At 36.7% G+C, this 46,246-nt stretch carries 47 protein-coding genes and 1 pseudogene (1 of these 48 running past the window's edge); 28 read left to right on the forward strand and 20 right to left on the reverse strand.

From position 1 onward, the window contains the following. Nucleotides 1–2,853 carry the 5' portion of a CusA/CzcA family heavy metal efflux RND transporter gene (locus AB8M93_RS04750; RefSeq protein WP_373056424.1) on the reverse strand. 1,587 nt of this gene lie to the left of the window's left edge, so only the first 2,853 of its 4,440 coding nucleotides appear in the window; the start codon lies at nucleotides 2,851–2,853; its stop codon lies beyond the left edge, outside the window. Nucleotides 2,854–2,981: 128 nt separating this feature from the next. Continuing rightward, nucleotides 2,982–3,308: a DUF6660 family protein gene (locus tag AB8M93_RS04755; protein ID WP_373056425.1), complete on the reverse strand. Its 327-nt coding sequence runs from the start codon at nucleotides 3,306–3,308 to the stop codon at nucleotides 2,982–2,984. A gap of 430 nt (nucleotides 3,309–3,738) precedes the next feature. Here AB8M93_RS04755 and AB8M93_RS04760 point away from each other — a divergent pair, with 430 nt between their 5' ends. The 10 genes and pseudogenes from AB8M93_RS04760 (at nucleotide 3,739) to AB8M93_RS04805 (ending at nucleotide 12,057) form a co-directional block, all read left to right on the forward strand. Continuing rightward, nucleotides 3,739–4,158, forward strand: a complete 420-nt coding sequence (locus AB8M93_RS04760) for an HYC_CC_PP family protein (RefSeq protein WP_373056426.1) — start codon at nucleotides 3,739–3,741, stop codon at nucleotides 4,156–4,158. 78 nt (nucleotides 4,159–4,236) lie between these two features. Continuing rightward, entirely contained in the window at nucleotides 4,237–6,600 is a 2,364-nt protein-coding gene (locus AB8M93_RS04765; RefSeq protein WP_373056427.1) for a multicopper oxidase domain-containing protein, read from the forward strand. 235 nt (nucleotides 6,601–6,835) lie between these two features. Further along, the gene (locus AB8M93_RS04770) at nucleotides 6,836–7,372 is read left to right on the forward strand and encodes a DUF3347 domain-containing protein (RefSeq protein ID WP_373056428.1); all 537 of its coding nucleotides are present in this window, start codon (nucleotides 6,836–6,838) and stop codon (nucleotides 7,370–7,372) included. Between the two features lie 28 nt (nucleotides 7,373–7,400). Then, nucleotides 7,401–8,003, forward strand: a complete 603-nt coding sequence (locus tag AB8M93_RS04775; protein ID WP_373056429.1) for a DUF3347 domain-containing protein — start codon at nucleotides 7,401–7,403, stop codon at nucleotides 8,001–8,003. Further along, nucleotides 8,004–8,456, forward strand: a complete 453-nt coding sequence (locus tag AB8M93_RS04780; protein ID WP_373056430.1) for a heme-binding domain-containing protein — start codon at nucleotides 8,004–8,006, stop codon at nucleotides 8,454–8,456. A 283-nt stretch (nucleotides 8,457–8,739) separates the two neighbouring features. Continuing rightward, nucleotides 8,740–8,967: a hypothetical protein gene (locus AB8M93_RS04785; protein ID WP_373056431.1), complete on the forward strand. Its 228-nt coding sequence runs from the start codon at nucleotides 8,740–8,742 to the stop codon at nucleotides 8,965–8,967. A 21-nt stretch (nucleotides 8,968–8,988) separates the two neighbouring features. Next, entirely contained in the window at nucleotides 8,989–9,546 is a 558-nt protein-coding gene (locus AB8M93_RS04790; protein ID WP_373056432.1) for an ion channel, read from the forward strand. A gap of 3 nt (nucleotides 9,547–9,549) precedes the next feature. Beyond that, the gene (locus AB8M93_RS04795) at nucleotides 9,550–10,776 is read left to right on the forward strand and encodes a permease (RefSeq protein WP_373056433.1); all 1,227 of its coding nucleotides are present in this window, start codon (nucleotides 9,550–9,552) and stop codon (nucleotides 10,774–10,776) included. Nucleotides 10,777–10,801: 25 nt separating this feature from the next. Then, nucleotides 10,802–11,499 (forward strand): annotated as a pseudogene (locus tag AB8M93_RS04800) (hypothetical protein). Nucleotides 11,500–11,511: 12 nt separating this feature from the next. Beyond that, the gene (locus tag AB8M93_RS04805; RefSeq protein ID WP_373056434.1) at nucleotides 11,512–12,057 is read left to right on the forward strand and encodes a DUF305 domain-containing protein; all 546 of its coding nucleotides are present in this window, start codon (nucleotides 11,512–11,514) and stop codon (nucleotides 12,055–12,057) included. A 28-nt stretch (nucleotides 12,058–12,085) separates the two neighbouring features. Here the strand turns inward: AB8M93_RS04805 and AB8M93_RS04810 are convergent, their stop codons facing one another. Beyond that, nucleotides 12,086–13,417 carry a phage integrase SAM-like domain-containing protein gene (locus AB8M93_RS04810; RefSeq protein WP_373056435.1) on the reverse strand — a complete coding sequence of 444 codons (1,332 nt, stop codon included), beginning with the start codon at nucleotides 13,415–13,417 and terminating at the stop codon, nucleotides 12,086–12,088. Nucleotides 13,418–13,857: 440 nt separating this feature from the next. Here AB8M93_RS04810 and AB8M93_RS04815 point away from each other — a divergent pair, with 440 nt between their 5' ends. From AB8M93_RS04815 to AB8M93_RS04825, 3 genes are all read left to right on the forward strand, one after another. Continuing rightward, on the forward strand, nucleotides 13,858–14,415 hold the full coding sequence (locus AB8M93_RS04815) for a porin family protein (protein WP_373056436.1): 558 nt from the start codon (nucleotides 13,858–13,860) through the stop codon (nucleotides 14,413–14,415). Between the two features lie 713 nt (nucleotides 14,416–15,128). Then, complete coding sequence (locus tag AB8M93_RS04820; RefSeq protein ID WP_373056437.1) at nucleotides 15,129–15,680, forward strand: glutathione peroxidase; 552 nt, start codon at nucleotides 15,129–15,131, stop codon at nucleotides 15,678–15,680. A gap of 160 nt (nucleotides 15,681–15,840) precedes the next feature. Next, complete coding sequence (locus AB8M93_RS04825) at nucleotides 15,841–17,031, forward strand: GAF domain-containing sensor histidine kinase (RefSeq protein ID WP_373056438.1); 1,191 nt, start codon at nucleotides 15,841–15,843, stop codon at nucleotides 17,029–17,031. A 3-nt stretch (nucleotides 17,032–17,034) separates the two neighbouring features. On the opposite strand, the gene AB8M93_RS04830 is transcribed toward AB8M93_RS04825, so the two are convergent. Continuing rightward, nucleotides 17,035–17,604 carry a hypothetical protein gene (locus AB8M93_RS04830; protein ID WP_373056439.1) on the reverse strand — a complete coding sequence of 190 codons (570 nt, stop codon included), beginning with the start codon at nucleotides 17,602–17,604 and terminating at the stop codon, nucleotides 17,035–17,037. 170 nt (nucleotides 17,605–17,774) lie between these two features. On the opposite strand from AB8M93_RS04830, the gene AB8M93_RS04835 reads away from it, so the two are divergent. Beyond that, a complete protein-coding gene (locus AB8M93_RS04835; RefSeq protein ID WP_373056440.1) occupies nucleotides 17,775–18,731 on the forward strand; it encodes an aldo/keto reductase in 957 nt (318 codons plus the stop codon). Between the two features lie 17 nt (nucleotides 18,732–18,748). On the opposite strand, the gene hisS is transcribed toward AB8M93_RS04835, so the two are convergent. Next, nucleotides 18,749–20,119 carry a histidine--tRNA ligase gene (gene hisS, locus AB8M93_RS04840; RefSeq protein WP_373056441.1) on the reverse strand — a complete coding sequence of 457 codons (1,371 nt, stop codon included), beginning with the start codon at nucleotides 20,117–20,119 and terminating at the stop codon, nucleotides 18,749–18,751. Nucleotides 20,120–20,279: 160 nt separating this feature from the next. Between hisS and AB8M93_RS04845 the strand changes: the two genes are divergently transcribed. Then, on the forward strand, nucleotides 20,280–21,527 hold the full coding sequence (locus tag AB8M93_RS04845) for an ABC transporter permease (RefSeq protein ID WP_373056442.1): 1,248 nt from the start codon (nucleotides 20,280–20,282) through the stop codon (nucleotides 21,525–21,527). Between the two features lie 393 nt (nucleotides 21,528–21,920). Here the strand turns inward: AB8M93_RS04845 and AB8M93_RS04850 are convergent, their stop codons facing one another. From AB8M93_RS04850 to rpsF, 4 genes are all read right to left on the reverse strand, one after another. After that, a complete protein-coding gene (locus tag AB8M93_RS04850) occupies nucleotides 21,921–22,394 on the reverse strand; it encodes a DUF6495 family protein (protein WP_373056443.1) in 474 nt (157 codons plus the stop codon). Between the two features lie 68 nt (nucleotides 22,395–22,462). Continuing rightward, nucleotides 22,463–22,912 carry a 50S ribosomal protein L9 gene (rplI, locus tag AB8M93_RS04855; protein ID WP_373056444.1) on the reverse strand — a complete coding sequence of 150 codons (450 nt, stop codon included), beginning with the start codon at nucleotides 22,910–22,912 and terminating at the stop codon, nucleotides 22,463–22,465. Nucleotides 22,913–22,926: 14 nt separating this feature from the next. Next, a complete protein-coding gene (gene rpsR, locus AB8M93_RS04860; protein WP_311536364.1) occupies nucleotides 22,927–23,226 on the reverse strand; it encodes a 30S ribosomal protein S18 in 300 nt (99 codons plus the stop codon). 2 nt (nucleotides 23,227–23,228) lie between these two features. Continuing rightward, nucleotides 23,229–23,567 carry a 30S ribosomal protein S6 gene (gene rpsF, locus AB8M93_RS04865; RefSeq protein ID WP_373056445.1) on the reverse strand — a complete coding sequence of 113 codons (339 nt, stop codon included), beginning with the start codon at nucleotides 23,565–23,567 and terminating at the stop codon, nucleotides 23,229–23,231. 169 nt (nucleotides 23,568–23,736) lie between these two features. On the opposite strand from rpsF, the gene AB8M93_RS04870 reads away from it, so the two are divergent. Then, nucleotides 23,737–24,447, forward strand: a complete 711-nt coding sequence (locus tag AB8M93_RS04870; protein ID WP_373056446.1) for a LytR/AlgR family response regulator transcription factor — start codon at nucleotides 23,737–23,739, stop codon at nucleotides 24,445–24,447. Between the two features lie 63 nt (nucleotides 24,448–24,510). Here the strand turns inward: AB8M93_RS04870 and priA are convergent, their stop codons facing one another. From priA to nadC, 5 genes are all read right to left on the reverse strand, one after another. Continuing rightward, a complete protein-coding gene (gene priA, locus AB8M93_RS04875; protein ID WP_373056447.1) occupies nucleotides 24,511–26,964 on the reverse strand; it encodes a replication restart helicase PriA in 2,454 nt (817 codons plus the stop codon). A 92-nt stretch (nucleotides 26,965–27,056) separates the two neighbouring features. Continuing rightward, a complete protein-coding gene (locus AB8M93_RS04880) occupies nucleotides 27,057–27,485 on the reverse strand; it encodes a DUF2147 domain-containing protein (RefSeq protein WP_373056448.1) in 429 nt (142 codons plus the stop codon). A gap of 17 nt (nucleotides 27,486–27,502) precedes the next feature. Beyond that, nucleotides 27,503–28,066 (reverse strand): chalcone isomerase family protein, encoded by a 564-nt coding sequence (locus AB8M93_RS04885; RefSeq protein ID WP_373056449.1) that lies wholly within the window; start codon nucleotides 28,064–28,066, stop codon nucleotides 27,503–27,505. 27 nt (nucleotides 28,067–28,093) lie between these two features. Then, complete coding sequence (locus AB8M93_RS04890; RefSeq protein WP_373056450.1) at nucleotides 28,094–29,017, reverse strand: YihY/virulence factor BrkB family protein; 924 nt, start codon at nucleotides 29,015–29,017, stop codon at nucleotides 28,094–28,096. 1 nt (nucleotide 29,018) lies between these two features. Next, nucleotides 29,019–29,876: a carboxylating nicotinate-nucleotide diphosphorylase gene (gene nadC, locus AB8M93_RS04895; protein WP_373056451.1), complete on the reverse strand. Its 858-nt coding sequence runs from the start codon at nucleotides 29,874–29,876 to the stop codon at nucleotides 29,019–29,021. 51 nt (nucleotides 29,877–29,927) lie between these two features. Here nadC and rlmH point away from each other — a divergent pair, with 51 nt between their 5' ends. From rlmH to AB8M93_RS04915, 4 genes are all read left to right on the forward strand, one after another. Beyond that, nucleotides 29,928–30,401, forward strand: a complete 474-nt coding sequence (gene rlmH / locus AB8M93_RS04900; RefSeq protein WP_373056452.1) for a 23S rRNA (pseudouridine(1915)-N(3))-methyltransferase RlmH — start codon at nucleotides 29,928–29,930, stop codon at nucleotides 30,399–30,401. 4 nt (nucleotides 30,402–30,405) lie between these two features. After that, the gene (locus AB8M93_RS04905) at nucleotides 30,406–30,978 is read left to right on the forward strand and encodes a non-canonical purine NTP diphosphatase (RefSeq protein ID WP_373056477.1); all 573 of its coding nucleotides are present in this window, start codon (nucleotides 30,406–30,408) and stop codon (nucleotides 30,976–30,978) included. Between the two features lie 133 nt (nucleotides 30,979–31,111). Then, a complete protein-coding gene (locus AB8M93_RS04910) occupies nucleotides 31,112–32,896 on the forward strand; it encodes a DEAD/DEAH box helicase (protein ID WP_373056453.1) in 1,785 nt (594 codons plus the stop codon). A gap of 77 nt (nucleotides 32,897–32,973) precedes the next feature. Then, the gene (locus tag AB8M93_RS04915; RefSeq protein ID WP_373056454.1) at nucleotides 32,974–33,729 is read left to right on the forward strand and encodes a carboxypeptidase-like regulatory domain-containing protein; all 756 of its coding nucleotides are present in this window, start codon (nucleotides 32,974–32,976) and stop codon (nucleotides 33,727–33,729) included. An 8-nt stretch (nucleotides 33,730–33,737) separates the two neighbouring features. On the opposite strand, the gene AB8M93_RS04920 is transcribed toward AB8M93_RS04915, so the two are convergent. Both AB8M93_RS04920 and AB8M93_RS04925 read right to left on the reverse strand, forming a co-directional pair. Beyond that, entirely contained in the window at nucleotides 33,738–34,265 is a 528-nt protein-coding gene (locus AB8M93_RS04920; protein ID WP_373056455.1) for an SRPBCC family protein, read from the reverse strand. Nucleotides 34,266–34,274: 9 nt separating this feature from the next. Then, nucleotides 34,275–34,961, reverse strand: a complete 687-nt coding sequence (locus tag AB8M93_RS04925; RefSeq protein WP_373056456.1) for a TrmH family RNA methyltransferase — start codon at nucleotides 34,959–34,961, stop codon at nucleotides 34,275–34,277. 224 nt (nucleotides 34,962–35,185) lie between these two features. Here AB8M93_RS04925 and AB8M93_RS04930 point away from each other — a divergent pair, with 224 nt between their 5' ends. Next, the gene (locus AB8M93_RS04930; RefSeq protein ID WP_373056457.1) at nucleotides 35,186–35,866 is read left to right on the forward strand and encodes an SIR2 family NAD-dependent protein deacylase; all 681 of its coding nucleotides are present in this window, start codon (nucleotides 35,186–35,188) and stop codon (nucleotides 35,864–35,866) included. A 66-nt stretch (nucleotides 35,867–35,932) separates the two neighbouring features. After that, entirely contained in the window at nucleotides 35,933–37,270 is a 1,338-nt protein-coding gene (gene purB, locus AB8M93_RS04935) for an adenylosuccinate lyase (protein ID WP_373056458.1), read from the forward strand. A 53-nt stretch (nucleotides 37,271–37,323) separates the two neighbouring features. Here purB and AB8M93_RS04940 read toward each other — a convergent pair whose 3' ends face one another. From AB8M93_RS04940 to AB8M93_RS04955, 4 genes are read right to left on the reverse strand one after another with little or no spacing between them, the layout of a single operon-like run. Continuing rightward, the gene (locus AB8M93_RS04940; RefSeq protein WP_373056459.1) at nucleotides 37,324–37,914 is read right to left on the reverse strand and encodes a DUF4252 domain-containing protein; all 591 of its coding nucleotides are present in this window, start codon (nucleotides 37,912–37,914) and stop codon (nucleotides 37,324–37,326) included. Nucleotides 37,915–37,916: 2 nt separating this feature from the next. Continuing rightward, nucleotides 37,917–38,447: a DUF4252 domain-containing protein gene (locus tag AB8M93_RS04945; RefSeq protein ID WP_373056460.1), complete on the reverse strand. Its 531-nt coding sequence runs from the start codon at nucleotides 38,445–38,447 to the stop codon at nucleotides 37,917–37,919. Between the two features lie 10 nt (nucleotides 38,448–38,457). Then, complete coding sequence (locus AB8M93_RS04950) at nucleotides 38,458–38,913, reverse strand: hypothetical protein (RefSeq protein WP_373056461.1); 456 nt, start codon at nucleotides 38,911–38,913, stop codon at nucleotides 38,458–38,460. Next, nucleotides 38,888–39,403 carry an RNA polymerase sigma factor gene (locus AB8M93_RS04955; protein WP_373056462.1) on the reverse strand — a complete coding sequence of 172 codons (516 nt, stop codon included), beginning with the start codon at nucleotides 39,401–39,403 and terminating at the stop codon, nucleotides 38,888–38,890. The genes AB8M93_RS04950 and AB8M93_RS04955 overlap by 26 nt, the downstream gene beginning before the upstream one ends. Before the next feature lie 129 nt (nucleotides 39,404–39,532). Between AB8M93_RS04955 and AB8M93_RS04960 the strand changes: the two genes are divergently transcribed. The 6 genes from AB8M93_RS04960 to AB8M93_RS04985 all read left to right on the forward strand — a co-directional run bounded on the left by AB8M93_RS04960 (nucleotide 39,533) and on the right by AB8M93_RS04985 (nucleotide 45,686). Continuing rightward, on the forward strand, nucleotides 39,533–40,999 hold the full coding sequence (locus AB8M93_RS04960; RefSeq protein WP_373056463.1) for a S41 family peptidase: 1,467 nt from the start codon (nucleotides 39,533–39,535) through the stop codon (nucleotides 40,997–40,999). Nucleotides 41,000–41,165: 166 nt separating this feature from the next. Beyond that, on the forward strand, nucleotides 41,166–42,326 hold the full coding sequence (locus tag AB8M93_RS04965) for a tyrosine-type recombinase/integrase (RefSeq protein ID WP_373056464.1): 1,161 nt from the start codon (nucleotides 41,166–41,168) through the stop codon (nucleotides 42,324–42,326). A 156-nt stretch (nucleotides 42,327–42,482) separates the two neighbouring features. Further along, entirely contained in the window at nucleotides 42,483–42,917 is a 435-nt protein-coding gene (locus tag AB8M93_RS04970; RefSeq protein WP_373056465.1) for a very short patch repair endonuclease, read from the forward strand. A 44-nt stretch (nucleotides 42,918–42,961) separates the two neighbouring features. Further along, complete coding sequence (locus AB8M93_RS04975; protein ID WP_373056466.1) at nucleotides 42,962–43,270, forward strand: helix-turn-helix domain-containing protein; 309 nt, start codon at nucleotides 42,962–42,964, stop codon at nucleotides 43,268–43,270. 2 nt (nucleotides 43,271–43,272) lie between these two features. Then, nucleotides 43,273–44,622 carry a DNA cytosine methyltransferase gene (locus AB8M93_RS04980; RefSeq protein ID WP_373056467.1) on the forward strand — a complete coding sequence of 450 codons (1,350 nt, stop codon included), beginning with the start codon at nucleotides 43,273–43,275 and terminating at the stop codon, nucleotides 44,620–44,622. Next, nucleotides 44,622–45,686, forward strand: coding sequence for a hypothetical protein (locus AB8M93_RS04985; RefSeq protein WP_373056468.1), 1,065 nt, complete (start codon nucleotides 44,622–44,624; stop codon nucleotides 45,684–45,686). Before AB8M93_RS04980 ends, AB8M93_RS04985 begins: the two co-directional genes overlap by 1 nt. Nucleotides 45,687–46,246: the final 560 nt, after the last annotated feature.

Here is a 46,246-nt window from a genome sequence, read left to right on the forward strand (position 1 = left end):
CCCAAATAATACGATGAATCCCACACCGGCAGAAATACTGAATGGCATATCCCTTATCCACAAGGCGAACACGCCTCCAATGGCAGCCAATGGAATTGCTATATAAATCATGATAGATTGGGAAAAAGACTGTAAGGCAAAATATAGGAGGACAAAAATTAAAAATAGCGCAATTGGAACTACGATGATTAATCGGTCTTTAGCACTTTGGAGGTTCTCGAATTCCCCGCCATAAGAAATATAATAGCCTGGAGGTAAATCTAATTCTTCATCCAGTTTCTGCTGAATGTCATTCACTACAGATTCCACATCCCTACCCCGGGCATTAACCCCTACATAGGTTCTTCTATAAGTGTCATCCCTGGAAATTTGCATGGGTCCCGCCACATATTCAATATTAGCCACTTCTTTGATAGGCACCTGGGTTCCATCGGGAAGATCTATATACATCCCCCGCAGATCATCAATATTCTTTCGATGATTTTCATCGAAACGTATCACCAAATCAAAGCGTTTTTCTCCTTCAAAAATAACTCCCGCTGTACCTCCGGCGAATGCGGTGCTTATGTAATCGTTAACCTTTTGAATGTCCAACCCATATTGGGCAATTTTCCTACGATTAAATTTTACGGTCATTTGCGGTAAACCAGAAGTTCTTTCAGGATTCACATCTCCTGCTCCGGGCACAGTTTGAATAATATCTGCCATCTCCTGCACTTTTTCTGACAGGACTTTCAGATCTTCCCCATATAATTTAACCGCAATATCTTCCCTGACACCTTCAAGCAACTCATTAAAGCGTAGCTCTACCGGTTGGGTAAATACCAGGTTGACCCCGGTAAGCTCTTCGTTAAGTTTTTCCTTGATTTGTTCTATCAACCCTTCTTTAGTATCAGATGTAGTCCATTTATCCTTATCTTTTTCAAGGATCAGGTACATATCTGCTATGTCCATAGGCATAGGATCTGTAGGAATATCAGCCACCCCTATTCTCGCCGTAGCTGTTTTAATTTCGGGGAAATTTTCTAAAAGTAAATTTTCTATTTTTTTAGAGACCTCTATGGATTCTGTAAGTGAGCTACCAGGCCTAATTAACGCCTGCATGGCTATATCCCCTTCATCGAGTTGTGGAACGAATTCCCCTCCCATTCTGGAAAATAGAAAACCAGCAATAATAAGTAATACTACTGCGGAACCAAGTACTATTAATTTCAGTTTTAATGCCCCTCTAAGTAAAGGCATATATACTTTTTGAATTGCACGAATAATTTTATCGCTTATTTTTTCCAGCCAGCGTTCGAACCTGCCAAACCAGTTCTTTTTATTCTGAATAGGTTTCATCAGTAAAGCGGACATCATGGGTACGTAAGTAAGGCATAAGAAAATTGCCCCAATCATGGCAAAACCGAAGGTAAATGCCATGGGTCGAAACATTTTTCCTTCTACACCCGTAAGAAAGAGAATAGGTGCAAAAACAATAAGTATAATGATTTGTCCGAAGAAGGCAGAACCCATCATAGTACTCCCTGCATCATACGCCACCTCATCCATGACACCCTTCTTGAATTTTATTTTACCGGATCGAATGCGCTTTTGTATTTCATATACAGTGCCTTCAATAATAATAACTGCCCCGTCTATAATGATTCCGAAGTCAATCGCACCCAGACTCATTAAATTTGCCCAAACATTGAATTGTTTCATGAGAATAAAGGCAAAGAGCAGGGACAATGGGATGGTAGTAGCGGTTATAAGGCCACCTCTTAGACTTCCCAGTAATATCACCAGTGCAAAAATCACTATCAATGCACCTTCCAGTAAATTAGTTTTAACAGTATCGGTAGTTCTTCCTATCAATTCACTTCGGTCAATGATAGGTGCGATGGTTAAACCTTCAGGCAAAGATTTTGATACCTCGGCCATACGATCTTTAACATCCTGAATTACGGCATTTGGATTGGCTCCTTTAAGCATCATAATAATTCCACCCACTGCTTCTTCGCCATCCTGGGTAAAAGCACCATACCGCACCTGACTTCCATACTGAACATTTTCAGCAACATCTCCAATAGTCACCGGAATGCCATTTTGGGTGGTGATAGAAATCTCTCTAATATCGTCCAACGAGCGAATTAATCCTTCCCCTCTTATAAAATTGGACATTTTATTTTTTTCAATATAAGCTCCCCCTGTATTCACATTATTACGGGACAAAGCTTCGTAAACTTCAGATATACTGATACCGGTACTGTTTAATTTTTCCGGATTAACGGCAACCTCGTATTGCTTTATTGAACCTCCAAAAGAATTTACTTCAACCACTCCTTCCAACAGGGTTAGTTGACGTTTAACTATCCAGTCCTGAATTGTTCGAAGCTCCATGGGAGAATAGTCGTCTGCATATCCTTCTTCCGGTTTAATCGTGTATTCATAAATTTGCCCTAAGCCGGTGGATATTGGGCCCATCGCCGGACTGCCAAATTTTTCTGGAATTGTTTGGTTCAATTCATTAAGCTTTTCCTGAACAAGCTGACGGGGCAGGTAAGTTCCCATATCGTCTTTAAAAACGATGGTAACTACAGAAAGTCCAAACCGGGAAACCGATCGTATTTCTGTAACTCCGGGTAAATTCCCCATGGAAAGTTCTACAGGATAGGTTACAAACTGTTCAATATCTTCGGTAGCCAGATTAGGGGATTGGGTAATCACCTGCACCTGATTGTTGGTAATATCTGGTACCGATCCCAGATTTACGGTAGACATGGACCAAATACCAGTACCAATAAGCGCTATAGTAAGTAGTCCAACAATAAATTTATTATTAATGGAAAATGAAATGATTCTATTAATCATATAAGAAAAATTAATTCAGTTAAACATCTCGATAGTTCCTAAGAAGAAAAATCGATATCGCCCTGATCACAATAAAAACTGGTGTTAAGGGCCAAAAAAGGATATAGTTATCCTATTAAAAAACTGAATTAAACCCTTGGAGGATCTAAAAAGGAAAGAATAGGTTCATCTCCAAAATTATCGAAATGAACAAATGCTTTGGATGGAATGTCCGTAACCAAAGGTTCAAAATTTGAAGAACCAAAATCTACAGTGTGTACATGGCAGCAATGACAACTACAAAATGGTGGACATAAATCTGCTATCTGATTGTGGGAGTGGTCAAGATCCATCTCCTGAAAACTAACCGCGGTTATTTCAGAATCTGAAGAGATTACTGAAGAGTCGTTATCGTTACAGGCTAGTAAATTGAGCCCGAACACATATAATGATAATATGAATGCGATTATTTTCACACAACAAAGATAAGAAAATAGGGATGCACAGGGTGTGCAAAAGACTTGTGAGGGAATTCAATTAAAAATTTTACTGCTCGAATTAAGTCATTTTCACGGTTCTTTAAAAGAAAATGACCATTTTTATTAAATAATAAGGTTCTATTTATCCAAATTTGAGAACTTATTAAATAGAAAATTTTGTTCTGAGTATCGAAATACTTGTTAACAAACACTTTATTTTAGAGTAATATCCTTTTCAGTATAATCAATAGGATAAAAAATTATTTTTTTCAGGTTAAAATAAAACCAAATAAGCATATACAGTTTATGTTATTTTGTGATAATGAAGTTAAGACGTTACCAAAAAATGAAAGTTTATTACAAATTTTTAATACTGTCATCAGAAGATTAGCTTTAATTTTATTGATTTAAAACTAACCAGAATATTGTGATTAAGATTTTTAAAAATATCCTTATTAATAGCTTAGGCTTCCTGGTTGTTTTTTCGACTCTCTCATTTTCAGTAAATAGACATTATTGTGGTGAGCTATTAATTGATAGTGCAATATTTCAAAAAACAAAGTCTTGTTGTTTTGAGAATTCAATAGATAGTGAAAATGAAAAATTACAAGCAAATAATACCTGTTGTACCGATAACCAAGTTTTAATAGAAGGCCAAAATGAATTAAAAAACTCTTTTCCTTCATTTCTTTCTTTCCCTTCTTTTCCTGTCATAGCCTATCCATCTGAATTTAATTTGATCTTAGTATTAAATTTTGAAGATGTTGAAAGTAGTATGCCGATTACCCATCCGCTACCAGCATTAAAAAATCGCTTGTATATTTTTTTTGATACCCTCCTCATTTAGTCTCAGTTTTGGATTACACGCTAATATTAATTATTAGAAAGTGTTACTGATATATTCTTTTAATCTAAAATGCAATAAATGAAAATAAAATTATCAATATTATTATTTCTTCAAATAACAATAAACGTAACTGCCCAGACAGCAAATCTAACCGAAGAGAATGTAGATAACTGGCCGGAGCGTGAATATAATCTAATTATAGATTATGAAACAGTCAACTATACTGGAAAAGAGGTAAAGGCGATGACCATTAACGGTGGTATTCCCGGGCCTAACTTAGAATTCACAGAAGGGGAATTTGCAATTATTAATGTAACCAACAATATGGATGAAGAAACATCGGTACATTGGCACGGGTTGATATTGCCTAATTTTTACGATGGAGTGCCTTACCTAACCACACCTCCCATACAGCCAGGGGAAACATTTCAATATAAGTTTGCTCTAAAACAATCTGGAACTTATTGGTATCATTCTCATACTGGATTACAAGAACAGCGAGGCGTTTACGGGTCTATTCAAATAAACCCCCAACAAACCGAGTTAGAATATGACGAAGACTTAGTTCTAGTATTGTCCGATTGGATGGACGAAAATCCAAAGTCACAATTGAAGAATCTGAAGCGAGGTAATGAATGGTATCTCATCAAAAAAAATCAAGTACAAAGTTGGGATAAGGTTATTGCTAAAGGTGCTACTGGTGCTAAGTTGAAAATGATGTGGCAACGTATGCCCGATATGGCCATCCTTGATAACTACTATGACCTGTTCTTTATAAACGGAAAGGCCGAACAGCAATATCCAGAATTTCAACCTGGAGAAAGGGTACGCTTGCGCTTTGTAAACGCTGCAGCTGCATCCTATTTCTGGCTTACGTTTGGAGGAGAAGACCCATTGTTGGTCTCAGCAGATGGATTGGATGTGGTTCCCGTAAAGAAAAACAAAACCCTTATTGGTGTTGCCGAAACCTATGACTTTATAGTAACGATTCCGGATAACGGAAAACTTGAAATTCGTGCCACATCCCAGGATGGATCGGGGCAGGCTTCTGCCTATTTGGGAACCGGCGAAATTTTACAGGCGCCTATTGTACCGAAACCAGATTTGATTAAGCAGATGAAGGAAATGATGTCAATGGGTATGAAAATGGGTGCGCCTGCCGCAAAATTCAATCCTTCAAAAAATGATTCTATCAAAAAAATGAAGAAATATGCGATGGAGATGGATGGAATGCAAATGGATATGAAAGATGATAAAATGAAGCACGATAAAATGATGAATATGAAGAAGGATTCTAGCAAAATGGACCACGACAAAATGAATCACGGCGATATGCAGATGCAGAATGAAAAAATGGAAATGAAAGACGGGATGAAAATGGGTTATATGGTACCACAAGAAAAAGTGATTGGCGACAATAAGAAAACGGGTGGTAACCCCGAGTTCAATTATAACTATTTAAAAGCTCCCGGAAAGACCGAATTTGAAAATGGAAAACCCATACGCGAAATGCTGTTCAACCTGACCGGAAATATGAACCGTTACGTATGGTCCATCAACGGCGTACCTCTTTCTGAAACTGATAAAATAAAGATTAACCAAGGGGAAGTAGTACGCATCACTTTGAATAATATGACAATGATGCACCACCCAATGCACTTACACGGGCATTTTTTTAGGGTACTAAATGAAAATGGCGAGCGAAGTCCATTAAAACATACAGTAAATGTAGCTCCAATGCAAAAAGTAGTAATTGAATTTGATGCTAATGAAACCGGGGACTGGTTTTTCCATTGCCACATACTTTATCATTTAAATGCGGGAATGGCCAGAGTTTTTAGTTATGATACCCCGCGTGATAAACGATTAAAAGGGTATCCTTTATCAAATTTGACTACTGAGGCAGACCATATGTGGACTTGGGGCGAAGTAACAGCAGCCAGCCATATGACTGAACTGTTCCTAACCGCAACCAATATACGCAATCAGTTTATCGCTAGGGCAGAATATGGATGGAATGAAAACCTTGAAGCCGAAATTACTTATGAACGTTGGCTAAATAGTTACTTTCGGGTGTTTGGTGGGGTAAACCTGGAAAATGAAATGAAAGATAGTCTTGATGAGCTTTCCACCACGGGAGTGGTGGGTGTACGTTACCTTTTGCCTTTACTTGTAGATGCTGATTTACGTATAGATAATAAGTTACGCCCACAGATAAGCCTCTCTACAGCTACAATGGTTACACGCCATATTGCTCTCTATGGAGAATATGAATATCAAATGGATTTTGGTTGGGTAAACGATTTCGAAGCCGGGACAAAATTTGAAGAAGAAACTACGTGGCAGGTTGGTTTAGAATATGTATTAGGAAGAAACTTTTCCATAATGGGAAGCTACGATAACCGTTTTGGTATGGGTGGCGGGCTTTCCGCAAGGTTTTAATAAGAAACTATGATGATTTATGAGTTGCATTGATTGTTATTGTTGAGAGTAGTTATCCTTTATTATTTCTTAAAGACTGGAAGAAATAATAAAAAATGATCTGAGAATTCTGGATGAAAAAATGCGCAAGGAGAAATTCCATAAGAAACATATCAGACCATAGCTCAAATATCAAAAAGAATGATAAAATATATTTTGGAATCTGAACACCTAATGTTAATAAACAATTAATGAAATGAAAAACGTATTGATAGTATCCATAGCTATAATGTTGTTTTTTTTGAGTGTAAGCTGCAAAGAAAAAACAACTGTTGAAGTGAATACCCCTGAGGAGGTAAAAAAGGAAGAAAAAAAGACACCTGATGTTGCCGATCAGGATTTTATTGATGGTATGACTGGCAAAATATGGCATAATTACTTAGAAATAAAAATGGCATTAACAAATGCGGATGTCAGTCAGGCAAAAAAAATTTCCAATAGTATGGCCAGTTCTTTTAGTGAAGAAAAATCTGAAATGAAAAGTATTGCTGAAAAAATTGCAGAAACAAACGACATTGAGAAACAACGTGAGCTCTTTGATCAATTCACGGAAAAAGTAGGTCCTATGTTTGAAGATGCCCTCTCTGGAGGTACCATTTATAAAAAATTCTGTCCCATGGCTTTCAACAACAAAGGAGCATACTGGTATGCTGATATTGCGGAAATTTCTAATCCTTATTTCGGTGATAAAATGCCCAATTGCGGTTCAGTAAAAAAAACAATTTCTAAATAATTAATAACTCTAAAAATTAACGAAGAATATGAAACGATTAAGAAAACTTTCAGGAACACTTGCCCTAGTCTTAATATCACTTACAGCATATAGCTGTAAAGATAACACCAACCCAGATTCGGTCTCTAAACCAATGTCTAATGAAATGCATCAAGAAACTGAAACGAAAGATTCAGAAAGAATAATGAATAATTCACAAAACAACAAGGCTACAGATCAAATTATTGACTCTTATCTAAAAATTAAAAATGCTTTGGTTGCAGATAATCAAGAAAATGCTGCCATGGCTGGAGGTGATTTAGTTGCCATTTTTGAAGATTTTGATAAGAGTAATTATTCTTCAGAAGAACAACAGGAATTGGCTGATATTATTGAAGATGCAAAGGAACACGCAGAGCATATTTCAGAGAGCCCTATAGGACATCAGAGGGAACATTTTGATATTTTAAGCAAAGATGTCATAGATATGATAGGTATTACCGGAACTAATAAAAAGCTATATCAGGATTTTTGTCCAATGTACAATGACAATAAAGGCGCACAATGGTTGAGCGCAACTCAAGAAATCAGAAACCCTTATATGGGAAGTAAAATGATGGATTGTGGAAAAGTGCAAAAAGAGATTAATTAAATGAAGATTGTCAAAATCAGTGCACTGATTTTGTTAGTTGCTTTGGTGGGTATCCAGTTTGTGCCCACCAAGCGCAACCAAAGTAACACTGTGCCCAAAACCGATTTTATGTTGGTAAATAATGTCCCACAAAAGATACAGGATAAAATATTGGTGTCATGTTATGATTGCCATAGTAACAATACTGAATATCCGTGGTACAATAAAATACAACCTGTGGCCTGGTTTCTGGAAGATCATATCAAAGAAGGAAAATCGGAATTAAATTTTAATATGTGGGGCGAGCTTTCTGAAAGGAGAAAAAACAGTAAACTCCGATCAATCATCAGTCAGATAGAAGATGATGAAATGCCATTGGACTCTTATACTTTTATTCATAGTGATGCAAAGCTTTCACAAAGCGAAAAAGATGAAATTATTAAGTACATGGTAGAATTAAAAAATAGTTTATAGAAAATTTTAGCTAAAGGGACATTTTAAAAGGTAAATACTGGGAATTTGATTTTTAAAAAATAAATGAATGTCTCAAAAAAAGAGAAGGATTTTTTCATAATTGGTTAGTTAGTTGATCTTTTCTTTTGGCGATACATTTAAAAAGTCCTGTAAGGGAAGGGTATTCTTAATTTAATTAGTTAAAAAAAGTCCCTTCCCTTGTCAGGCCAAAAATAAAAAATAAGATGAAGGATAGCTGTAAGACAGGGAATGGAGAAAGGCATAAGAATAGTGGTTTCAAAAAATGGTTCAATTATACCATTTTCTCCATTATAGACATTCTTCTGATAGGTTAGTGGTGGTGGATAAGAAAAACAAAGTCGCCAATTACCATAAAAACACCATTGAAGGCTTAAAAGAAATATTGATCTCAATAGGATTTAAGGACAGAAGAGAAATCACAAAAGGAAATATTTTAAAAAGGATAAACGAAACCGAAAGTAAATCTTTTGGAGAAATTTACAATCATTAAAATTAATGTCATATTTGATCTATGAGTGATTCTAAAGACATAGAATATAAAAATGATTTTTATATCCAACTTTTGAATAAAGCCTTACCAACTATGGCAATAATTACAGGTTTTGCAATTTTAAGTCTTTGGGTTCTACCGCAATTTAAAGATCTTAAATGGTTGTCTTGGTCAATATTGATATTTGCGTTAATAAAGACATTTTTTATAGTAAGGCTTTCTTTTAACCAATTAACGAAAATAATCGGTCAGAGCCATTTGTTAAGTCATATACTTGTTTTGTTCGGGCTACTTATAAGCTTTATCATTTTATCATTTGCCCTAGATTTCACTTCGCTTCAATTTTTGGATGCTAAAAATTTTAAAGTCAGTTTGGAAAGGGGAACCAGTGGCTATAAAATTTTTTATGAACACCTCTATTTTAGCGCTATTACTTTTTCTTCAATAGGCTATGGAGATATCGTACCTACTTCTATTCTTTCCAAAACTTTAGTGATGTTGGAAGTTGGACTAAGATTTTTTGTACTAGTGTTCGGGATAGCTAATATTAATCAGATACGTATAAATCAAGATACATAATTTATGAATGAATTTTTAAAACAATGGGGCGAGGCCGCCTATACAACCACCGGATTTTTCTGGATGGCACTTTGGGCCTTTATTTTAGGATACATTATCAGTAGTATGATCCAGATTTTTGTTACTGAAAAAAGGATGCAAAAATCAATGGGTGAAAATGAATCAAAGAGCATGCTGCTGGGTACATTCTTCGGTTTTATTAGCAGCTCTTGCAGTTTTGCTGCACTTGCCTCTACAAAATCAATTTTTAAGAAGGGGGCAAGCTTTGTTTCATCTATTGCGTTTCTCTTAGCATCAACCAACTTGGTTATAGAATTGGGAATCATCATTTCCATTTTTTTGGGCTGGCAATTTGTAGTAGGAGAATATGTAGGTGGAATCCTCTTAATCCTCATTTGCTGGATACTTATTCGCATTATAAATCCAAAAAAACTTATTGCAAAAGCTAGAAAAAATTTAGAAAGTGCAGATGGAGATGATATGGATGATTCCAAAGATTGGAAAAAACAAATTCAAAAGGAGACTAGCTGGGCGAGAGTTGCTAAAAAATACAAGATGGAATGGCAAATGGTGTGGAAAGATGTGACCGTAGGCTTTACCATTGCCGGTATCGTGGCTGCCTTCGTTCCTGATTCCTTCTTCCAAACGCTTTTTATCAATAGTGGTCAAGGAAATACAGATTTCACTTTTCTCGAAATTCTGGAACATATTATTGTAGGGCCGGTGGCCGCGTTTTTAACCTTTATTGGATCAATGGGAAATATTCCTTTGGCTGCGCTACTTTTCGGCAAGGGTGTTAGTTTCGCTGGGGTAATGGCCTTTATTTTTAGTGACCTTGTTGTATTTCCCGTGTTGCGTATAAACGCCAAATATTATGGCTGGAAAATGTCGATTTTCATAGTATTCCTATTATTTACTGCTTTAATAGGAACATCTTTGGCATTACACTACACATTTGATTTGTTCAGCATTTTACCAGACCCCTCACAGGTAAAAATTCAAGATAGCGAGTTCTTTAAATTAGATTACACGTTCTTTTTGAACCTAGCTTTTTTAGCTATTTCTGGTTATTTGATATATCTCGGTTTTTTCAAAAAGAAAGATGTAGAGCATTCTATGAGTGAAATGGCACCTAAAAGCCAATTACTCGAAAGCTTCTTGAAATATGCCGCATTTATTTGTTATGCGTGGTTGACAGGAGGCCTTGCTGTAAAATTTTTTATGGATTAATTTATTTGTTATCCTCAATCCAACTATAGTTAAAAGAAAAATAGCATTAAAAATCAGAAAAGCACATCGTTACTTGGGGATCTTTTTTGGGACACAGTTCTTAATGTGGACGGTTATCGGGAAATATTTCAGTTGGACAAACATTGAAGAGATACACGATGATTATTAAAAACAAAACAAACTGCTTTTTCAAATTTATTAGGCATATCACAATTAAAGATTGAGCGAACCATACAATCGTTAGAACTATTGGAAATTGCTGATCACCCATATTATTGGCTAAATCAAACATCATTGTACATTGCCAATACAGGAAATTATAAAAAAGAAATTAGTAAAGAAGAGGCACAAGAAGTAGCGAGTAGATATATGCTGAAAAATCTAAAAATAAAAAGTGATAACCGAATTGAAAAAGTTGATTTCCACCACGAATACCGTGGACGGCCATTACCCGTGCATGAGATTTCAAAGGATTTAAAAGCTTATGTCGCGGTTGAAAACGGAACTTTTCAAACAGTACGTCACAGGAAATGCCGCTGGTTTGATTTTTTATGGATGACTCATACAATGGATTATCCAGGTAGGGATAATTTCAATTCCATATTATTACGCTCTTTTTCTCTCTTGGGATTGATCACGGTATTAAGTGGGTTTCTTCTTTTGTATGCAAACTCACCTTCAATACGAAAAGTCAAAAAACAAATTTTTAATAATCAACTATAAAACAACTAGGCAATGAATTCAAAAGAAAAAAAACAGAATGGAATGAGGAAAGCTAACTATGGTAGATTTATGGCTATGCTTGGCCTCTCATTTATAGCAATGTATATAACAATGTATATGAATACCTATGAATGGGATCATGTATGGTTTAGTCTTACCAGATTTTACATGACTTGTTTGGGAATTGCTGCAATGGCCGTAATTATGCTTTCTTTAATGTTAGGCATGTATAAAAACCGAAAAAAGAATATAGCGATTTATGTAGGTAGTTTACTACTTTTCATTAGCGCATTAGGATTAGTAAGAGCACAAAGCCCCATTATTGGAGATGTATTGTGGATGAAAGCCATGATCCCCCACCACTCAATTGCTATTATGACTAGCAAAAGAGCTGATATTCAGGATCCTGAAGCAAAAAAGTTAGCAAAGGAGATTATTGAGGCCCAAGAAAGAGAAATAGCTCAAATGAAAAAGATATTTATCGTCTTGAAAATGAGGGGAAATAAAATTTATATAGTCCTAATATATCTTTTCTCTACAGACAAAAATAGATTTTAATTAATCACTTTATTTAGTTTTTCAAATACTAAAAATTGATTACACTGTCTAATGCCTCATCCGCATCTTTATGTATGAAGTTTGCCTGATAATTCAAAGTAGTTTTTAAATCACTATGTCTATATAACTTTTGAAGCATCAATGGATGAATCCTGTCTCCGGCGATATTTCCAAAACTGTGTCTGGCAATATGATTCGATAATGTTTTTTTGATACCACAGAGTTTTGAAATTCTTTTTAAATATTTATTAAGAAGTTTCGTAGTACTCTTAGTTCGTATATAAATTTTTTCAGGTTGCTTCGGATCTACCTGGCTTAAAAATGGAAATACGTATCCATTATTAAATTTTTCATCTGGTCTATAATAATCAATAATGATCTTTGCCTTATCGGGGATTTTTAGACTTAATGGCTTACCATTTTTATCCATGATATAGTATAAACGGTTATCCTTAAAATCTGACCATTTTAATTTAATAACGTCAGATATTCGCATGCCAGCAAAATAAAATGAAAATAACCAAATATTATGTGTGTGCCAAATTGTGGAAAACCTCTCTAACTCTAATGATTCTATTTTCTCAATTTCCTCGATATTCAATCCGATTTTATTTCCTGAACTTATACGAATCTTTTCTTTTTCCCCCGCAAAAGGATAGTGTTTTTCAGAAATTATTCCTTCTTTAATTGCAATATTGAAGAGGGTTCTAATAAAGATAAGCTGGTTTGTTATGGTTCTTGGTTTTTGATTCAAATAGGAATAACAAAAAGTTTTGTACTTTTTCAAAAATGACTCATCAATATCACGGAATTTTAAAGATTTGTTTTTTTTGAAATACTCTACCCCATCCATCCAGTGATACTCTGACCTTCTAGCATCACTAACACGCTTTAAACGGCGTTGTTTGATCTCTTTAACCACTTGTGACTTTGTCTTAGAATTTTTTACATTTAAAAATTCCTCTATATTATAAAGAATAGATAATTGTGATTTCGCAACTGAGAAAACACCCCTTTCATATTTAGTATAAATATGTTCAGTGGCTAAAGTAAAAAATGACTTTGAGCCATTCGGTCCTTTTAATTTTTGTTTTAGTTGCTTCGGTGTAATGCTTTTCTCTGAATTGAAATAAATATCATTTACTTCCGTCAATTTTTTCATCAAAAAGTTATTCAACATTTTAGAATTAGGATGAGTTCCTTTTGCTTTACCGGCAACATCATCCCAATCCTTTTCAAAAATATATTGTCCAAGCCAGACATAGTTAGTTTTATAATTTTCGCTAATTCTTAAAGCGAGGGGGATTGTTCCATCCTTCTTTTTCATATTTTTTCTCAAAACGATCTTTACATTTGCCATAATATTAGGAATTAAAACGTTGTAAGATAATGAATTATATAAAAAAAACTAGTACAGAATAAGTACAGAATAAGGTGAATTTAAACCATTTTAAACAATATTAAATAAAATTAAAAACGACCTAATTAATTGATTTTCAGTAGTTTTATCGATTTTTAGGTATTCTATAGAATATTTTCATAACCCGGAGGTCCCGAGTTCAAATCTCGGTCTCGCTACAGGTAAATTAGGGCTTTCAGGAAACTGGAAGCCTTTTGTTTTGTTCGTCGTAGTACAGAATTTATTTTATGTAATGGTAAATACCTGGCAGTGCTCTTAAAAGCAATTTTAAAGCGGAAAGAGCAAGGGCATAATAAAGAATATTGTTAAAATATTAAATTAGACTTTTTTACTAAATCAAAAAAGCCAATAGCAAAGACACGCTTCATTGCGCAAAAGACATGAAAAAATTACTGGGAATAACCTCTCTTCTGCTTCTATCAATAAACATATATGCTCAAGGTTCTTTTGGAATAACAGGTGGTATACATGCTTCAGCTTTATCAAGAGGATTTTTAAAGAGTACAGGCTTTCATAGTAATTCATTTACCTTTCATTTTGGAGGAGTCTATGAAAAACGAATTAGTCCTAAAATAGCTTTTCGACCAAAGCTTATGTATTCCCAGCAGGGAGATTTAGAAGATTATGCAGACAATATACAATACGAAACTAAATATTTGAATGCCGCATTAAGCTTTAAATTTTTCAGTAGTCCGTATCTTTTTGCTGGTTTACAAATAGGATATTTATTAGATACCAGGAAAAATTCTGATGACTACGGAGAGTTAAGAAAATTAGATTATGGAGCTCTCCTGGGCTTTGGATATGATATAAATCCTTTCTTTGTGGAATTAATTGCTTACCAGGGAATTAATAATTTATTGGAAGTAAATATGCAAGGACAAAAATTTCAGGTAACAAATACAACTTTGGGATTAAGTATTGGGTATTTTTTCTAGAAACTGCTCAACAAAGATCTAGAAATTACAACTAGCTCTTGGAACTGCTTGCCCGGTGTTATGTAGCCATAGTAGCAAGTCTTGCTGCTAATCTATTTAAATGCGGAAATGTCTTTTATTCTACCATTTATTGCCTTTCCTGTAATGCTAACCACAGCTTAAGGGAATTTCAAATTCCAGCTATCAGGGTTAATAAGACTTTCTCAAATTTAGCAATAAACTACCTTTGACAATAGTATTTAACGCCCACAGAATAGCAGAAATTAGCAGAACAGGCTTCAAAAATAATGCAGTAGGAAAATTTCTGCGCAAAATATAGTGTTGAGTAGATTTTCTAGCGGTGGAAATATAGCTTTACTCCTTTGTAATTATCTCAGCAAAACCTAAAATAAACTATAGCCCAGAGCTATTATTTTATGGATCCTCCCGTAGAACTTTTTGGCTTTATAAGGCCTCCGAAAAAAAATTAAGGCTGAAATTTCAGAATCATCCGTCCAAGAATCGGCTTTTATAAAAGAAACTGGATAAGGAAATAGGGGAACCCTTAAACGGAAAATGCAATTATGCATCTTTATCTACTTACATTTATAGCATTCCTAAAAAATATTATAGGCGGGAATACCTCCTAAGGCTCTATTACACTAATGAATAAATTTATAATACCATCTTCCCGTTTCTGGGCGAATTAACTACATTAGCTTTAAAATTAGAACATGAAAAAGCTACTATTATTCTGCCTTATTACTTTCAGTTGGTTATTGCAGGCACAAAACAATAAGATTATGGATCATACCATTTACCAGTTTAAAGTTAAAGACATTCAGGGAAAAGATTTTGATCTAAGTACCCTTAGAGGTAAAAAAGTAATGATTGTAAATACTGCCAGCAAATGCGGTTTTACCCCGCAATACAAACAATTGCAGGAGCTTTATAGTTTATATAAGGAAAAAGATTTTGTTATCATTGGTTTTCCAGCCAACAATTTTGCCGGACAGGAACCTGGCAGCGATAAAGAAATAGCTGCTTTTTGTGAGGCTAATTATGGAGTAGACTTTCCTATGATGAGCAAAATTTCAGTTAAAGGAGCTGATATGCATCCACTATACCATTTCTTAACAGAAAAATCTAAGAATAATTACAAAGATTCTGAAGTGCAGTGGAATTTTCAAAAATATCTTATTGATGAGGAGGGACGCGTTGCCAGGGTGATAGATTCCAAAACCTTACCTACAGATAAAAGTATAATAGACTGGATAGAGAATTAATGCGCTTTGCTTTTAAAGAAATAGAGAACTATAAATGCTCAGGGGCTGTCCTGTATGGAATAACATATACAAGCCATCTGCCATTGCTGAAGTTAATGTCTAGCATTTCGTAAACCGCTTTTTTTTACTATTTTAGAAGAATACCATAACCAATCCCATTATGATTCCCAGCGCTAAAGACCATCTTCTCAAAGATGTTGATAATATCAATCAAATACCTATAATTCCTTCTTTACTGGATGTGATTTGCAAAACTACAGGAATGGGGTTTGCAGCTATTGCCAGGGTTACCGAAGACAGGTGGATTACCTGTAGCTCAAAAGATAATATCTCCTTTGGATTGAAGCCCGGGGATGAACTTAAGGTGGAAAGCACGATATGTCATGAAATACGGGAGAGCAAAAAACCCGTTATTATAGATCATGTGGCTGAGGATAAATTGTATTGCAGGCACCCTACTCCTGCTCTTTACGGGTTCCAAAGCTACATCTCCATTCCCATTTTCAGGAAAGATAAAAGTTTCTTCGGCACTTTATGTGCCATAGACACTAAACCTGCAAAGGTAAGCTCTCCTGAAATAGTTGAAATGTTCAGGTTGTTTGCAGAACTAATCTCCTTTCATCTTAATACCCTGGAAGAGTACAGAATCACCTCTGCAGAATTGCTCCTGGAAAGGGAAATTGCAGAAGTGCGTGAAAAGTTTATCGCTATTCTTGGCCATGATCTCAAAAATCCACTGGGAACTATTAGAATGTGTTCTGATATGCTCCTGCTCTTGGCCCAGGAAGAAAAAACCAGCAAATATGCCGGGACTATAAAATCTACCACCTTCCGTATGGAAGCTCTGATTGAAAACCTGTTGGATTTTGCCCGCGGGCATCTGGGAGAAGGCATTAAACTTCAGAAGAAAAAAGATAAAGAATCACTGCGGAAAGTCCTGGAGCAGGTACTAAAAGAGATTAAAGCAATGGCTCCCGAAGCGACTATTAATACAGTTATTAATCTGGAAAAAGCAGTAGATTGTGATGAATCCAGGGTGGCTCAGCTTTTTTCAAATTTATTGGGAAATGCCGTTACACATGGAGATAAAGAAGAGCCTATAGAAGTAGAAGCTATTTGTGTAAACGGGGAATTTAAAATCTCGGTAACCAACTCTGCAGAACCTATTCCCAACGAAGTCATGAAACATCTGTTCCAGCCATTTTACAGAGCAGATGTAAAGGAAGGGCACCAGGGGCTTGGGCTTGGTTTATATATTTCTTCAGAAATAGCTAAAGCGCATGACGGGGAACTTACGGTAACTTCTAATGAAGATAAAACCTGTTTTACATTTTCTATGCCAGGAAGTTAGCTTTTAATCCCCAGCTTCCTTATCTGGAATTTCTGCATCCCTGTTCACATAGGCCGATACAGACCTAATCACATTATTGGCAATAGAATTGATTTGATCCTGGCTTTTCTGATTAAATTCTCTTGTTTCGCCATCACTGTCAAAAAAGGACCATTGCCCGGGAGCGGCCACAAAAGCAAAACTTGGAGCATTTGGACTGCTCACCTCTACCAAACCAACATCATATCTTATATTCTCGTTTTTAAACCTGAATGCCACATCCATCATTACATCCCATTGGTAAACCTCTCCGTTATCCTTTAATGCAATTCCCTGAGGAACAAACATCCTGAATTCCAGATATTGATTCGCAATATTGCGGGTAATTGCCTCTTCATAATTATCTATGGTAAATTTTGCCCACATGATTACAGACTGATATAATTCATCATCTGTCTTTTCAGGATATTCCCGAATGACTGATTGTGTAAAACCCTCCGGGGTAACGGTAAAATGATCTGCAGTATTAGTGTTTTGCGCAAATATTGCGAATGGAACCGTTAGAAGCAGCACCAGTAGTATTCGAAATTTCATAATAATTACTTTTTATTCCTTTTCAAGATAAGAAAAATGCTACAGGAATATTTTAAGAATATCCCAAGAAAATCACTGAAAATATAGTGGCAGGTTAAAAAAATCCTAATTTCTACCTGAAGATTTGCAATGGAAGCTACTATGCGTAATTTCAGAAAAAAGAAAGCTTTATGAAATATACAAAATTAGGAAACACCTCACTGGAAACAGCCCCCGTGGTTTTTGGAGGAAATGTTTTTGGCTGGACCCTCAATGAGAAAAAATCTTTTAAAATGCTGGATGAGCTTTATGAAAAAGGTTTTACCACTATAGATACGGCCGATGTTTACTCCAGATGGGCTCCTGGGAATTCCGGCGGGGAATCTGAAATAATTATTGGAAAATGGATGAAAGAACGCGGAATACGGGATCAAATAACCCTGGCCACAAAAGTGGGCTCAAGTATGGAACAAAATATGCCTAAAGATATCTCACGTGATCATATTTTAAAGGCTTCTGAAGATTCTTTAAAACGTTTACAAACAGATTATATAGATCTTTACTATACCCATTGGGATGATGACAAAACCCCGGTGGAGGAAACCCTTTCTACTTATCAGCAATTAATAAAAGAAGGAAAAGTAAGGTATATTGGAGCATCAAACTTATCTCCGGAAAGGTTAAAGGCTTCCCTTGAGGCTGCTAAGAAAGAAAATCTGCCAAAATATGAAGTTTTTCAACCGGAATATAACCTGGTTTCCCGAAGAAAGTTTGAAGAAAACATAAAAGATATTTGCGAGGAAAATGGCTTATCTGTATTAAGTTATTTTTCCCTTGCCAGTGGCTTCCTTACCGGCAAATATCAGCAGGTGGAAGATGTAAAAGGCAGCAGCAGAGAGATGTTTTTAAAGGAATATTTTGATGAAGGCGGCAAAAAGGTTTTGGATGCCATCTGGGAAACTGCTAATGAACATATGGTCTCTGAAGCTGCTATTTCCCTTGCATGGATTATGCAAAGGCCGGGTATAACAGCGCCTATTGCCAGCGCTACAAAAAAAGCGCATTTAAAGTCTTTTTTTGAAGCCATAGATATAGAACTTACCAAAGATCAAATGAAGCGCCTCAATGAGTTAAGTTCCTGGAAATAAGGTATATAAAATATCCTTCAATTTAGTTTATTTAAAAGTTCATCCGGCGAGACAGAAAATTGTTCGCCGGATTTCATGTTTTTAAGGGTAAACTTCTGCTGCTTCATTTCTTCTTCCCCGGCCAGTACTACAAAAGGTATCTTCCGTTTATTAGCGTGATTCATTTGCTTTTTCATTTTACTACTTTCAGGATAAAGCTCTGCGGTAATATTGTTCCGCCTAAGGTTCTGCACTGCTTTTAAAGCATAAAGAGCTTCCTTATCGCCAAAATTGATAAAAAGCACCTTAGTATTTTCAGTAACCGTAAGGGGAAATAAATCCAGCTCTTCCAGCACCAGGAAAATACGATCAAGGCCGAAGGATATTCCCACACCGCTCATATTTTTTAGTCCAAAAATCCCGGTGAGGTCATCATATCGTCCTCCGCCTCCAATGGATCCCAGGTTAACTTCTTCAGGTGCCGAAACTTCAAAAATAGCTCCTGTATAGTAATTAAGTCCTCTCGCAAGGGTTACATCCAGGTCTAATTTTGCAGCCTGCAAAGGCATTTGGGCAATAGCCTTCTGTATAAATTCAAGTTCTTCAATTCCCTTCTGCCCTGTTTTGGAATTTTCCAGGATGTTTTTCAATCCTGCTACTTTCTCCGCAAAATTTCCATTTAAACTGAAGATTGGCCCAATTTTCTCAATTGCTTCAGGAGAAATCCCTTTTTCCTTCATTTCCTTTTTAACACCCTCCTCCCCTATTTTATCGAGTTTATCCAGGGCAACTGTAAAATCTATCAGCTTATCCTGTTCGCCTATAACTTCGGCAAATCCGGAAAGAATTTTCCTGTTATTGATTTTAATGGTAATTCCTGGGAGGTTTAAGGCATTGAACACCTCGTCATAAAGTTGTATAAATTCCACTTCCTGCCATAAACTTTCGCTGCCCACCACATCTGCATCGCATTGGTAGAATTCTCTAAACCTACCTTTTTGTGGACGGTCTGCCCGCCATACCGGCTGGATTTGGTACCGCTTAAATGGGAATTCTATTTCATTTTGGTGTTGGACCACATAACGCGCAAAAGGTACGGTTAGATCGTAACGCAGGGCTTTTTCACTAATAGAAGAGGTAATTTTAACACTATCCCTTTTTTCATAGGCTTTTGGATCTGCTTTCCGCAGAAAATCCCCGGAATTTAATATTTTAAAAATCAGCCTGTCGCCTTCTTCCCCATACTTGCCCATTAGCGTTTCATAATTCTCAAAGCTTGGCGTTTCAATAGGTTGAAATCCAAATTTTTTGAACTGCTGCTGAATTTTTTCAAAAATATAATTTCTCTTTGCCACCTCTGCCGGTGAAAAATCTCTTGTCCCTTTTGGAATAGATGGTTTTTGTGCCATATTTATTGTGACGGCCAGGGCCGGAATTTTTATATATTTAGATGCTTTTTAGTCGGAAGTGCAAATATCTTAAATTTTAAGCGAACCCAAACAAATTTCAGTTTTTAAGTAACATATCCTCCTGTTGTGAGTCTAACTTATAAGCCTGTAAAAATTCTTTATGTTCTCACTGCTAAAAGAAAATATTAGAATTGCACTGACTTCTATTAGAAGCCAGTCCCTTAGAACAATTCTCACCGTTCTCATTATTGCTATTGGAATCACCGCTCTAGTAGGCATCCTTAGTGCAGTGGCGGCACTGGAGAATACCATTGGTAATAATTTCGCCTCCATGGGCGCTAACACTTTTAATATCCAGCAATATGACCTTAGTTTCCAAAGGCAGGGCGGTGGAGAAAGAGAAAAAATTAATCCCGTGATTACCTTTAGGGAGGTAAAAGAATTTGAAGAAAACTATAGTTATCCCTTTACGCAAACCGCAATTTCCTTTACGGGTACCAGCGGTGCTGAAGTTAAATTTGAAAATGAAAAAACAGATCCTGAAGTGGCGGTATTGGGAGCCAATCAAAATTATCTTTCCAATGCTGGGTTAGAGATTGAAGATGGACGAGATTTTAATATTTTTGATATTCAGAATAATAATAATGTGGCCATCTTGGGATCTGATTTTGCCAAACCAGAAGGCCTCTTTAAAGGACAAAACCCGGTGGGCAAGACCATAAGTATTCGTGGTGCTAAATTTACAGTAATAGGAGTTTTAGAATCTAAAGGTTCAACCTTTGGCAATAACCAGGATTTACGGATACTTATTCCTATACAGCAGGCAAGATCTATTTTTACACAACCCAGGATAAATTATGATCTAAGCGTAAAAGTAGACGATAAGAATTACCTGAAAGGCGCTCAGGATGAGGCAATTATTACCTTTAGAAATGTAAGGGGCCTGAATCCTATGGAAGAAAACAATTTTGGCCTGCAGCGCAGTGATGATTTAATTAATCGTATCCTTTCTATTACAGAATACCTGAATATTGCTGCCTGGATCATCTCTATTATCACGATTTTTGGCTCCTCTATTGCCCTGATGAACATTATGCTGGTAAGTGTTACCGAAAGGACCAGGGAAATAGGAGTTCGCAAAGCTTTAGGAGCTAAAAAAGGGACTATTGCAGGGCAATTTTTTATTGAAACGCTTTTAATAGGACAGCTTGGAGGATTATTAGGAATCCTGTTGGGGATCCTTATTGGATACGCAGTGGCAAAATTTGCAGATTTCGATTTTACAACTCCCTGGGTAGCGATTATCTGGGCAACAGCAATCACCATTGTAGTAGCTATTCTTGCTGGAAGCTTTCCCGCAGTTAAAGCCGCAAAACAGGATCCTATAGAATCCCTGCGCTACGAATAATCAATTGAAAATAAACCAGTTTGAAGATGTGAAAATGTTGAGATGAGTTACTAGTAGTGTCCGGTTAAAGACCAAATATCGCTTCGCTGCAAGAAACAAAAATTAATATTTTATCGTACCAGACTGGTGATCGGCTCAACTTTTCAGTTGCTCATTCTGAAATTAAATCAGTGCAAAGCATATCAACCAAGCCTTAAAAGACCGCAATAGTTTTATATGGTTGTATCCATGGGACTTTAAAAATTTATGTAAAAGTTTTACCGTACAACAATGAATTAATATGAAGGTTTGAAAATGTAGAAATTGATTAATCTGAAAATAGACCGATTTGAAGCCAATCCCCTTAAATCATTTCTACATTGATATTAATCTATTTTTAAATTGCCAAATTGACTACTCCTGCACCACATCTTCAAAATATCTATAAAGTTCTCCTTTGGTAATATTAGCTCCCTGCCGGATTAACGTAAAGATATCTTTATTCCTGTCGTCACTCATTGCTTTTGTAGATGTATAGATATTCACGGCATCATCCATAAGATTGTTGCGCAACCAGCTATAGCCGGTTTTGGAAGTAATGTCTATTTCCTGGCTATCCACTTTTACCGCAATAAGATTAATGCTTACCCCTGTAATATGGAACAGGAACATCTGGTTAGGAGAAAAATGCTCCAGGTATTCTACTTTATTAAGCACTCCTTCCCAGATTAGATCGCTAAAAATATCCAGCTCTTTCTCGGCAACTTCAGGTTTTGTGCTCTTAATTTCCTTCCACTCTTCTGCAGTAATAGATTGAGTGGCCAGAAAATTTATAAATTCCTGATGCATCTCCTCAAATTGTTCTTTGGTTAACCTGCTATACTTCATAGTCAAAACTATTAAAAAAGAAAAGCCTACTCAATTAAGAGCAGGCTTTACAATAAATTAAAAACAAATTAAGCTTCGCCTACCACATCAAAGGTAAAGTTAGAAACCACTTCCCTGTGAAAACGCAAAGTTGCTTCGTATTGCCCAAGACGCTTAATGTTTCCACCAGCGATGCTAATATATTTTTTATCTATTTCCACACCTTTTTTAGAAAGTGCTTCAGCCAAATCTGCATCTGTAATAGAACCGAATAATTTATCTCCGGCACCTGCTTTAGCAGTAAGCTTTATTTTAATATCATTTAATTTGGCAGCCTGTTTTTTGGCTTCGTCAATATTCTTTTGCTCTTTATAGGCACGCTGCTTTAAAGTCTCGGCCAACACTTTTTTAGTTGAAGGAGTAGCAAGTTCAGCATAACCTTTGGGAATTAAAAAATTCCTGCCGTACCCATTTTTAACGTTTACAACATCGTCTTTAAAACCTAAGTTATCTACGTCTCTTTTTAGTATCAATTCCATAATTGCCTAATTTTTTATTTTAATAAATCACCAACATATGGCATTAACGCTAAATGACGGGCACGTTTAACGGCAACAGCCACTTTTCTCTGGTATTTTAAAGAAGTTCCTGTTAAACGACGAGGTAACAGTTTACCTTGTTCATTTACAAAGCTCATTAGAAAATCTGGATCTTTATAGTCAATATATTTAATACCTGACCTTTTGAACCGGCAATATTTCTTTGCTTTGGTAGTTTCTATATTAAGAGGAGTTAGATACCTAATCTCTCCGTCTTTTTTCCCTTTTGCTTGTTGTTCAATAGATGTAGCCATACTTACGCTTTTTCCTGGATTCTTTTTCTTCTTTTCTCCGCCCAAGCAATAGCATGCTTATCTAACTTCACAGTTAAATAACGCATCATTCGCTCGTCTCTTCTAAATGCCAATTCCAAAGGCTCGATAGATTCCCCTGGAGCTTTGAATTCGAATAAATGGTAAAAACCACTTTTTTTGTTCTGGATTGGGTAAGCCAGCTTTTTAAGCCCCCAATCTTCTTTGGATATCATCTCGGCACCTTTAGAAACAAGAAATTCTTCGTATTTCTTAACTGTTTCCTTTATCTGCTCATCAGATAAAACGGGATTCAAGATGAAAACAGTTTCATAATGATTCATAAATAATTTTTGTTTAAATTAAATTGGCTGCAAAAGTAGCATTATTTTTTATATTTTCAAAGCATGTATAGAAAGACAAAACTCCTTTTTGATCGGTGAAATTCAAGTTTATGTTGTAAGTCACAAATATATTGTTTAATATTGTTATGCTTAACCTATCCTATCTAACGTGGAAGAAATACTACTCAAGTGTGCAGTCGTAGATGATTCAAGTTTGCAACGCTTATCTATTGTAAAACTTATTAAAGATCATCCAAATTTAAAGTTGGTGGCAGAGTATAATAACGCCATCGAGACCAAGAATGGTCTGTTAGACAATGAAACGGATCTTATATTTCTGGATATAGAAATGCCAATTTTATCTGGTTTTGAGCTTCTGGATGACCTCCCGAACAAACCTCAGATTATTTTTGTGACAGGAAAAACAAAGTATGCTTTCAAGGCATTTGATTATGATGCCGTGGATTACATCCATAAGCCTGTAACCAAAGATAGGTTTAATAATGCGGTAAATAAGGCCATTAATCTTTTTAAGCTCAGGCAGCAATCTGCAGCCCCCGAGGATGAGGATTTTATTTTTGTGAAAAGCAATCTTAAAAACCGCAAAGTCTTCTTAAGTAAACTAAAATACATACAGGCACTGGGGGATTATGTAAAGTTTATAACTGAAAAAGATAATTTTGTGGTTCTTGCCACCATGAAATCTTTTGAAAAACAATTGCCCAGTGACAGATTCCTACGAATTCACAAGTCTTATATAGTAAACCTGGACAAGATTGAACGCTACAACAGTAAAAATATAGAAATAGATAAAGAAAAACTGCCATTGAGCCGGCATAAGAAAAATAATCTTATTGAAGCACTAAGTGCGATCCAGTAATTCATATCACAGCCTTTACGTTCTTCAAAAAGAAGCTGCCCAAAATTGGCAGCTTCTTTAGATTTATACAGGATCTACATTAAGCACCACCTTTACACTCCTAAAATTGCCAATTGCCCGGAAGCTGGCCATAATTTTATGCACAACCGTTTTTGTCTTGCCCAATGACTGTTGCTGCGGAATTTTTAGCAGGATATTCTTATAATACTCATTCCTTATTCTCGCAACTGGCGGGAATTCTGGTCCCAGCACATTTTCCCGGAAAACATTGGTTAGCGATTTTGCCAGCCAGCTCGCAGCATCATTGGTTTTGGAAAAATCACGACTTTTAAGTGTAAACCTAATAAGGCGGTAAAATGGGGGGTACTTATAATTGTAACGTTCTTCCAGTTGTTCTTTATACATTCCTGCATAATCATTAGTAGAAACCTGCTGGATGATCTGGTGGTACGGATTATAACTTTGTATAAGTACCTTCCCCCTTTTCTTAGTCCTTCCCGCCCTTCCTGCCACCTGAAGCATTAGCTGGAAACTCCGCTCATGTGCCCTGAAATCCGGGAAATTCAGGAGATTATCGGCATTCATAATTCCTACAAGGCTTACGTGCCTGAAGTCCAATCCCTTCGTGAGCATTTGAGTTCCTACCAAAATATCAATTTCCTGCATTTCAAATGCATTGATGATCTTTTCAAATCCATATTTACCACGGGTCGTGTCCTGGTCCATCCTGCCAATTGTATGATCTGGAAAAAGAGACTTCAGCTCGGTTTCAATTTGTTCTGTTCCAAAACCTTTAGTGGTTAAATCTGGGCTGCCACACGCCATACATTTTTGCTGCATCGCAATATGGTACCCGCAATAATGGCAGCGTAATTGATTGTTATGGTGGTGAAACGTAAGGCTCACATCACAATTTGGACATTGCGGGGAATGCCCGCAGGTATTACATTCCAAAATAGGTGAAAACCCGCGCCGGTTCTGGAAAAGAATTACCTGTTGCCCCGCCTTTAAAACTTCCTGAATCTCTTTTAGCAGCGTATCAGAAAAATGCCCCGTCATTTCTTTCTTTTTATGCTTTTTCCTAATGTCTATAATTTCAATTTCCGGGAGCAACACATTTCCATAACGCCTGTTCAGCTCAATAAGGGCATATTTATTATGGCTGGCATTAAAATAGGATTCTAAAGATGGCGTGGCAGAGCCCATAATAATCTTAGATTTAAAATATTTTGCCAGTACCACGGCAGCATCCCTGGCGTGATATCTTGGTGCAGGATCAAATTGTTTAAAAGTTCCTTCATGTTCCTCATCTATCACCACTAATCCTAAATTGGAAAAAGGCAGGAAGATGGCGGAGCGGGCCCCAATTACCACTCTACCTTTACGGTCGTTTTCCAGGACATGCCTGTAAACCTCCACCCTCTCATTCATGGAGTATTTGCTGTGATATACCAGCACCTGTTCCCCAAAATAATTTTGTAAGCGTTGTATAAGCTGTGCGGTTAATGCAATTTCCGGTAATAGATACAGTGCCTGTTTTCCATTTTTCAGGGTCTCCTGAATGAGCCGGATGTATACTTCGGTTTTTCCGGAAGAAGTAATCCCATGAAGCAGGCACACCTCATCCTGCTCAAAATGATCTTTTATTTCCTTCAGCGCCTGTTGTTGATGTTCATTGAAATGCAGGGCTACTTCAGGCATTTCACTGTTATAGTGAAACCTGTCTGTTTCCAGATAATATTCTTCTAAAAATTCTTTATCTAATAAGCTTTTTAAATTTGCTGAGGAAGCATTACTTTTTTTGAGGAGGGCTTTTACTTTTACTGGTTTGCTATTCTGCGCTTTTAAACTGAAAAAATTAAGCATAATTTCTCTTTGTTTAGGGGCTTTATCGAGTTCATCTAAAAGTGTATGCATGGCAACTTCAGCAGAAAATTTTTCGGGCAGGCGAACAAATCTTATTTTTTTAGGCTTATATTGTTCATAAATTTCCTGATTAAGTGCTACCAGATTTTTTTCTACCAGAGCATTTAGTACCGGTAACACCCTTTTATTCTCGAGGATTTGGTTTACTTCCTGAATTTTTAGAACAGACTGCCGCTGTAAGGCTTCTATCACCAAATATTCTTCATCAGAAAGTTGATGATCTTCAGGAGAAGATTTCTTAATGAGCTGTACAATACTCTCACTTTCCAGAAGAAATGCCCCGGGAAGGGCCGCTCTTAATACGTCACCTTCTGTACACATGTAATAGTTGGCAATCCATTTCCAAAACTTTAGTTGATAAGCTGTTACCAGAGGTGCATTGTCAAGAATCTGGCTTACCGGCTTTGCTTCGTAAACTTCTGGAGGATTTTGATGAATGGCAGCCACTACTCCACAATATATTTTGGATTTTCCAAAGGGTACCGCTACCCGCATCCCTTCCTGAAGATACTCTGCTTCACTGTCCTCTAAGGAATACGTAAACCGCTTGTCCAGTGGCAGTGGTAAAATTACATCTGTAAAATATGACATAAATGGGATTTCATGTTGCTTAGATCCTAAAATGGTAAAATTAAAAAACCATTCCTGTTAAAGAATGGTTTTAAAGCTTTTCCTTTAAAAAACTATTTCCTCCTCGTCCAGGTTTTGGTTTTATAGAAAAAAGCCACGTAACCTCTCACATGCAGTTTATCGGGATTATCCTCATCCAGCCATATCCGGCATTTATATTCCTTCCCAGATTTAGGGTCTACCACCACACCGTCTTCATATCCATCATCACTTTTTTCCAGCCCCTTCATAAAAACAAGGCCTTCTAAAGGTTTGTTTTTCATTTCCCCGGGGCATTTTGTGCACTTCCTGTCCCGATCTTCTTCTTTCATTATCCTGCTTATTTTTCCAAATACCTCTCCATTATCCTGGTAAACTTCTATAATGGAATTTACCTTTCCTTCATCGTTCACATTTTCCCATTTTCCAAAAACGCTTGTTGCTTTTTGAGCAAACCCTATACTTCCGGTAAATAGTAATATGATTAAAAAAATGTTTTTCATATATGCTTTTTAGCTATTTAAGATTTACCTAGCATGGCTTCTTTTAAATCATCATCTGCAGGCCTGTTTGCCAGCCAAATGCCAAACAAGGCTTTCTTAAATTCCTCCCCTTTTATAATTCCTTTTTCTTCGCCGTTCTTTAATACAATTACTCCTTTCCCGGGATTGTAAATAAGATCAAAAACATCATTCTTCTTTATTTCTTCCTTAAACAGATTCTGGAATTTTTTAATTTCCTCAGAAATATGACTGGTATTGCCATTAGTAGAATTTTCAAAACCTTCATTTACCGCATCCAGCATTTTATCACTGGTAATCAATTTAGAAATGATATGTAGTTTGATGGCCATTGGCTTGTTAGCCATAAGAATAGTATTTGCATCTGAAGTTTTATCACTTAAATACAGGCCGCCGGCATACAGATCTATCCATAGCTTTTCCCTTACCCCGGCACCGTTAAGGACAAGCGAATTATTACCGTAATTAAGGCTATTGGGCAACACCACGCCGCCAATTTTGGTTTGGGCAGGGGCCATTGCGATACTGCATAAGGCGAGTATAAAAAACAAGTATTTTTTCATATGGTTAGGTTTTTTGTGTATCTAAAGTTATTTAAATTTCCTTTTCATTTTTATTAAAGATGCATTTAATTCGAATCCCAGCAATAAAATATTAGCGTTTAGCCAGATATACACCATTAGTATTAATAATGCTCCAATAGATCCATATAACTCGTTATAAGCCGAAAAGTTTTCTATGTACAAGCCAAATAAATAAGTAGTTAACAATATAAGTACGGTTCCAAAAATAGCTCCTATAGAAAAAAACCGTGCCTGCCTTGCCTCTTTGGTGCCAAAATAATACAAGGTTGCTACTGCGGTGTAGATAAGCAAAACAAATGCTGTGTACTTCACCAGCCCAGTTCCTGCACCATCCCGCTGCACTAATCCCAACTCATGCAAATCATCTACGGCATAAGTGAGGTACACCGTAAGTATAATAGTAGTAAACAATAATAGGGCCATGATTAAAGAAACTCCTATGGCTACCAGGTATTGGCGAACAATAGAACGATTCCTGCGGGTATGGTAAGAAAATTCAAATCCGGTGAAAATAGCATTAATTCCATTGGTCATTAAAAAAATAGAAAGAAAAAAAGATAAAGAAAGTAATCCCCCGCGCTGGTTAGCGGCAATGTCTTCAAAAATAGTCCCAAAAAAATCTGATGTTTCCGGTGGTAACAGGGAATCCATAAAAATGAGGAACTGTATCTGGAAATCATCTATAAAAGTAATATAGGGAATAAGATTGAACATAAAGATCAAAAACGGAAACAGTGCCATAAAAAAGCTAAAGGCAATAGCACTTGCCCTGGTAGAGAATGTTCCCTTTATAATCCCTCCCCAGTAAATCACCCAAAGGTTGTATAACGATAAACCACCTAAACCGGGAAGAATAATGTTCTTTGATTTTCTCTCCCACCAGTTGGAAAAATCCTCAAGTTTAGATTTTAACGCTTCCTTTGGAGCCATATTAAACGGCTTTTAGGCTAAGATCCATATTGTGAATAGAATGTGTAAGTGCGCCGCTGGAGATATAGTCTACCCCGCAAGCGGCAAAAAGGGGAGCAGTTTCCAGAGTTATGCCACCACTGGACTCTGTAAGGCATTTCCCGTCAATTAACTTTATTGCCTTTTTAGTATCTTCAAAATTAAAATTATCAATAAGAATGCGGTATACTCCCTTAGATTCCAGGATCTCCTCAATCTCATCCAGGTTTCTTGCCTCTACTATTATTTTAAGATCAAGGTTTTTTTCCTGTAAATATTGTTTGGTTTTATGAATAGCCCTGGTAATCCCTCCTGAAAAGTCTATGTGGTTATCCTTAAGCATAATCATATCATAGAGTGCGAACCGGTGATTTTCTCCGCCCCCTATCTTTACGGCCCATTTTTCCAGCGCTCTAATTCCAGGAGTGGTTTTTCTGGTATCCAGGATTTTTGTTTTTGTACCTTCGAGCTGCTTTACGAACTCAGCCGTTTTTGTAGCTATTGCACTCATGCGTTGCATAGCATTAAGCACCAGCCTTTCTGCCATAAGTATAGAGCGTGAACTGCCTTCCACATAAAAAACCACATCGCGCCTTTTTACTTTCTGGCCGTCCTTAATCTTAATGTCTATATGGAGTTGAGCATCTACGGCCTTAAAAACCCGCTGCGCAAATTCTACTCCCGCTATTATCCCATCGTCTTTTACCAGAAGTTTGGCTTTACCTTTGGCTTCTTTAGGAATGCAGGCCAGGGAACTATGGTCCCCTTCCCCAATATCTTCTCTAATGGCATTGGAAATTATCAATTCAATTTCTTTTTCAAATTGTGTGGCTGAGATCATTTTCAATACTTATTTTTGTAAATGTAGCAAAGTCTGCTTTAAATCTATGGAATGACCATAAAATTACTTTGTATAGGAAAGACCGATAATAGGCAGCTTCAGCAGCTTACAGAGGTATATGCTAAACGCCTTCAGTTTTATAATAAATTTGAAACAGAGATTATTCCAGATCTAAAAAAGGTAAAGTACCTGGATGAAAATCAGCAAAAAATAAAAGAAGGTGATGCTATTCTGGCTAAACTGCAGCATTCTGATTTTGTGATTCTTTTAGATGAAAACGGAAAGCAATTTTCTTCTGAAGCTTTTTCAGAATATATTCAGAAGCGGCTAAACAGCGGATTAAAACAGTTGATATTTATAGTGGGCGGCCCCTTTGGATTTTCAGAAGTAGTTTATAAAAGGGCAGATGCTAAAATTTCCCTTTCAAAAATGACATTTTCACATCAAATGGTGCGCCTGTTCTTTACAGAACAACTTTACCGCGCCTTTACAATATTAAAGAATGAACCCTACCACCACAGATAAAACAATGGAACTCGTCTTTGCCACTCATAATAAAAATAAACTTACAGAGATAAAGGCGATGTTGCCCCATCACATAAAACTCCTGTCTCTTGATGATATTGGTTGTACAGAAGATATTCCGGAAACAGCAGATACTATTGATGGCAATGCTATTTTAAAGGCTGAATATGTGAGAAGACGATATGGTTATGACTGTTTTGCTGATGATACGGGGTTGGAAGTAGAAGCACTGGCCGGAGCGCCCGGTGTTTTTTCAGCACGCTTTGCCGGAGATGAAAAAAATGATGACGCCAATGTGCAAAAACTGCTTGAACACCTAAAGGGAAAAGATAATCGCAAAGCCCGTTTTAAGACCGTGATTGCCTTAAATCTTACAAATAATGAAAACCTGTTTACCGGTATTTGCCAGGGAGAAATTCTGGAAGAACGGCGTGGAAAAAAAGGCTTTGGTTATGATCCTGTTTTTAAACCTGATGGCAAAACCCAGAGTTTCGCAGAAATGAACCTGCGTGAAAAAGCAGAAATAAGTCACCGGGGCAAAGCTTTTAGGGATCTTATAGCTTATCTGGCACAGTAAATTGTATCTCGCTAAGGCTGCATAAATTTGTAACGTTAGGAATACCAAGGCTAAGGCAAAAATTCCCACATTTATTTATAATGCTCAAAGCTGCAAACAATTACGTACCTTTGCAGCTTATTTAAAATTATACATGAATAAATTTGAAAAATTAGGATTAAATTCCTCTATTTTAAAAGCAGTTGAAGACATGGGTTTTGAGAGCCCAAGTGAAGTACAGCAGAAAGCGATTCCCATCTTACTACAGGATGATACAGATATGGTGGCACTGGCCCAGACGGGAACAGGTAAAACTGCGGCTTTTGGTTTCCCGCTTATCCAGAAGATAGATGCAGATAAAAGGCATACCCAGGCGCTTATTTTATCTCCTACCCGGGAGTTGTGCCTGCAGATCACCAATGAAATCAAAAACTACTCAAAATACGAAAAATCCATTCACCCTGTAGCAATCTATGGCGGGGCGAGTATTACAGACCAGGCAAGACAAATTGAGCGTGGAGCGCAAATTATTGTAGCTACCCCAGGCAGGATGCAGGATATGATTAACAGGAAATTGGTAGATATTTCCAAAATTGAATATTGTGTATTGGATGAGGCAGATGAAATGCTAAACATGGGCTTTTATGAAGATATTACCGCAATTCTTTCCCATACCCCAAAAGAAAAAAACACCTGGCTATTTTCGGCTACCATGCCTAAGGAGGTTGCCACAATTGCCAAAAAATTTATGCGTTCCCCGGTAGAAGTCACCGTAGGATCTAAAAACATGGGAGCAACCAATGTTTCCCATGAATTTTACCTTGTAAATTCTAGGCAGCGCTACGATGCGCTAAAACGCCTTGCCGATGCCAATCCAGATATTTTCTCGGTGATTTTTTGCCGTACAAAACGTGACACTCAAAAGGTTGCTGAAAAACTAATTGAAGACGGCTACAGTGCCGCGGCTTTACATGGGGATCTAAGCCAGAACCAGCGGGATCTTGTCATGAAAAGTTTTAGAAGCAGGCAAATCCAGATGCTGGTGGCTACAGATGTTGCTGCCCGTGGAATTGATGTTGATGATATTACACACGTAATTAATTACCAGCTTCCGGATGAAATTGAAACCTATACACACCGTAGCGGAAGAACGGGAAGAGCCGGTAAAAGCGGGGTTTCTATGGTAATTATCACCAAAAGTGAATTGCGTAAAATAAAAAGTATTGAGCGCATCATCCAGCAGAATTTTGAGGAAAAAGATATTCCGGATGGAATGGAAATTTGCCGGGTACAGCTTTTTCACCTGGCAAACGATATAAAAAATACCAAAATAAACCACGAGATAGATTCTTACCTTCCTACACTTAATGAGGTATTGGAGGATTTTTCTAAGGAAGAACTTATTAAAAAAATATTTTCAGTAGAATTTACCAGGTTCTTTAATTATTACAAGAACGCCCCTGATCTTTCTTCCAAAAGTTCAGGAGACCGTCCATCCTCAGATGCCAGTACTACCCGTTATTTTATTAATGTGGGTGCCAAGGATGATTTTGACTGGATGAGCCTGAAAGATTTTCTAAAGGAAACACTGGATTTAGGAAGGGATGATGTTTATAAAGTTGATGTTAAAGACAGTTTTTCTTTCTTTAATACCGATGCTTCCCTTACCGATAAGGTTTTACAGACTTTTACAGATTTTAAGCACGAAGGCCGGTTTGTAAACGTTGAAGTAACCAAAGATTCGGGTAGTAGTGGAAATAGGCGTGGTGGAAAAAGAAATTTTTCTGATAAGAAAAAACGCTCGTTTAAGTCTGATTCAGACGGAGGTTCCGGAAGGCGCCGCAGGTCTGATTCAAAAGGAAAAGGTGCTGGTAAGAAAGCAGGAAGCCGTAGTAAGAATATTGAAAATTCAATAAAAAGAAGACGTTCTAAACGTTAGATGTCACCTGTAGTTTTAAAAATTTAATTCTGGCATTGTTTTTTATTAGTATTATATATTTTTAGGCTCAAATCGTTATGAAGAAGTACCTCCTACTTATAATAATATTATTAACAGGATATTGTGGATTTTCACAGGACGTAGTCAGCGGTGTGGTATTAAACGCTGCTGATGACCGGCCTATTGAAAGGGTGAATATTGTAAATCTCAACCAGGTAAAAGGAACTTCTACAGACGAAGAAGGAAACTTTGAGCTACAGGCCACTGTAAACGACACGCTTTATTTTTCTTACCTGGGCTTCCGGCCTATTAAGGTAAGAGTAACCAATGACTGGCTTAAGTATGGAAATGTGAAGGTGAAAATGACAGAAGTAGGGATTGCCCTGGAAGAAGTGACCTTAAGCCCGGTTACCCTTACCGGATATCTTGAAATTGATGCCAAGAATATTCCTATTTATGAAAACTACCGCTATAGTATTTCCGGCCTTAATACCGGTTATGAAGGTGGTGAAAATTCTCCAAACGCAGTGACAAAAGTTCTGGTCTCTATTTTTAATCCCGCAGATGTGCTTCATAACATCTTTGGAAAACGGCCGCAACAAATGCGGAAATTGCGAAAAATGAAGGAAGAAGAAGAAATACGCAGGCTCCTTCAGAATAAATACGATCGGGAAACACTTATGGCTTTGCTACAGGTAGATAAAGGGGAAATTAACGAGATCCTTTCCCGCTGTAATTATTCAGAAGATTTTATGAAAACTGCAAATGACCTACAGATCCTTGATGCTATTAGCGGTTGTTACGAAGAATATAAAGTGCTGCAGAAGAAATAATGTAAAAGTTACTTCTCAAGGAAAGTTTTCAGGTTCTTTAGCCCCTCTTCAAAATCTTTAGCCAGTAATTTATCTACACTATAAAAAATACCAATAATGGTAAGCGGAAAAGGGATATGCCCTCGTACCCCCCAGACCATTTTTGTTTTCTCCGGCTCAATTTCTTTTACCCCAATATAGGTTAGGGCATTTAGCTTAAAAGGTTTGATGAACAGAATTTTGGTTTCTATTACTTTCCCCTGCCTTATTTTTACGATTTTTTGAATCCCTTCTCCTACCCTACTGTTACCTTTCCAGTAAAATGTGGCATCAACCTTGCCATCTATGCCTTTATATTTAAGTTTTGCTTCTGGATCCCGGTTAAACCACGGCAACCAAAGCGGCTGCTTTCGCAATTGCCTCACAAAACTATACACTTCTTCCCGGGAACGGTTAATGACCACCGTCCTGCTAAAGTCATATTCCTTTTTTGACCAGGCATGAAGGAAAGCAAAAAAGGTTATAATGGCGATGATGATATAGAAAAATAAGGTCATTGATACAATTTAATTTTTGAGAAAGCTTTCTATTAACGCATCAGAGTTTTTAATACTTTTTCTGGCCCATTTAAGGTGCAGTTCTTCCCTCTCCTTATCACTTAGCCGCCAGTTATAATTACTTTTCCTTAATTTAAAGCTAAGCTCCTGGAGAATTATTGCTGCAGAAACCGATATATTGAGGCTTTCGGTAAAACCATACATGGGAATTTTAAGTGTTGCATCTGCTTTTTCTATAAATTCCTGAGAGAGGCCATTTTTTTCTGTTCCAAAGAAAATAGCGGCAGGCCTGGAAAGGTCAAAATCCTGAAGCAGCTGTGCATCTCCATGCGGAGATGTGGCCACAATCCTATAACCTTTTCGCCTTAAAGTATCCACACAGGCAGTAGTAGAATTGTACCGGTTTACATCTACCCATTTTTGTGCCCCCATGGCAATTTCTTTATCAATACGTCTTGGATTTCGCTCTTCTATAACATGAATATTTTGGAAACCAAATACATCGCAACTCCTTAAAACCGCACTGGTATTGTGCAGCTGGTATACGTCCTGAGTGGCCAGGGTAAAATAATTGGTTCTCTCTTTTAGAACCCTCGCAAAAAGCTTTCTTCTTGCCGGGGTAAGGAAATCTAACAGGTACTCTAGCAGGTTTTGATTGGTCATGGCATGTAAAAGTAAAAAATCAATCTTAAACATTGTCAAAATTTTTATGCTGAATAAATATAATAAGGATTTCTTCCTGCAATTTTCATAATTTTTTAAGATTGGTGTCTTTATCTTATCTATTTTAAGCCTATTTTTCAATAGGTTCCTTTATCCTGCAATTTTAGACCGAGAGAAAATAAATAAGACTTCAATTAGTTTTAGGTAGCCTCCGGGATAAACATAAAATTACTTAAATTCAAAAAAAGTAATGCTTTATGAAGAAAATTGTGGTACTAACCGGTGCGGGTATTAGTGCGGAAAGTGGGATTAAAACCTTTAGAGATGCCGATGGGTTATGGGAAGGACATGAGGTGATGGAAGTAGCTTCTCCTCTTGGCTGGCAGAATAACCAGGAGCTTGTACTCAATTTCTATAACCAGCGGCGCAAGCAGTTACTGAAAGTGCATCCCAATAAAGCTCATTTTGCCCTGGCAGAACTAGAACAAAAGTTTGATGTAGAAATTATCACCCAAAATATTGACGATCTGCATGAAAGGGCGGGCAGTACCAAAGTAACGCATTTGCACGGTGAACTTCTAAAAGCCCGCAGTACTTTTGATGAAGACCTGGTAATGGACTGGAAAAAAGATATTTGCGTGGGTGATTTTTGTGAACACAACCATCAGCTAAGACCGCATGTAGTATGGTTTGGAGAAGCAGTACCCATGTTTGAAAAAGCAGCCCAAATTACGGCTAAGGCTAATATTCTTATCATTATTGGCACTTCCATGCAGGTTTATCCAGCCGCGAGCCTGGTAAGTTTTGCTCCTGAAGGCATTCCCGTATACTTTATAGATCCCAGGCCAAATATCTCTCAAAGGGGTACTCTAAAAATAATCGCTGAAAAGGCCGTTAAAGGAGTTCCCGTTCTCGTTCAGGATTTATTGGAAAAATAGGAAGCTTCCATTTTTCAGGTTTAGCGGAAGCTGTATCTTTACTTTTTTAATTTTTAAGAAATAAAAATGACAGCCTTATCCGCAATTTCCCCAATAGATGGCCGGTACCATTCTAAAACAAAAGAGCTTTCGGCCTACTTTAGTGAAGAAGCCTTAATTAAATACCGTGTAAAAGTAGAGGTGGAATATTTTATAGCCTTATGCGAACTGCCGCTGGAGCAATTAAAGGCCGTAGATTCTTCTGTTTTTCCTAAAATAAGGGCCCTTTATGAAAATTTCAGCACCAGGGATGCTGAAGCCATAAAAGAAATAGAAAAGACTACCAACCATGATGTTAAGGCTGTAGAATATTTTCTTAAGCAGAAATTTGATGAAATTGGGCTGGAAGAATCAAAAGAATTTATTCATTTTGGCCTTACCTCTCAGGATATAAACAATACTGCCATTCCGTTAAGCATTAAAGACGCGATAAATGCCGTATATGTTCCGGCATTAAGGGAAGTTCAGCAAAAATTAATACAATTATCCCGGGACTGGTCTAAAGTTCCTTTACTGGCAAGGACTCATGGCCAACCGGCTTCTCCTACCCGCCTGGGAAAAGAAATTGATGTTTTTATCACCCGCCTGGAAGCGCAGATGGATATGCTGAAGAACATTCCTCATGCCGCAAAATTTGGTGGCGCTACAGGAAATTATAATGCCCATAAAGTTGCTTACCCAGAAGTGGACTGGAAAGAATTTGGTTCGCAGTTTGTGAAGGAAAAACTTGGTTTACACCATTCATTTCCTACCACTCAAATTGAGCATTATGACCATCTTGCTGCTCTTTTTGATGCCTTAAAAAGAATTAATACCATTATAATTGATCTGGACAGGGATATCTGGACTTACGTCTCTATGGATTACTTTAAGCAGAAAATTAAGAAGGGGGAAATAGGTTCTTCTGCCATGCCCCATAAAGTGAATCCTATAGATTTTGAAAACAGCGAAGGCAACCTGGGCATTGCCAATGCTATTTTTGAACACCTGGCCTCTAAACTTCCGGTGAGCAGGCTTCAGCGCGATTTAACCGATAGTACCGTTTTAAGAAATGTAGGGGTTCCCATTGGGCATACGCTTATTTCTTTTAAATCTACACTTAAAGGACTGAATAAGTTACTGCTGAACGAAGAAAAAATCAACGCCGATCTTGAGAATAACTGGGCCGTGGTTGCCGAGGCTATACAAACCATCCTGAGAAGGGAAGGCTTTAAAAATCCGTATGAAGCACTGAAAGGACTTACCCGTACCAACGAGAAAATTAACAAAAAAAGCATTGCCGATTTTATTGAAACCCTGGAAGTGCCTGAAACTGTCAAGACCGAGATGCGAGATATTACCCCGCAGAATTATACCGGGATCTAAAAAAGCAAAAGGTCTGGACTCACGTCCGGACCTTTTTAACTTCAAGCAGTTATTTATTTTGCGACTTCCATGGTGTCTGCAGGTATTTCTACAGGTTCTGCAGTTTGATGGCTATCCATAAAAACATCCCCTATCGCGCTTAGCCCTTCCACATTTACCTCTCCTTTCTTCATACTGGTCATTAGCTTAATAAGGTCTCCGGGATTCATATCCTCTCCCAGAACTCTGGCAACTCCAAGGCCTTTGGTTTTGTCGTACCCATATACAATTAACTCATCCACAGCATCTTCATCCCCGGTGAAATAAACTTCAGCTTTACGTTCCCCAGAGCCATACTTTATAAGTAATTGATACTTTTCGTCACTCAGGATTTCTTCCAGCTTAGTCATTTCAGCATCAAATTTATCATTCCCCGCTTTTACCGGATAGGCAAGCAAATTGATTTTTTTCACGGTTTCCAAGGTTGCCCGCTGCTCTTCATCTAAACTTTCACTGTTGGTAAACATTCCCGCAGGAATATCTAAAGCAAGAAACTGGTTGTCCTCCTGGTTCTCTACGTAATATTCCTGGAGAGATGGCTTATTGTTGCAGGCCAAAAGCAGCATAAGCAGCATAGAGCCTATAATGCAAAACTTCGCTTTCATAATTACCTGGATTTGGTGTTTACGTTTTTCAACTCATCGGCCCCGGGAACTTTAAGGTCTGAAGCTAGCTTAGAAAGCTGGGAAAGATCTATCTCTCCCGTAATTTTCAGGATCACCGAGATAGGATCTCCGCTATTCATTCCTTCCATGTACATAAAAAGCTCACTTACAGAAGTATCGTTTTTCCCTGGCCTGGAATAGAATTTTATATTCTTCCCATCCTCGGTTACCCTCATTAGTTGTTCCAGGGAGCCCTTTTGCAAATAATCTCCAACATCCTTGCTCATTTGGGCCATCACGCTCTTGTCTTTGGTGGTAAACATTCTTATTTCCTTAAGATTTTCGATAAGCCTAAGATATTGCTGGGCTTCAGGATCATTATCGCTAAGGTCCAGGTCTGCGAGCATTTTAAACATTTTGCTCGTCATTACCACCCCATCTACGCCCTTCATCCCATCGTATTTTTCAAAAGACTGCGCCGGCAGTATTATTGGGCTGAAGGCCAGTACTATTAAAAAGATAATTGTTTTCATAATTTTGGTGTTATTTAAGATTGATGTATTTATTTGCGGTTTTATTAAGTTCTTTTATATAAACAAGATCTTCTTTTCCCTCGTTCATGTACCCGGAAACCATCAGCAGGGTTTGTTTTGCCTGTTGATATGCTATTTCCTGCTCTGTGGTCATGCCCATTTCATTCAGGTTGGCATCCTTATCATTTTGCTGATAAAAGAAAATACCTATGGCAAATATTATAGTTGCGGCTATGGGCATCCAGTGGTATTTTTTCCTTTTCGATTTTGCAACGGGCACTTCTGCATTAAAAGTTTCAGATCTTGCCGCTGCGGTATAGCCAAACATCCACCGGTAAACCTTAAGACGTTCAGGTACTTTATTATTTTTAAAGAATTCCTTCAGCTTTTGCTCTTCTGCCAGAGTGGTTTCCCCCTCTTCATATTTAGCTATCAATTTTTCAACTTCTCCTAATTCCATATTCATGCTTCTTTGTTAAACTTTCTCTTATTTTTTTCCTGGCTCGGGATAAAGCCACTCTAATTGCGGTTTGATTCATCCCGGTTATTTCAGAAATTTCATCATATTCATATTGTTCCACATCCCTTAGCTGGAACACCACCTGTTGTTGTTCCGGCAGTTCTCTTATAATTTTCTCTACCCAGTCAAGTTCATCATTAAGTTCAGTCTGTTTTTGTATGGAGACCAAACCACTATCATAATTTTGATGAACTATTCTCAAATTATTGTTATACTTCAGCTTGAGCTGGTCTAAACAATAATTTTTTGTAACCGTCATGGTGTAGGCTTCAACATTGGCATATTCCTTCATCTTTTCGCGCCTTCCCCACAACTTAAGAATCACTTCCTGTGTTGCATCTTCGGCTGCTTCCTTAGAGGTAAGCAACCTTCGCGCCAGCCGGTACATCTTATCCTTTGCAGGATTTATTATTTCAAGAAATTCATTTTGTGTCATGCTAATTATTGGACGGTTAGTAAGCACTCTTACACTTTTACGACGATTATAAAAAAGTTTTGTTACAGGAAATTTTTAAATACCGGTAATCTCCTTATTTTTAGCAGCTTTAAAATCAAAATTAATTGTATGAAAGTAAATAAATTTTTATTGTTTTTCCTTTTTAGCGGGCTCCTGCTAACTTCCTGTTCCCAGGACGAAGATGATGTTATTGATGATACGGTGACCACAGATCCAGAAAACCTCGATATTGAACAGTTTGTATACAGGGGTATGAACAATATATATCTCTATAAAAACCAAATTCCTGAACTTGCAGATACTTACTTCAGCAGTGAAGAAGACCTAAACGAATTCCTCTCCAGCTTTGATGGCCCCGAAGATCTTTTTTACGAGGGTTTAGTTGCAGATGAAGACCGCTTCAGTTACATCACTCCTGATTATATTGCCCTGGAAAACAGTTTTAGCGGAATAACCAAGACCACCGGGGTGGATTACCGCCTCTACCGTTTTTCAAATTCTGATGAGCTTTTTGGACTGGTAAGGTATATCATTCCAAACAGTAATGCAGTGGGAATGGGTATAGAGCGTGGTGACCTTTTTACCAAAATTAACGGGCAGGACCTTACTATAGACAATTATACAAGTTTGCTGAATAGTGATGAAATTACTTTTCATCTTGCCACAATTAATAACAATACTATTTCTGAAACTTCTGAAACCGTTAGCATCACAAGCCAAACCCTTACAGAAAATCCTATTTTAATTAAAAAATCCCTGGATGTTGACGGAATGAAGGTAGGCTACATTATGTACAACAGTTTTATTGCCGATTTTGATGATGAACTAAATGCCGCTTTTGCTGAATTGAAATCTGAAGGAATTTCTAAGCTTATCCTTGACCTTAGGTATAACGGTGGTGGAAGAGTAAGTTCTGCCACTCGCCTGGCCAGTATGATCACCGGCCAGTTTAATGGTGAAGTTTTTTCGAAAGAAAAATGGAATGATACTTATCAGGCTTATTTTGAAAGTGAAGAACCTGAATCTCTCTATAACCGATTTACCGATGAAATAGACGATAATGAAAATATTAACAGCTTAAATCTAAATGACCTTTATATTATTACCTCTTCTTCCTCTGCTTCTGCCAGTGAATTGGTAATTAACGGTTTAAAACCTTATATTGATGTTATCCAGGTGGGAGATACTACCACCGGGAAATCACAGGCATCTGTGACATTATATGACAGTCCGAATTTTGGAAGAGCGAACGCAAACCCAGACCATACCTATGCTATCCAACCCCTGGTGCTGGAATCTGTTAATGCCCAGGATGTTTCGGTGCCATTTAATGGAATTATTCCTGAAGTTGCCATTGAAGAGGATATTAGGAACCTTGGAATTTTGGGCGACCCTTCAGAACCACTATTATCAGCGGCATTGGACGCTATAAGAGGTGCAAGAAGATTTTATCCAGAAACGAATTATGGGTATAAAGAGTTTAGTGAATCCAGGGTTAAAGAACCTACATATAAAAAAATGTATATAGATGGTATTCCCGAATCTGCAAAAAAATTGCTTGATACAAAGGATTAAAGATTTTGAGAATAAATGTTAGCAAGCTCCGGAAATTCCGGAGCTTGCTCTTTTGTGAAACTTCATCTTTTAGCATAAAAAGCAGAAGGTAAAGGTTGTAAATAATTTTAAATGGAAGAAAATCAGGTGATTTGTTTTTCAGTATATTAGAGAAATACAAATTGCCATGAAGAAAATAAAACTTTTTGGGCTCCGGCATCGGGATAAACTGCAAATTGGTATATCATTTATATACGATCTGGAATTAAAAGAACATCTAATGCAACTTCCAGATGTAAAATGGAGCAACACCAATAAAGTATTTTATATTTTATACTCTCCTGAAAATCTTAATACACTCCTTAACCATCTAAACGATGAATTGTGTGAAATAGAAAAGGAAGAATTGGAAGCCCAGGTGCAAAAAGCAAAGGCTCCACGCCATCCTGAACTCGGCAGGCTTGAAAGGAAATATCTATGGCAGTATGTAGATTACCTTAGAGGGAAAAGGTATAGTGAAAGTACTGTAAAGACATATTACAGCTTTATCCTGAAATTTTTAAAATTTAATAAAAAACCTTTAGCCAAGACTGGCAATAGGGAAATTTCCATTTTTTTTGAACAGGAAATCGCAAAAAGAAACTACTCCATTAGTACCCATAGACAATGTATGAGCGCTTTGATTCATTTTGTAGAATTAAATAATATGGAGCTTATAAATAAAGAGTCATTAAGCCGGCCTAAAAAGAGCAGGATACTACCCACTATCCTTTCCCAGAGAGAGGCCATTGAATTGCTCATTGCAACAAAAAATTTAAAGCATCGTGCAATTCTTGCACTTATATACTCCTCAGGATTACGTATTGGAGAAGTTCTTAAACTAAAACTTACTGATCTTGACATGGACAGAAGACAAATTTTTGTTTCTCAAGCCAAGGGCAGGAAAGACCGATATGTTGGTATGGCAGATACATTTGTGCCCATCTTGTATAATTACCTAAAAACTTACCAACCTAAAAAAAGATTTGTAGAAGGTTATGAGGATAACAATTATAGTGCTTCCGCAATAAGAAGTTTTCTCAAAAAATCCTGCAGAAGAGCTAAAATTAATAAACGCGTTACGCCACATACCTTACGGCACTCTTATGCCACCCACATGCTTGAAAACGGAGTAAGTTTAAGACATATTCAAGAATTGCTTGGTCACTCCAAACCAGAAACAACTATGATTTATACTCACGTCACGCAAATGGATCTCTTAAGAATCCAGAGCCCAATGGATGTAGCAGTTAAGGCATTATTGCAAAATGATAATGAAGACCAAAAACTGCGTTTATCCCGGAATTAGTTCTTTTAAATGAATATATTTGATTTGATATAACGAGTTGGCCACAAGCTTTAAACAAAATTTGAACTTAAACATTATATATCGGATTTCTTCTCTAATAAATTATCCTTTTTATAATTAAGCCTAACCCTCATTCCTGATTTGTATTTTTGCCATATGGCAGATAAAGTGAGCAAAAAAAGAAGAAGTGAGATAATGCGTTCTGTAAAAGGAAAGGATACCAAACCTGAGATGATAGTCAGAAAATATCTTTTTTCACAAGGCTTTCGATATAGGCTTCACGATAAAAAACTTCCTGGAAAACCAGATATTAAACTTTCAAAATATAAAACTGTAATTTTAATAAATGGTTGTTTTTGGCACGGACATAAAAACTGTAAAATCTATGTAATGCCTAAAACAAATACGGATTTCTGGTATTCCAAGATAGAAAAGAACATTCATAGGGATGAAAAAAATATTTCCAAATTAAGAAAACTCGGTTGGAACGTCGTAGTCCTTTGGGAATGCCAACTTAAAAAGAAAAAAAGAGAAAAAACCTTGAATAACCTTGTTGATAAAATTATGTCTGGCAATAAAAACTCAATTTGAATTTAATCTATTTTTGACACTAACTGTCAAGTCAATATTTTCAAATGAAAACTGTCGGACAAATTTTACGAGATAAACGTCAAGCTCAAGGTCTACTTTTAAGACAAGTTGCGGCTTATATTGAAATTGATCCAGCTATTGTGAGCAAAATTGAAAGAAATGAACGTAAACCAACAAAAGAGTTACTTGTAAAACTGTCCGAAATTCTAAATCTTGACATAAACGATTTACTAGTCCAATTCATAAGCGACAAAATAGCATATGAAATTGTTAACGAAGACTGTGCAAACGAAGTATTAAAAGTAGCAGAAGAAAAAATTAGATATTTAAAAACTCATTCAAGTACAAAATAATAATGCATACAACCACCGATACAAAAAATACAAACATAGTTGAGGAACCTCAATTGTATGCCAGATTTAATTCGGAACCGCTAAATAACAATGATAGGTCTACATTAAATATGCTTTCCCTGTTTTCAGGTTGTGGAGGTATGGACTTAGGTTTTGAAGGAGATTTTTCGGTGCTAAAATCTTCAGTAAATGAACTGCTAAATCCTGACTTCATAAACGAAGAAGTGAACGAGGATTTTGTGAAATTAAAAAAGACTCGTTTCAAAACTGTTTTTGCAAATGATATTTTAAAAGACGCTCGAAATGCGTGGGTCAATTATTTTTCTAAAAGAGGTCATAACATAGAAAGTTATCAAACAGAAAGTATTGTTGAATTAGTAAAAATGCATCAAAATGGAACCAAAGTTTTTCCTGAAAATGTTGATATTGTTACTGGTGGATTTCCCTGTCAGGATTTTAGTGTAGCTGGAAAAAGAAATGGTTTTAATTCACATAAAAATCATAAAGGTGAATTAAATGCGAAAAACAATCCAACAGAAGAAACAAGAGGGAAACTATATATGTGGATGAAACACGTGATAGAAATTACAAAGCCAAAAATTTTTATCGCTGAAAATGTAAAAGGCCTAGTAAATTTATCCAATGTAAAAGACATAATACAAAAAGACTTTTCATCGATAGGAGAAAATGGATATCTAGTACTAAAACCTCAAGTATTACACGCAGCTGAGTTTGGCGTTCCACAATCAAGAGAAAGAGTATTTTTTATAGGCATAAATAAATCCGCTCTTAGAAAATCCGCATTAAAAGAATTGGAAAAAGAAATAATTTCAGACAAATATAATCCCTATCCAAAACCTACTCACGCCTATAATTCAGTAGGCGAAAATTTAAAAAAGCACGCCTGCTTAGAAGATCTATTTAAAAAATTAGAAGAACCAGAAGTAACTAATGATCTATCCCAAAAATTCTATTCTAAAGCGAAATTTATGGGTAAACACTGTCAAGGACAGATAGAGATTAAACCTAAAGGCATAAGTCCAACTATTAGAGCAGAACATCACGGGAATATTGAATTCAGGAGGCTATCTAAGGAAAATGGAGGAATATTAGACTACGAGCTTTCAAAAGGTCTTAAAGAAAGAAGATTAACTCCTAGAGAATGTGCATTAATTCAAACTTTTCCACCAGACTATGATTTTGTCATTGAAAATAAAAATGGTCGAAAGGGTTCTTTTTTAGTGAGTCCATCAAAGGCATATAAAATAATTGGTAACGCAGTCCCACCTCTTTTAGCTTATAACTTGGCTAAAAGGATAGAAAACCTTTGGGATTTATACTTTAATAAATAATGGTTGTATCTGTAAATCCAGAACCACAAAAAAGCGAATTTGACAATTTACTGAGTTTAACTATAAAGGAACTTAATTCGCACGCAATTAAATCACCAAAGAAAATACAGCAATTACGGGGAAATAAGCTAGAACCCTATGTATGCGATATTATGTCGGATTTAGCAAAAGGGACTAACTTCGAAGGCACAATAGAAGAATGGGGCGGACAGAAGTTTCCTGATATAGTAGTTGACAAATTATTTGGTATCGAAGTTAAAACAACTACTCAAAATCATTGGAAAACAACAGGTAACAGTGTATTAGAATCTACAAGAATAGAAGACGTAGAACGCATTTATATGCTTTTTGGTAAACTCGGAACACCAATTGAATTCAGGGCTAGAGCATACGAAGAATGTTTATCTGAAGTTGTCGTAACACATTCTCCAAGATATCTTATTGATATGAACTTGGAAGAAGGGAAAACTATTTTTGATAAAATTAATACACCATATGATACATTAAGACAAAAGAAAAATCCAATTAAACCAATTACTAAATACTATAAAAGTAAACTAAAGCCAGGCCAAGATTTATGGTGGATAAATCAAGAGGTAGGAGAAGCTAGTGACTTAATAATTAAACATTATACAGATTTATCAAAAAGCCAAAAGTCAAAGATTAGAAATAGTGCAATGGTTTATTTTCCAGAGATTTTTGGTAGTAAGTTAACTAAGTATAAAAGAGTTTCTATTTGGTTAGTTAGTCGTAAGTCAATTGTTAATAGAAATATTAGGGATATGTTTACCTCAGGGGGACAGGAATCAATAATTATTGAAGAAAAAAAATATGAAAATGTTCCAAAGATTTTCTTTAATCTAGTTAAAAATTTTAATGAAGTTTTAGAAATATTAAGAGAAACCTCTGCAGAAGAACTTTCAGAATATTGGGAATACAGAACATCGGAAAAAACTAAAATTTCAGATTGGATAAAACTAGTGTCACAAAATGCGAAATCCATTAAGGATGCAAGTCATTTAAATATCAAAAGTATTTTATCTTATTTGATAAAAGTACAATAAAGCCAGTGGCCAACATCGGTTATAGCAAATAGCGGGTTTTGCCGAAAAAGTGTAATTTAGAAAACCAGGAAACAAAAGGTTAAGCCGACAAATCCGCATCCCTACTCCCGCTACTTGTCCATAACCGTAACCGTTGCACATAATAAATTTATAGAGATTCCGTTTTTAATGATTAAAAACGTGATCACTCAAACGCTGGATTAAGAAGTTAATGATGGTTAAAAAAGTTAAATATGGCGGCAAATCATTCTGAATAAATAATAATCTGACACTCACTGATCCTTAAAACCATTACGCTGACTCTCACCCCGATCTAAAAATTGATTTTCTTTTTTACCAGTTTTGGGGAAATTTTCTATGTGCAACATCGGTTAACAGCAAATAACGGGTGGTATACTGAAAATTGTTATTTTAGAGACCAGGTAGAAATCAATTAAGCCGACAAGTTCGTGTCCCTAATCCCGTGACTTGCGTTAACCGTAGCCGCTGTGCACAAGAACTTCTTTAAAGTTCTCGTTTTTTCAACTTGAGATTATGTGCTCACTCTTGCTCAAAAATTT

Origin of the sequence: Autumnicola aciditolerans (genome assembly GCF_041679265.1) — a bacterium.
GTDB lineage: Bacteria > Bacteroidota > Bacteroidia > Flavobacteriales > Flavobacteriaceae > Autumnicola.

Bases quoted from the DNA above. Each gene is read 5' to 3' on its own strand.
- AB8M93_RS04765 (WP_373056427.1), top strand. From the start codon at position 4,237: ATGAAAATAAAATTATCAATATTATTATTTCTTCAAATAACAATAAAC.
- AB8M93_RS04770 (WP_373056428.1), top strand. From the start codon at position 6,836: ATGAAAAACGTATTGATAGTATCCATAGCTATAATGTTGTTTTTTTTG.
- AB8M93_RS04775 (WP_373056429.1), top strand. From the start codon at position 7,401: ATGAAACGATTAAGAAAACTTTCAGGAACACTTGCCCTAGTCTTAATA.
- AB8M93_RS04780 (WP_373056430.1), top strand. From the start codon at position 8,004: ATGAAGATTGTCAAAATCAGTGCACTGATTTTGTTAGTTGCTTTGGTG.
- AB8M93_RS04785 (WP_373056431.1), top strand. From the start codon at position 8,740: ATGGTTCAATTATACCATTTTCTCCATTATAGACATTCTTCTGATAGG.
- AB8M93_RS04790 (WP_373056432.1), top strand. From the start codon at position 8,989: ATGAGTGATTCTAAAGACATAGAATATAAAAATGATTTTTATATCCAA.
- AB8M93_RS04795 (WP_373056433.1), top strand. From the start codon at position 9,550: ATGAATGAATTTTTAAAACAATGGGGCGAGGCCGCCTATACAACCACC.
- AB8M93_RS04805 (WP_373056434.1), top strand. From the start codon at position 11,512: ATGAATTCAAAAGAAAAAAAACAGAATGGAATGAGGAAAGCTAACTAT.
- AB8M93_RS04810 (WP_373056435.1), bottom strand. From the start codon at position 13,417: ATGGCAAATGTAAAGATCGTTTTGAGAAAAAATATGAAAAAGAAGGAT.
- AB8M93_RS04815 (WP_373056436.1), top strand. From the start codon at position 13,858: ATGAAAAAATTACTGGGAATAACCTCTCTTCTGCTTCTATCAATAAAC.
- AB8M93_RS04820 (WP_373056437.1), top strand. From the start codon at position 15,129: ATGAAAAAGCTACTATTATTCTGCCTTATTACTTTCAGTTGGTTATTG.
- AB8M93_RS04825 (WP_373056438.1), top strand. From the start codon at position 15,841: ATGATTCCCAGCGCTAAAGACCATCTTCTCAAAGATGTTGATAATATC.
- AB8M93_RS04830 (WP_373056439.1), bottom strand. From the start codon at position 17,604: ATGAAATTTCGAATACTACTGGTGCTGCTTCTAACGGTTCCATTCGCA.
- AB8M93_RS04835 (WP_373056440.1), top strand. From the start codon at position 17,775: ATGAAATATACAAAATTAGGAAACACCTCACTGGAAACAGCCCCCGTG.
- hisS (WP_373056441.1), bottom strand. From the start codon at position 20,119: ATGGCACAAAAACCATCTATTCCAAAAGGGACAAGAGATTTTTCACCG.
- AB8M93_RS04845 (WP_373056442.1), top strand. From the start codon at position 20,280: ATGTTCTCACTGCTAAAAGAAAATATTAGAATTGCACTGACTTCTATT.
- AB8M93_RS04850 (WP_373056443.1), bottom strand. From the start codon at position 22,394: ATGAAGTATAGCAGGTTAACCAAAGAACAATTTGAGGAGATGCATCAG.
- rplI (WP_373056444.1), bottom strand. From the start codon at position 22,912: ATGGAATTGATACTAAAAAGAGACGTAGATAACTTAGGTTTTAAAGAC.
- rpsR (WP_311536364.1), bottom strand. From the start codon at position 23,226: ATGGCTACATCTATTGAACAACAAGCAAAAGGGAAAAAAGACGGAGAG.
- rpsF (WP_373056445.1), bottom strand. From the start codon at position 23,567: ATGAATCATTATGAAACTGTTTTCATCTTGAATCCCGTTTTATCTGAT.
- priA (WP_373056447.1), bottom strand. From the start codon at position 26,964: ATGTCATATTTTACAGATGTAATTTTACCACTGCCACTGGACAAGCGG.
- AB8M93_RS04880 (WP_373056448.1), bottom strand. From the start codon at position 27,485: ATGAAAAACATTTTTTTAATCATATTACTATTTACCGGAAGTATAGGG.
- AB8M93_RS04885 (WP_373056449.1), bottom strand. From the start codon at position 28,066: ATGAAAAAATACTTGTTTTTTATACTCGCCTTATGCAGTATCGCAATG.
- AB8M93_RS04890 (WP_373056450.1), bottom strand. From the start codon at position 29,017: ATGGCTCCAAAGGAAGCGTTAAAATCTAAACTTGAGGATTTTTCCAAC.
- nadC (WP_373056451.1), bottom strand. From the start codon at position 29,876: ATGATCTCAGCCACACAATTTGAAAAAGAAATTGAATTGATAATTTCC.
- rlmH (WP_373056452.1), top strand. From the start codon at position 29,928: ATGACCATAAAATTACTTTGTATAGGAAAGACCGATAATAGGCAGCTT.
- AB8M93_RS04905 (WP_373056477.1), top strand. From the start codon at position 30,406: ATGGAACTCGTCTTTGCCACTCATAATAAAAATAAACTTACAGAGATA.
- AB8M93_RS04910 (WP_373056453.1), top strand. From the start codon at position 31,112: ATGAATAAATTTGAAAAATTAGGATTAAATTCCTCTATTTTAAAAGCA.
- AB8M93_RS04915 (WP_373056454.1), top strand. From the start codon at position 32,974: ATGAAGAAGTACCTCCTACTTATAATAATATTATTAACAGGATATTGT.
- AB8M93_RS04920 (WP_373056455.1), bottom strand. From the start codon at position 34,265: ATGACCTTATTTTTCTATATCATCATCGCCATTATAACCTTTTTTGCT.
- AB8M93_RS04925 (WP_373056456.1), bottom strand. From the start codon at position 34,961: ATGTTTAAGATTGATTTTTTACTTTTACATGCCATGACCAATCAAAAC.
- AB8M93_RS04930 (WP_373056457.1), top strand. From the start codon at position 35,186: ATGAAGAAAATTGTGGTACTAACCGGTGCGGGTATTAGTGCGGAAAGT.
- purB (WP_373056458.1), top strand. From the start codon at position 35,933: ATGACAGCCTTATCCGCAATTTCCCCAATAGATGGCCGGTACCATTCT.
- AB8M93_RS04940 (WP_373056459.1), bottom strand. From the start codon at position 37,914: ATGAAAGCGAAGTTTTGCATTATAGGCTCTATGCTGCTTATGCTGCTT.
- AB8M93_RS04945 (WP_373056460.1), bottom strand. From the start codon at position 38,447: ATGAAAACAATTATCTTTTTAATAGTACTGGCCTTCAGCCCAATAATA.
- AB8M93_RS04950 (WP_373056461.1), bottom strand. From the start codon at position 38,913: ATGAATATGGAATTAGGAGAAGTTGAAAAATTGATAGCTAAATATGAA.
- AB8M93_RS04955 (WP_373056462.1), bottom strand. From the start codon at position 39,403: ATGACACAAAATGAATTTCTTGAAATAATAAATCCTGCAAAGGATAAG.
- AB8M93_RS04960 (WP_373056463.1), top strand. From the start codon at position 39,533: ATGAAAGTAAATAAATTTTTATTGTTTTTCCTTTTTAGCGGGCTCCTG.
- AB8M93_RS04965 (WP_373056464.1), top strand. From the start codon at position 41,166: ATGAAGAAAATAAAACTTTTTGGGCTCCGGCATCGGGATAAACTGCAA.
- AB8M93_RS04970 (WP_373056465.1), top strand. From the start codon at position 42,483: ATGGCAGATAAAGTGAGCAAAAAAAGAAGAAGTGAGATAATGCGTTCT.
- AB8M93_RS04975 (WP_373056466.1), top strand. From the start codon at position 42,962: ATGAAAACTGTCGGACAAATTTTACGAGATAAACGTCAAGCTCAAGGT.
- AB8M93_RS04980 (WP_373056467.1), top strand. From the start codon at position 43,273: ATGCATACAACCACCGATACAAAAAATACAAACATAGTTGAGGAACCT.
- AB8M93_RS04985 (WP_373056468.1), top strand. From the start codon at position 44,622: ATGGTTGTATCTGTAAATCCAGAACCACAAAAAAGCGAATTTGACAAT.